This window comes from Colwellia sp. MB02u-14 (genome assembly GCF_014076915.1).
GTDB lineage: Bacteria > Pseudomonadota > Gammaproteobacteria > Enterobacterales > Alteromonadaceae > Colwellia_A.
Window position 1 is genome coordinate 57,672 of record NZ_JACGUX010000001.1, and the last position, 57,671, is coordinate 115,342.

At 37.6% G+C, this 57,671-nt stretch carries 42 protein-coding genes and 3 pseudogenes (2 of these 45 cut by a window edge); 15 read left to right on the forward strand and 30 right to left on the reverse strand.

Annotated elements, in window-relative coordinates; genetic code table 11:
• Positions 1-1,493: the 5' portion of an oligopeptidase A gene (gene prlC, locus H4J52_RS00245; protein WP_182180371.1), read on the reverse strand. 553 nt of this gene lie to the left of the window's left edge; the window shows 1,493 of its 2,046 coding nt (coding positions 1-1,493); it begins with the start codon at positions 1,491-1,493; its stop codon lies off the left edge, out of view.
• Between the two features lie 322 nt (positions 1,494-1,815).
• Between prlC and H4J52_RS00250 the strand changes: the two genes are divergently transcribed.
• Together H4J52_RS00250 and gorA are read left to right on the forward strand one after the other, a co-directional pair.
• The gene (locus tag H4J52_RS00250; protein ID WP_182224062.1) at positions 1,816-6,348 is read left to right on the forward strand and encodes an EAL domain-containing protein; all 4,533 of its coding nucleotides are present in this window, start codon (positions 1,816-1,818) and stop codon (positions 6,346-6,348) included.
• Positions 6,349-6,418: 70 nt separating this feature from the next.
• The gene (gene gorA / locus H4J52_RS00255; protein WP_182180375.1) at positions 6,419-7,774 is read left to right on the forward strand and encodes a glutathione-disulfide reductase; all 1,356 of its coding nucleotides are present in this window, start codon (positions 6,419-6,421) and stop codon (positions 7,772-7,774) included.
• 97 nt (positions 7,775-7,871) lie between these two features.
• Here the strand turns inward: gorA and H4J52_RS00260 are convergent, their stop codons facing one another.
• Positions 7,872-9,899, reverse strand: a complete 2,028-nt coding sequence (locus H4J52_RS00260) for a methyl-accepting chemotaxis protein (protein WP_182224063.1) — start codon at positions 9,897-9,899, stop codon at positions 7,872-7,874.
• A gap of 809 nt (positions 9,900-10,708) precedes the next feature.
• On the opposite strand from H4J52_RS00260, the gene polA reads away from it, so the two are divergent.
• On the forward strand, positions 10,709-13,462 hold the full coding sequence (gene polA / locus H4J52_RS00265; RefSeq protein ID WP_182180379.1) for a DNA polymerase I: 2,754 nt from the start codon (positions 10,709-10,711) through the stop codon (positions 13,460-13,462).
• A gap of 241 nt (positions 13,463-13,703) precedes the next feature.
• Here the strand turns inward: polA and H4J52_RS00270 are convergent, their stop codons facing one another.
• Together H4J52_RS00270 and H4J52_RS00275 are read right to left on the reverse strand one after the other, a co-directional pair.
• On the reverse strand, positions 13,704-13,886 hold the full coding sequence (locus H4J52_RS00270) for a hypothetical protein (protein ID WP_220460066.1): 183 nt from the start codon (positions 13,884-13,886) through the stop codon (positions 13,704-13,706).
• A gap of 22 nt (positions 13,887-13,908) precedes the next feature.
• Complete coding sequence (locus tag H4J52_RS00275; RefSeq protein WP_182180381.1) at positions 13,909-14,775, reverse strand: SPFH domain-containing protein; 867 nt, start codon at positions 14,773-14,775, stop codon at positions 13,909-13,911.
• Between the two features lie 210 nt (positions 14,776-14,985).
• On the opposite strand from H4J52_RS00275, the gene H4J52_RS00280 reads away from it, so the two are divergent.
• From H4J52_RS00280 to greB, 3 genes are all read left to right on the forward strand, one after another.
• The gene (locus H4J52_RS00280) at positions 14,986-17,835 is read left to right on the forward strand and encodes a pitrilysin family protein (RefSeq protein WP_259366648.1); all 2,850 of its coding nucleotides are present in this window, start codon (positions 14,986-14,988) and stop codon (positions 17,833-17,835) included.
• Positions 17,836-18,234: 399 nt separating this feature from the next.
• Positions 18,235-18,954, forward strand: a complete 720-nt coding sequence (locus H4J52_RS00285) for a helix-turn-helix domain-containing protein (protein ID WP_182224064.1) — start codon at positions 18,235-18,237, stop codon at positions 18,952-18,954.
• An 86-nt stretch (positions 18,955-19,040) separates the two neighbouring features.
• Entirely contained in the window at positions 19,041-19,514 is a 474-nt protein-coding gene (gene greB, locus H4J52_RS00290; protein ID WP_182180385.1) for a transcription elongation factor GreB, read from the forward strand.
• A gap of 305 nt (positions 19,515-19,819) precedes the next feature.
• Here the strand turns inward: greB and H4J52_RS19730 are convergent, their stop codons facing one another.
• Both H4J52_RS19730 and H4J52_RS19735 read right to left on the reverse strand, forming a co-directional pair.
• Positions 19,820-20,365 (reverse strand): peptidylprolyl isomerase, encoded by a 546-nt coding sequence (locus tag H4J52_RS19730; protein WP_259367794.1) that lies wholly within the window; start codon positions 20,363-20,365, stop codon positions 19,820-19,822.
• Positions 20,366-20,367: 2 nt separating this feature from the next.
• The gene (locus tag H4J52_RS19735; protein WP_259367795.1) at positions 20,368-20,676 is read right to left on the reverse strand and encodes a peptidylprolyl isomerase; all 309 of its coding nucleotides are present in this window, start codon (positions 20,674-20,676) and stop codon (positions 20,368-20,370) included.
• Between the two features lie 115 nt (positions 20,677-20,791).
• On the opposite strand from H4J52_RS19735, the gene H4J52_RS00300 reads away from it, so the two are divergent.
• Both H4J52_RS00300 and H4J52_RS00305 read left to right on the forward strand, forming a co-directional pair.
• Positions 20,792-21,502 (forward strand): DUF445 domain-containing protein, encoded by a 711-nt coding sequence (locus H4J52_RS00300; protein WP_182180389.1) that lies wholly within the window; start codon positions 20,792-20,794, stop codon positions 21,500-21,502.
• Positions 21,503-21,758: 256 nt separating this feature from the next.
• A complete protein-coding gene (locus tag H4J52_RS00305; RefSeq protein ID WP_182180391.1) occupies positions 21,759-22,946 on the forward strand; it encodes an amino acid aminotransferase in 1,188 nt (395 codons plus the stop codon).
• A 141-nt stretch (positions 22,947-23,087) separates the two neighbouring features.
• On the opposite strand, the gene H4J52_RS00310 is transcribed toward H4J52_RS00305, so the two are convergent.
• Positions 23,088-23,699 carry a DUF952 domain-containing protein gene (locus tag H4J52_RS00310; protein WP_182180393.1) on the reverse strand — a complete coding sequence of 204 codons (612 nt, stop codon included), beginning with the start codon at positions 23,697-23,699 and terminating at the stop codon, positions 23,088-23,090.
• Positions 23,700-23,917: 218 nt separating this feature from the next.
• Here H4J52_RS00310 and glpE point away from each other — a divergent pair, with 218 nt between their 5' ends.
• Together glpE and glpG are read left to right on the forward strand one after the other, a co-directional pair.
• Positions 23,918-24,247 (forward strand): thiosulfate sulfurtransferase GlpE, encoded by a 330-nt coding sequence (gene glpE, locus H4J52_RS00315; protein WP_404851966.1) that lies wholly within the window; start codon positions 23,918-23,920, stop codon positions 24,245-24,247.
• Positions 24,248-24,260: 13 nt separating this feature from the next.
• Positions 24,261-25,133, forward strand: a complete 873-nt coding sequence (glpG, locus tag H4J52_RS00320) for a rhomboid family intramembrane serine protease GlpG (protein WP_182180395.1) — start codon at positions 24,261-24,263, stop codon at positions 25,131-25,133.
• A gap of 52 nt (positions 25,134-25,185) precedes the next feature.
• Here the strand turns inward: glpG and H4J52_RS00325 are convergent, their stop codons facing one another.
• A complete protein-coding gene (locus H4J52_RS00325; protein ID WP_182180397.1) occupies positions 25,186-25,578 on the reverse strand; it encodes a flagellar basal body-associated FliL family protein in 393 nt (130 codons plus the stop codon).
• Between the two features lie 237 nt (positions 25,579-25,815).
• Here H4J52_RS00325 and H4J52_RS00330 point away from each other — a divergent pair, with 237 nt between their 5' ends.
• Positions 25,816-26,406: a chorismate lyase gene (locus H4J52_RS00330; protein ID WP_182180399.1), complete on the forward strand. Its 591-nt coding sequence runs from the start codon at positions 25,816-25,818 to the stop codon at positions 26,404-26,406.
• 455 nt (positions 26,407-26,861) lie between these two features.
• Positions 26,862-27,725, forward strand: coding sequence for a 4-hydroxybenzoate octaprenyltransferase (ubiA, locus tag H4J52_RS00335; protein WP_182180401.1), 864 nt, complete (start codon positions 26,862-26,864; stop codon positions 27,723-27,725).
• A 94-nt stretch (positions 27,726-27,819) separates the two neighbouring features.
• Here the strand turns inward: ubiA and plsB are convergent, their stop codons facing one another.
• A complete protein-coding gene (gene plsB, locus H4J52_RS00340) occupies positions 27,820-30,261 on the reverse strand; it encodes a glycerol-3-phosphate 1-O-acyltransferase PlsB (RefSeq protein WP_182180404.1) in 2,442 nt (813 codons plus the stop codon).
• Between the two features lie 124 nt (positions 30,262-30,385).
• On the opposite strand from plsB, the gene H4J52_RS00345 reads away from it, so the two are divergent.
• Positions 30,386-30,871 (forward strand): NYN domain-containing protein, encoded by a 486-nt coding sequence (locus H4J52_RS00345; protein WP_182180406.1) that lies wholly within the window; start codon positions 30,386-30,388, stop codon positions 30,869-30,871.
• A 150-nt stretch (positions 30,872-31,021) separates the two neighbouring features.
• Here the strand turns inward: H4J52_RS00345 and H4J52_RS19740 are convergent, their stop codons facing one another.
• The 7 genes and pseudogenes from H4J52_RS19740 to H4J52_RS19750 form a co-directional block, all read right to left on the reverse strand.
• Positions 31,022-31,351 carry a hypothetical protein gene (locus H4J52_RS19740; RefSeq protein ID WP_259366647.1) on the reverse strand — a complete coding sequence of 110 codons (330 nt, stop codon included), beginning with the start codon at positions 31,349-31,351 and terminating at the stop codon, positions 31,022-31,024.
• A gap of 105 nt (positions 31,352-31,456) precedes the next feature.
• A pseudogene (locus H4J52_RS20345) lies at positions 31,457-31,549 on the reverse strand (type IV pilin protein); the annotation flags it as partial.
• A 112-nt stretch (positions 31,550-31,661) separates the two neighbouring features.
• Positions 31,662-33,110 (reverse strand): response regulator, encoded by a 1,449-nt coding sequence (locus tag H4J52_RS00355; RefSeq protein ID WP_182224065.1) that lies wholly within the window; start codon positions 33,108-33,110, stop codon positions 31,662-31,664.
• 557 nt (positions 33,111-33,667) lie between these two features.
• Positions 33,668-33,877 carry a fatty acid cis/trans isomerase gene (locus H4J52_RS00360; RefSeq protein ID WP_182223452.1) on the reverse strand — a complete coding sequence of 70 codons (210 nt, stop codon included), beginning with the start codon at positions 33,875-33,877 and terminating at the stop codon, positions 33,668-33,670.
• Positions 33,877-34,020: a fatty acid cis/trans isomerase gene (locus H4J52_RS20350; protein ID WP_182180508.1), complete on the reverse strand. Its 144-nt coding sequence runs from the start codon at positions 34,018-34,020 to the stop codon at positions 33,877-33,879. The genes H4J52_RS00360 and H4J52_RS20350 overlap by 1 nt, the downstream gene beginning before the upstream one ends.
• 164 nt (positions 34,021-34,184) lie before the next feature.
• Complete coding sequence (locus H4J52_RS00370; protein ID WP_182180412.1) at positions 34,185-34,538, reverse strand: fatty acid cis/trans isomerase; 354 nt, start codon at positions 34,536-34,538, stop codon at positions 34,185-34,187.
• Between the two features lie 23 nt (positions 34,539-34,561).
• Positions 34,562-34,870, reverse strand: a pseudogene (locus H4J52_RS19750) (fatty acid cis/trans isomerase).
• Positions 34,871-35,546: 676 nt separating this feature from the next.
• Between H4J52_RS19750 and H4J52_RS00385 the strand changes: the two are divergent.
• A pseudogene (locus H4J52_RS00385) lies at positions 35,547-35,817 on the forward strand (GFA family protein).
• An 86-nt stretch (positions 35,818-35,903) separates the two neighbouring features.
• Here the strand turns inward: H4J52_RS00385 and H4J52_RS00390 are convergent.
• The 9 genes from H4J52_RS00390 to H4J52_RS00430 all read right to left on the reverse strand — a co-directional run bounded on the left by H4J52_RS00390 (position 35,904) and on the right by H4J52_RS00430 (position 50,854).
• Positions 35,904-36,647 (reverse strand): S9 family peptidase, encoded by a 744-nt coding sequence (locus tag H4J52_RS00390; protein ID WP_182224066.1) that lies wholly within the window; start codon positions 36,645-36,647, stop codon positions 35,904-35,906.
• A gap of 51 nt (positions 36,648-36,698) precedes the next feature.
• Positions 36,699-37,331, reverse strand: coding sequence for an NTP transferase domain-containing protein (locus H4J52_RS00395; protein ID WP_182224067.1), 633 nt, complete (start codon positions 37,329-37,331; stop codon positions 36,699-36,701).
• Complete coding sequence (locus H4J52_RS00400; protein ID WP_182224068.1) at positions 37,324-38,397, reverse strand: XdhC family protein; 1,074 nt, start codon at positions 38,395-38,397, stop codon at positions 37,324-37,326. Before H4J52_RS00400 ends, H4J52_RS00395 begins: the two co-directional genes overlap by 8 nt.
• Before the next feature lie 90 nt (positions 38,398-38,487).
• Entirely contained in the window at positions 38,488-40,665 is a 2,178-nt protein-coding gene (locus tag H4J52_RS00405; RefSeq protein WP_182224069.1) for a xanthine dehydrogenase family protein molybdopterin-binding subunit, read from the reverse strand.
• Position 40,666: 1 nt separating this feature from the next.
• Complete coding sequence (locus H4J52_RS00410; protein WP_182180424.1) at positions 40,667-41,134, reverse strand: (2Fe-2S)-binding protein; 468 nt, start codon at positions 41,132-41,134, stop codon at positions 40,667-40,669.
• 201 nt (positions 41,135-41,335) lie between these two features.
• The gene (locus H4J52_RS00415; RefSeq protein WP_259367796.1) at positions 41,336-42,391 is read right to left on the reverse strand and encodes a GGDEF domain-containing protein; all 1,056 of its coding nucleotides are present in this window, start codon (positions 42,389-42,391) and stop codon (positions 41,336-41,338) included.
• A 424-nt stretch (positions 42,392-42,815) separates the two neighbouring features.
• Positions 42,816-45,893, reverse strand: coding sequence for a diguanylate cyclase (locus H4J52_RS00420; RefSeq protein WP_182224070.1), 3,078 nt, complete (start codon positions 45,891-45,893; stop codon positions 42,816-42,818).
• A gap of 160 nt (positions 45,894-46,053) precedes the next feature.
• Positions 46,054-48,063 (reverse strand): tetratricopeptide repeat-containing sulfotransferase family protein, encoded by a 2,010-nt coding sequence (locus tag H4J52_RS00425; RefSeq protein ID WP_182224071.1) that lies wholly within the window; start codon positions 48,061-48,063, stop codon positions 46,054-46,056.
• 130 nt (positions 48,064-48,193) lie between these two features.
• Positions 48,194-50,854, reverse strand: a complete 2,661-nt coding sequence (locus H4J52_RS00430) for a TonB-dependent receptor (protein ID WP_182180428.1) — start codon at positions 50,852-50,854, stop codon at positions 48,194-48,196.
• A 256-nt stretch (positions 50,855-51,110) separates the two neighbouring features.
• Here H4J52_RS00430 and H4J52_RS00435 point away from each other — a divergent pair, with 256 nt between their 5' ends.
• The gene (locus H4J52_RS00435; RefSeq protein WP_182224072.1) at positions 51,111-53,066 is read left to right on the forward strand and encodes a choline BCCT transporter BetT; all 1,956 of its coding nucleotides are present in this window, start codon (positions 51,111-51,113) and stop codon (positions 53,064-53,066) included.
• Between the two features lie 32 nt (positions 53,067-53,098).
• On the opposite strand, the gene H4J52_RS00440 is transcribed toward H4J52_RS00435, so the two are convergent.
• The 5 genes from H4J52_RS00440 to H4J52_RS00460 form a co-directional block, all read right to left on the reverse strand.
• Entirely contained in the window at positions 53,099-53,602 is a 504-nt protein-coding gene (locus H4J52_RS00440) for a MarR family winged helix-turn-helix transcriptional regulator (protein ID WP_182180432.1), read from the reverse strand.
• 783 nt (positions 53,603-54,385) lie between these two features.
• Positions 54,386-55,582: an ABC transporter permease gene (locus H4J52_RS00445; RefSeq protein WP_182180434.1), complete on the reverse strand. Its 1,197-nt coding sequence runs from the start codon at positions 55,580-55,582 to the stop codon at positions 54,386-54,388.
• Complete coding sequence (locus H4J52_RS00450; RefSeq protein WP_182180436.1) at positions 55,583-56,788, reverse strand: ABC transporter permease; 1,206 nt, start codon at positions 56,786-56,788, stop codon at positions 55,583-55,585.
• Positions 56,775-57,506 (reverse strand): ABC transporter ATP-binding protein, encoded by a 732-nt coding sequence (locus H4J52_RS00455; protein ID WP_182180438.1) that lies wholly within the window; start codon positions 57,504-57,506, stop codon positions 56,775-56,777. Before H4J52_RS00455 ends, H4J52_RS00450 begins: the two co-directional genes overlap by 14 nt.
• Positions 57,499-57,671 carry the 3' portion of an efflux RND transporter periplasmic adaptor subunit gene (locus H4J52_RS00460; protein WP_220461052.1) on the reverse strand. The gene runs 964 nt beyond the window's last position, so the window shows 173 of its 1,137 coding nt (coding positions 965-1,137); its start codon lies beyond the right edge, outside the window — the gene reads right to left on this strand; its stop codon occupies positions 57,499-57,501. The genes H4J52_RS00455 and H4J52_RS00460 overlap by 8 nt, the downstream gene beginning before the upstream one ends.

Genomic DNA, 57,671 nt, shown 5'->3' on the forward strand with positions numbered 1-57,671 from the left:
TCTACTGCATCCCAAGGAACACCATCGATACCTGAAACACCGCTCGTATTAACTTGTGTCAGCATATGGTGAATACCATGACCAAATTCGTGGAATAAAGTCACCACTTCGTCATGGGTAAAGAGGGCAGGTTTATTACCAATAGGCTTATTGAAGTTACACGTAAGGTAAGCAACAGGGTATTGAATGTTACCGTTGGTTAATTCTCGACGACTTTTACAATCGTCCATCCATGCGCCACCACGCTTATGGGCACGAGCGTATAGATCTAAATAAAAGCGACCACGTAAATTATTATTACTGTCGAATACTTCAAAAAACTTCACATCTTTGTGCCAAGTATCAATGTTAGCTATTTCATTGATCTGTAGTCCAAATAAACGTTTAACAACTTCAAATAAGCCAGACACTACTTTTTTTTCTGGAAAGTAAGGACGACATTCTTCGTCTGAAATAGCGTAACGGCTTTGCTTTAATTTTTCACTGTAGTAAGGCAAATCCCATGCTTGTAGGTCTGTTTCATTAAATTCTGTTTTCGCGAATGCTTTAACTTCATTTAAATCTTGTTGGCCTTGTGCCTTTGATTTTACGGCGAGATTTTCTAAGAAGCCTAAAACTTCATCGGTTGATGAGGCCATTTTTGTGGCAATAGATTTTTCAGAAAAGTTATTGAAACCCAATAATTGTGCTAATTCATGACGTAGTTTTAACAATTCGTTCATGATGTCGCTGTTGTCAAATTCGCCAGCGCTTGGACCTTGGTCTGATGCGCGGGTAACAAAGCCACGATAGAGCTGTTCACGTAATTTTGCATTACTCGAATACATCATAACGGGTAAATAACTTGGAATATCTAAGGTAAACAACCAACCTTGTTTTGCTTGTTCTTTTGCCAATTCAGCAGCGGCTTCTATAGCACTGTCAGGTAAACCAGCGAGTTCGTTTTTATCGGTAATATTAACGCTATAAGCATGTGTTGCATCAAGTAGGTTATTGCCAAAAGTAGAGCTTAATTCTGATAAACGGGTAACAATTTCACCGTAGCGTTTTTTGTTTTCATTATTTAAGGCAATACCTGACAATTTAAAATCACGCAACGCATTATCAACCACTTTCTTTTGAGCAATGTTCAATTGCTGATATTCGTCGCTAGCAGCGAGTTGCTGATAGGCTTGATATAACTCTTGGTGTTGACCCACAAAAGTACCGTATTCAGATAAAAGTGGTAAGCATGATTCGTATGCTTCACGTAATTCGTCACTATTAACAACGGAATTCATGTGGGATACCGGCGACCACAGCTTACTTAACGTATCGTCAGCTTCGTCCGTAGGCATGATTAAATTAGCCCAAGTAAAGGTTTTTTCTTCAAGCACTGCTGCAATCACTTTTTTGCATTCTGCTATCGCATGCTCAACAGCAGGCTTAATATGTTCAGGCTTTATTTGAGAAAACTGGGGTAAATCTGAAACTGTTAATAATGGATTGCTCATAATGCGGTCTTCTTTATTAAATGATGATCTAGATGTAAGACCTTAAGAGGAGAGATTCAAGGTGTAGCGCTTTTTGTTTTCAATCTATTTTACTTAAAATTGATCACCTTAAAAAAATAAATGCTACTGTCTATGTTAATACGGTGTTTGTTATTGTTAATTATGCTCTTTATTTACCATTTTAGTTTGGATAAATATTTATTTTAATTGTATTTTACTTATACTAAAAGTATATGATTTGTCTTCGTCGTGAGTTTCTTGAGGTGTTATGTTTCGTTTTTTTACTGTGAATTCCTTATATTCACTTTTTTTACTGTACGCTATGCTTTTTACAAATACGGCACAAGCACAAGCAAAGGTGAATCATTTATATTTAGAAAACTTGTCAGTTGAGCATGGCTTGTCTCAAGGTTCGGTTAAAACTATTTTTCAAGATGATGAAGGTTTTATTTGGGTAGGCACTGAAAGTGGTTTGAATATGTATGACGGTTATAGCTTTCGAACTTTACCTGGGCCAGATAATGATTTTGACCATTATGAAACGTATCGGATTATTCAAGATAAGGACAAACTACTTTGGTTGAACATCGTTGATAAAGGGCTATATACCTATAATAAAAAAACAGATGTTTACCAAAAAATTCTAGAAACAGACCCAATAAATAAAGATTATTATATAGCTGATATGGTCGAGGGCAACAATAATGAATTTTTTATTGCTAGTGCAAAAACTATCATCGTGTATAACAAAATATCTCAAAAAAGTACGCGTCTATTAGATTTATCAAATGAGCTTGCTACGGTTAATAATATTTTCGAAATAGTGTTACACCAAAATATCTTATATATTGCGACACGTGTTGGTGTTTTTGCGCTGAATATTGACACTAAAGCATGGAAAAAGTTACCTGCCGTCACGTCGACTGAAATTAGTTCAGAGAGCTTTAGTGCTGTCGGTGCAAATAAAGTATACAACCTGAATATTAGTGCAACCAATGATCTTTATTTAGGGACAGACCATGGTGTTTATAGCTTAGCCATTAATAAAGTGAATAATTATTTAGCAGGCGACTTTCAATTGCCTGCCTATAAAGTGATCACTGATGCAGTGTCAAGTTGGCAGCTTTATGCTGATGGCGATAATTTATACCAAGGCAGTCACTTAGGATTATCAGTCATTAATACCACCACCGACACCACCGAATTTCTTTTCTCATTTAATGAATTTTTTGACCATATTAAAAGCAATGATGTTATTTCTATTTTGAAAGACAAACGAGGTTCTTTTTGGTTAGGTTCTAGGGCAACGGGTCTGTATAAGTGGGATCCTAAGCGGAGCTTAATCAGTAATTACGGTTACAAAAAAGACAATGCAAAGAGTCTGACAGATAATGTTATTTGGTTTATTACCGCATTACGTAGTGATCCTGAGCAGCTATGGGTGGGTACAAGAAATGGGCTTAATTTACTTGATACGCGTAACAAAAAAACATTGCACTATTTAACAACAAATAACCCAAAAAACACTTTCAATATTAGCTATATATATGGTGTCTATGAAGATTTACAGCAACGTTTATGGATTTCTACTGCAAAAGGCGTGGTGTTATTTGATATAGAAAGTAAAAAACTCATTGATATTCCGTACAACGATAACGTGAAAGAACTCCTTGCGTTAGAGCAGTATTCTTTCTTTTATGATCGATATAATACGTTGTGGAGTATTACAGAAAAAGGTGTCAATCGTATTTCACTGGCAACGGGAATTATTGACCCGCTTGATGAGATGAGCGAAAAAATAGCAGAAGACAAAATCTTCAATATTCTAGGCTATTTACCTAATAGTGACAAAATGCTTTTTGCTACCAATAATTCACTATGGTTTTTTGACCTAGAAAATCGCACAAATACACTTTTATATCAAAATCTTAATATTAAAGAAACAGAGTGGACCTATATAGAAAGCTTAGCCTTTGATAAAAAAGGCATGCTTTGGTTTAGTTTTTCAGGCAAAGGGCTTGTTGGTCTAGACAGTAAAACGTACGAACAAAAATACTTTTACCACAAAGGTAATTCTATTGTCGGCAATCATATCTATGGTTTATTGGTAGACCCAGAAGGTGACCTTTGGTATGCCAGTCATAATGGCATTTATATGATAGATATTGAAACACACCATATTCGTAACTTCGGTATCAGTGACGGATTAATTGGCAGAGAGTTTAATAGTAGCGCTTTTTATCAAATGGCTAATCAAAATTTTGCTTACGGTGCGATGAATGGCTTAAGTATTTTTAATCCCCTTAGCTTAAAGAAGAAAAATTATGAAGATCAGCTTAGTGTTCATGCTACTAATATTGATGTGTTATCACGTGATTTAGCTTTGCCTTTTGTGCTGAGTAATGGTGATACCGTTCAGTTAAATTATGATGATGTGGGTATTCGTATTGATTTCTCGCCATTAACTTACAACAGCACGAATAACATCCTGTTTGAATATAAGTTGCAAGGTGCTGATAACATAAGTTATCCATTAACCGCTGAAAATCATATTACTTTTTCGAGCTTATCTTCAGGGGCGCATTCGCTAATAGTGCGTATTCAATCAACTGAAACTAAAAAATATTCTGACGCTTTTGTTATTAACTTTGTGGTGAAATATGCTTTTTTGTCTTCGCCGTTAGCTTATTTAGTTTATATTGTGTTCTTGTTGATTGTATTTATGCTGTGGTATGCAAAACGCCAACAAAATACGCGCTTATTACTTGCCGCCCATGAAGAGGTCAAATACCGAGAAAATAGATTGCAGCTGGCATTAACCGGTAGTAATAGTGAAGTGTGGGATTGGCAAAGTGATGATAACTTAATGTTCGCTAAACGCGCCTCTGAAGAATTAGGTTATAGCGACCTTAAATATTCTTATAGCCTTAATAAGCATTTGTCGTTAATTCACAAAGATGAACGTGAATTGTTTCATTCACGATGGTTACAATTTTTGGCTGCAGCTGATATTAAGACTAGCTTCTCATGTAGTTACCGAATGAAAAAATCCAATGGTCAGTGGCTGTGGTTTAAAGATCTTGGAAAAATTGTGGCAACTGACACCAAAGGTAGGCCAACCAGAATTACCGGCGCATATACCAATATTACCCAGTCGTTAGCCGACGCCGAACGTGCTCACTTCTATGGTGAAGCTTTTAAGAAAACTAAAGATTGGGTCTTAATTATTAGTGACAACTTTAGTCGGGTAATCGCGAATGAATCATTACGACAGGCCTTTGCTTGGCGTGAGGAAGAATTTGCCTTTGATGCCAAGGTGTTTGGCCTAACCGACGAGCGTTTTGATTTTTATAAGACCTTATTTACCCATTTAAAGTCGGGTGATGACTGGCGAGGTGAAGAGCTCATAAAAACGAAGGCTGGCGAAGAATTTCATGTTATTTTAACCGTCAGTGCCAGCCTTAATGAGTCAACCAATAGTATTTATTTTGTGTGTATTTTTACTGATATTTCCGCGCAAAAACATGCAGAAAAAGAGCTGCGCTATTTAGCTAATTATGACTATTTAACGGATTTACCTAATCGTGCATTACTGCTTGACAGAATAAAACATGCGATGGACTATTCTGCTCGTATGTCAGAGTCGATTGCTTTGTTTTTTATTGATCTAGACCGTTTTAAGCAAGTTAATGATTCATTAGGGCATGATTGTGGTGATTTGCTATTACAAGAAGTGACTAAGCGCTTAAAAGCAGTACTAAGGGTTGATGATACTATTGCTCGTATTGGCGGTGATGAGTTTGTTGTGCTTTTAGAGTCTTTTCGCGGTCATGGCCAACTTGGGCGCATTGCACAGAAAGTTATTACAGCGATTGGTGAACCGGTAACATTAAATGGCAATACCATTAGTGTGGGTGCTAGTATCGGCATTGCTCTTTTTCCTGAAGATGCTAAAAATAGTGATGAGCTCATTCGTCACGCTGATGTCGCTATGTACCATTCTAAACAACTGGGTCGTAATACCTTTCAATTTTATACGCCACGTATGAATGTTGAAGCAAGTGAGCGTTTACATGCAGAATCTACACTTAAGCTCGCTTTTGAAAACAATGAGTTTATTAACCACTACCAACCCATTGTTGATTCATACCAAGGTAAGGCCATAGGTGCAGAGTTATTATTGCGTTGGCAAAGCGGAGATAATCTTATTTCACCTGATGCGTTTATTCCACTTTCAGAAGACCTCGGGTTGATCATCCCTATGACCGAAGCCGCAATCTTACGCGGTGTCATAGATTTGAAAAAATGGCGAGCTATTCGTCCTAATATGTACTTATCGATTAATCTGTCTGTTCAGCATTTCCTTGAAGACAATTTAATTCCTTATTTGAAAAGTATTTTACAAACGCATAATTTATCCGCTGAAGCACTTAAGTTTGAAGTCACTGAAAGTATGCTTATTTCTGATCCAGATAAAGCAATATCTACAATGAAAGCGCTTGATAAACTAGGTGTGGTACTTGCTTTGGATGATTTTGGTACCGGTTACTCATCATTATCTTATTTAAAAAAATTGCCTTTGAAAATTTTAAAAATTGACCGGAGCTTTGTTTCGGGGATCGGTATTAACTCTGCTGATGAAGCCATTGTAGCGGCTACTTTAGTATTGGCCAAAAATTTGAAAATGGTTTGCATCGCTGAAGGTGTAGAAAATGAAATACAGCTGAAATTTTTAGGCGAGAAGCACTGTCATCTCATTCAAGGCTATTTGTATAGCAAGGCTGTTGAAAGTGCTAAAATAGAACAATACTTACAAGCTAATGTCATCGGCATAAAAGTTAACAAACCAGAATAGATAAGCGGCTTGAATAACGTTAGGTTTAGCCGCATATATTATTAGATACTCTTTTTCTAGGAACAAAAACATGACTCAACATTTTGACTTTCTTGCTATTGGTGCAGGAAGTGGCGGTATTGCCTCTGCAAATCGCGCAGCAAAACACGGTAAAAAAGCAGCGGTAATTGAAGCGAAGAAAATTGGTGGCACGTGTGTAAATGTGGGCTGTGTACCGAAAAAAGCTATGTGGTACGCAGGACAAATTGCCGATGCACTGCATTATTCTGCCGATTATGGCTTTAAAGCGCCGTTGCAAGGTTTTGACTGGGGAACGTTAGTAAAAAATAGAGAAGCTTATATAGAACGTATTCATGCAGCTTATGCACGTGGCTTTGCGAGTAACGGTGTTACTGTCATTAATGGTTTTGCCAAATTTATTAATAAAAATACCGTAGAAGTTAATGGTGAGCAAATTACAGCTGACCACATTGTTATTGCCACAGGCGGCCGTCCGAGCATTCCAAGTATTGAAGGTGCAGAGTATGGCATCGATTCTGACGGCTTTTTCGCATTAACTGAGCAACCTCAAAGTGTTGCGGTTGTTGGGGCGGGTTATATTGCGGTAGAGCTTGCTGGCGTATTTCATGCTTTAGGCACTACGTCGCATTTATTAGTGCGTAAAGAAAAGCCACTGCGTAGTTTTGACGATATGCTGAGTGATACGTTAGTTGAGCAAATGGCAAAACACGGCCCAACACTTCATACCCACAGTATTCCAACGCGTGTTGAAAAACATGATAACGGGCAGCTGACGGTACATTTAGAAAACAGTCAATCGGTAGGGCCAGTTGATGCGTTAATTTGGGCAATAGGCCGAGAACCTGCGACAGATAATATTAACTTAGAGGCTGCGGGTGTAGAAATGAATGACCGTGGTTTTATTTCTACTGATAAATACCAAAACACCAATGTTGATGGGATATATGCGGTAGGTGATAACACCGGCCGTGCTCAGTTAACACCTGTAGCGGTTGCTGCTGGCCGTCGATTATGTGAACGTTTATTTAACGATAAACCTGATGAGCATTTAGATTATTCAAATATTGCAACGGTCGTGTTTAGCCATCCAGTTATTGGTACGGTTGGTTTATCAGAAAAAGAGGCGATTGCAGAGTACGGTGAAGCACAAGTTAACGTTTATAATTCTCAGTTCACTGCTCTATATCAGGCGATGACTGAAGATTATCGTGATCCTACGCGTATGAAGCTTATTTGTATCGGAAAAGAAGAAAAAATAGTGGGCATTCATAGCATCGGCTTTGGTAGTGATGAGTTGTTGCAAGGTTTTGCGGTAGCCATGAAAATGGGAGCAACGAAAGCAGACTTTGATAATACTATCGCGATACATCCAACCAGTGCAGAAGAATTTGTTACGATGAATTAATTGAACCGCTGCAATTAATATCCATATTAGCGTCATCTGAGATTATCGCATGATGACGCTCTATAAAAGTGTACTCCTGTCGCAAATACCTACTCGCTTAAAGTGTAAACCGTTCTACCGAGCTTGTCAGCGAATGAGCCAGGTTACTCACATCTTCACTTCTTTTGTGCATATTGCTGGCTTCACTTGCATTTTTACTTGCTGCATCGGCTGTGTCATTCATTGTTTGTTCTATTTGTTCACTATAAACCAATTGTTCCTCTGCCGCCGTTGTGATGCTTTTACTCATTGAGTCAATAGCTTTGAGCGTTTCTTCAATTTGGTTAATGGCATGGCTCAATTGCTGACTTTGGTCAACACACTCACTGGCTTGTGTTTGGCCTTCAGAAATAGCCTTAACCGCAATAGACGTGTCTTTTTGTAAATTATTAATCATCACTTGTATTTCAGCCGTTGATGCTTGAGTGCGAGAAGCTAATGATCTTACTTCATCTGCGACCACTGAAAACCCACGACCTTGTTCTCCTGCTCGAGCGGCTTCAATAGCAGCATTTAAGGCCAGTAAGTTTGTTTGCTCAGCAATGCCCCCAATCGTATCTAAAATGCTACCTATGCTGCGGCTATGCTGGCTAAGTAATTCCATTACTTCAACAGACTCACTCAATCGAGTGGATAATTTTTTAATACGGAGGCTATTATCATTAGCAATACTATTAATGTCTTGGCTACGTTTTGAGGCTTCAGTGACGTGGCTTGCGGTGATATCTGCTTCATCTTTTACCCTATTTGAACTGGCAAACATTTGTTCGGTAAGCTGTTTGGCATTATCTATTCGGGTTATTTGTTGAGTGGCAGAGGCTGAAATAAATTGGCTTTGTTTGTTGGTCAACCCCGCAGATTCATCAAGCGAGTGTGCATCTTCATTAATCGTGTTGAGCAAGTGAGTAAGATCATCTGACAACTTATTAATATTAGTAATAAGTACGCCAAATTCATCATCACTGCGTTTCTCCATGCGTTTTGAGAGATTACCACTGGCGATTAATGCCAAGGCTTTGTTTACTGCCCGTAATGGACCAATCATCGCTTTAGTGGTGACATAAGTAATAAAGCTCGCCATAACAATAAAGATTAACGCTAAAACTATTGCCAATGTTTTACCTGTTTGAATTTCTTCCTGCGCATTATTTTGAAAGTGAACAAAACGTTTATTGGCGAGTAGTACTAGTTCATCAAGTTTAACATAGGTTAAGTTATAAGATTTTGTGGCTGCCAAGTAAGCTTCTTTGGCTTGATATTTTAAGTCTATTGTTTGTAATTGTAACTGGTATAAGCGACCTGGTTTATCTAGTGACTGTTGTATAACTGTAAAGTTGTCTCTGAAATTTTCTAGCACATCATCTGCCTTAAGGGGTTCAGCTTGATTTACTAAATAAGTAAAATTAGTCTCTATATTATTGACTAAAAAAACCATGTCCTCTTGATGCTTAGTCACTAAGTCAGTTAATTCAATGCGATTAAGTCCAGACATGGTATTGCCTAAAGTATAAAGAGAATCATCAATACGTGTACCAGTTCCTATCACTTCATCGAGTAATTTTTCTTGTCCTGTTGCTTCTATTATTTCTAAATCAAGCATTTGTGTGCTTGCCTTATACCGTGCATCTTCAAAGGCCTCAAAGTCACTTTGAAAGCTTACTGTTGCTTTATGGTGTTCTGTTTTCGCCAAAAACATTGCTTCAATATATGTTGTGTACTGCTGATATTGCATTTGCGCCTGCTTAAGGGCTAATTGCATTTTTGCTTGATCTGTTACTTTCAGGCTTAATAACCGCACAGTTTGTTGGTAATTTTCTTGGAGTAGACCAAATTGTTTTAAGCTTTCTTTTAGCTCATCAGTATCGGACTGGGTATAAGCAACCGCAGCTTGCTTCATCATTTTCAATAATTGGACTTGCAAGGTTCCACTTTGGTTCTGCACCGGCACTGCCAATGTTTCAACATTATTATTCGCGTCAGATATTTTATTTAATGAATAATAAAAGAAGCTACTCGCGGTTAATAATAATAGTCCGATTGTAGTAAAGCCAAATATGATTTTTTGTTTTATTGTAAGATTCAGCACTAATCAAGCCTTTTAATATGGTTGTTCATCCTTTGAGTGTAATCCTTTATTTACTTAATGTAATACAGATAAGTACTTTTATTAAAAATGTCTAAATAAAATGCGTTACCAAAAATCAATTAAATATAATAATAAGGCGACCTACGGGTCAAAAAGATATCCATTCCTTCTTCGTAATAACAATAGCATTGTAATGTTATCTACTCAATAAAGGTCTGACCAGGTAGGTCTAAAATAAAAAAATTTACAGGCTAGGTTATAAAATACCGGCAATGAAGATATTGTAAATATATTAAGGAGCTTTTTTAGCGTAGCTTGAGTATAAATCTAAGAATTTTAAATAAATTAATTTTCATATTTTTACCTTGATAATCGCGCAAAGTCTTACTGTTATTCGCTTATGTTTTTTTAGTTATTTAAAGGGTAAATATCTCACTAAAAATAATTTAATAATTGTCTGGCATTGAGGAAGAATTCTGGTATTCTCTTACATCGTTTATTTAAGTAGCACAAAAAACACACAATTAATAAGGTGCTGAAAACGTACAGGATAAATTTTTATCCACATAAATAAAAATAAAAATAAATATGTAAAAAATAAATTCCAAACAACTTTTTCCTATTAAAATCAAACCATTATGCATATAAGTGCCGCAACAATCTTTTTGTTGTGATGGTTTTCTTTGTTGTTTTCAACATACTTATCCACAATTTCAATGATCTTTCGAGACTAATTCTATAGATTAAGTGGAGAGAATGTACCGATTATGGCATCCTTAGCCAAATTTCACTTCTAGTCGCATATCATCATGACAAACTCTGCTTTATCGCCACTCATTTTAGTAGATGGTTCTTCGTACTTATTTCGTGCTTACCATGTGCCATATCTACAAGCTTTATCGACAAAAGATGGGCAACCTACCGGTGCTATTACTGGCGTGTTGAATATGTTAAAAAGTCTTAAAAAAGACTACCCAAATGGCAATGTTATTGTGATATTTGATGCGAAAGGGAAGACCTTTCGTAATGACATGTATCCTGAATATAAAGCTAACCGTCCACCAATGCCGGATGATCTACGCACTCAAATCGCGCCAATACATGAAATTGTTGAAGCTATGGGGTTACCATTATTAGTAATAGAAGGCGTAGAAGCTGATGATGTTATTGGCACTTTGGCGGATCAAGCCAGTAAAGCAGGCATCGATACGGTCATTTCAACGGGTGACAAAGACATGGCGCAGTTAGTTGACAAACACGTCACGCTTATTAATACCATGACTGATGTAAGGATGGATGTCGCAGGTGTCGTTGAAAAATTTGGCGTGCGCCCTGATCAAATAATTGATTATTTAGCGTTGATGGGAGATAAGGTCGATAATATTCCAGGCGTTAATAAGTGTGGTCCTAAAACAGCGGTTAAATGGTTGTTGGAACATGAAAACCTAGACAATGTAATGGCTAATGCTGATAACGTCAAAGGAAAAATTGGTGAATATTTGCGTGAAGCGCTCAAATTTTTGCCGCTTTCTTATGAGCTGGCGACGATTAAGCTTGATGTGCCACTAGAGCAAACAGCTGAGCAACTTCAACCCATTGAAGCCAATATTGAAAAACTCACCGAGCTATATACTAAATATGAACTGCGCCGATTATTAGCTGATTTGCAAAAAGGCAATTTAGCTAGTTCGGTTGTATTAGAAAGTTCAAGCAGTGAAATGATTGAAGAAGATATACCTGTAGCAGATGCTATTGAAACTGATTATCAAATTATTTTCAATGAAGCTGATTTTGCTTCATGGTTAGCTAAATTAAAAAAGGCGGATCTATTTGCTTTTGATACTGAAACAACCAGTGTTGATTATATGAAAGCAGAGCTGGTTGGTTTATCCTTTTCTATTGAAATAGGCACTGCCGCTTATGTGCCGTTGATGCACGATTACTCTGGTGCACCACAGCAACTCGATCGTGATTGGGTGTTGGCACAACTAAAACCCCTTTTAGAAGATAAAAGCCAAGCAAAGGTTGGTCAGAACTTAAAGTATGATGCCAATGTACTTTCACATTACGATATTGAAATGCAAGGTATTACTTTTGATACCATGATTGAATCTTATTGTTTAAATAGTGTTGCGACTCGCCATAATATGGACGCGTTAGCGACTAAGTATTTAGGCTATAAAACGATCAGTTTTGAAGACATTGCGGGTAAAGGTGCTAAAAAATTAACCTTTAATCAAATAGAAATTGATAAAGCGGGACCTTATGCTGCTGAAGATGCCGATATCACTTTACGCTTGCACCAAGCTATTTTTTCTAAATTGGCAAAGCATAAAGACCAGTTATCTGTATTTACTGATATTGAAATGCCATTACTACCTGTTTTAGCGCGTATGGAACAACACGGTGTCTTAATCGATTCTGATCTGTTGAATGAACAAAGTCATGCGCTTGGCATGCGTTTACAAGCATTAGAAATTGAAGCACATGATATTGCTGGGCAAGTCTTTAATCTTTCATCACCCAAACAATTGCAAAAAATACTGTTTGAAGAATTAAAAATTCCCGTTATAAAGAAAACGCCCAAAGGTGCGCCTTCGACAGCAGAAGAAGTGTTACAAGAACTCGCGCTTGATTACGCTTTACCTAAAGTTATATTAGAAAATAGAGGATTGAGTAAACTTAAATCCACCTACACCGACAAATTACCATTGTTAGTGTGTAAGTCAGGACGAGTGCACACCTCTTATCAACAAGCTGTTGCAGCGACGGGGCGGTTATCTTCGACCGATCCAAATTTACAAAACATTCCTATTCGTAGTGAAGAAGGCCGTAAAATTCGTTTGGCTTTTATTGCACCTGAAAATCATAAAATTGTTGCGATAGATTATTCTCAAATAGAGCTACGTATTATGGCGCATTTATCAGATGATCCAGGTTTAGTGGCTGCTTTTTCTGAAGGACGTGACGTACACAAAGCAACAGCAGCTGAAATATTTGATGTTGATTTAGGTGACGTTACTGTTGATCAGCGCCGTAGTGCTAAAGCGGTAAATTTTGGTTTGATTTATGGTATGTCTGCTTTTGGTTTAGCAAAACAACTTGATGTACCTCGTCATCGTGCCCAAGAATATATGGATAAATATTTTCAACGCTATCCTAATGTTATGGCTTACATGGAAGACACGCGTCAGCAAGCGGCAGAACAAGGCTTTGTTGAAACATGCTTTGGGCGTCGTTTGTATCTACCCGATATTAAAGCGAAGAATGCGATGCGCAGAAAAGGGGCTGAACGTGCCGCTATTAACGCGCCAATGCAAGGCACCGCAGCAGATATTATTAAAAAAGCGATGTTAGCAGTAGATGAATGGATACAAGCGCAGAATGATCCACGTATTAAAATGACAATGCAAGTTCACGATGAATTAGTGTTTGAAATTCATCAAGATATCGTTGATGAAACCACTGCGAAGCTTGTTGAAATTATGAATGGAGCTGTCGAATTAAAAGTACCGCTAATTGCTGAAGCAGGTATGGGTGATAACTGGGAGCAGGCGCATTAAACGTGTAAATTACTTTTTGTAATTTAAAAACTAAAATGTAATCTAATTACATAATTTACTTTACAGAAGTAGAATAATCACTCTATAATGTAGTTGTTCCCTAGTGAACGCTTGTTGTAATAATTTGTATATTCTAGCTCTCCTCATAGCTAATCAACCGATGACTTTGTCATCGGTATTTTTTTACCTAAAATATAGTGAAATTACACTATGTAATTATATTTCAGTATATTTAAAAATGTTAGCTTTGTGGATCAATAATGGGCTCCACCACTTTGGGCTTACTTCGGCCTGACTTTCGCAAGGCATCACGCAGTACGTACTCTATTTGCGCGTTTAAACTCCGTAATTCATCATCAGACCAACGTTGCATGGCAGATAGTATTTCTTCATTAATACGCAGCGGGTATGCTTTTTTTGCCACAATATTCTCACTTTATTGACGATTAATATAAGCTTCCGGTATTTACTATCGGTTGAGCGGCTTCATCACTACATAAAACGACTAATAAGTTACTGACCATCGCTGCTTTTCTCTCTGCATCAAGCTCGACAATCTGACGCTCTTCTAATTTCGTTAAAGCCATTTCAACCATACCTACTGCACCTTCAACGATGGTTCTACGTGCAGCAATAATTGCCATGGCTTGTTGGCGCCTTAACATGGCATTTGCTATTTCTGGCGCATAGGCCAAATGACTAATACGAGACTCAATTACCGTTACACCTGCTTTTTCTAACCTATCTTGCACTTCAACTTTTAAAGCAGCAGAAATTTGAGTAGGATCGCTTCGTAAAGAAATATCGTCATCTTCGTGATGGTCATAAGCATAACTGGTGGCTAAATTACGTAATGCGGACTCACTTTGAATAGAAACAAAATCTTCATAATCATCAACCTGAAAGACAGCTTCGGCTGTATCTGTGACTTCCCAGACAATAACCGCTGCAATCTCAATGGGATTACCATTTTTGTCATTCACCTTAAGTTTACTACTTTCAAAGTTTCTCACACGTAAAGAGACCCGCATTTTTGTGTAAAAGGGGTTGGCCCAGCGCAAGCCTGAATCGTGAACGGTACCCGCGTACTTACCAAATAATTGCATTACTCGAGCTTCTTTGGGATTGACCATAAAAAAGCCAAACCAACAAATAAAAATTACAAGAGTGACCAGCAAACCAATAATAGCCAGAGTGACATTCTTATTTGTTATGTTACTAACTAAGAAAGTAAAAGCACCGATCTGTGATGCCAGTAAAACAAAAATAAACATAATGCCATTAGGAGCTTTGATTTCTTTTTCTGTAATCATGGTATTCTCAGTAGGATTTTAACAAGTGATATCATTATGATATCACTATTGATTTTTTTCAAGTGTTCAAAGCGTGAAGGGTTAACAAAGAAGTAACAAAGTATTACTAAAATGAAATATCATTGGCAAAGGAACTAAGCAAATAATATATTGTACGTAACTATTGGCGCTGATTCTCAGTGCTAGGAAAAATCCGCTAAGGAGCATAAATTGAAAAAATGGAGCATCCCACTGCTATTAACTTGTTTAGCAGCCTGTGAACAAACCACCCCAATAACGACAATGGCTGAATCGACATTACCAGCAGGTGTTAGTTTTGTTGAGCAAGTAAAGGCAGAAGCGGGTAAAACCGTTATTCCTTATCAAAAATATACACTAAGCAATGGTTTGACAGTGATCCTTCATCAAGATGCTTCTGACCCATTAGTTCATGTCGATATGACCTACCATGTAGGTTCAGGTCGTGAAGAATTAGGTAAATCAGGTTTTGCACATTTTTTTGAACATATGATGTTTCAAGGCTCTGAAAACGTAGCTGATGAGCAACACTTTAAAATAATTACCGAAGCTGGTGGTACCTTAAATGGTACAACCAATAGTGATCGTACGAATTATTTTCAAACGGTTCCTGCTAACCAATTAGAAAAAATGTTGTGGTTAGAGTCTGACCGTATGGGGTTTTTAGTTGATGCGGTAACACAAGAAAAATTTGAAGTGCAACGCGAAACAGTAAAAAATGAGCGCGGTCAACGTGTTGATAACCGACCATATGGGCAATTAAATGAACGTGTTTCAGAAACACTATACCCAGCAGGTCATCCATATTCATGGCCAGTCATTGGTTTTATGGATGATTTAAATCGTGTCAATGTTAACGATTTAAAAGCTTTTTTCTTAAAATGGTATGGTCCTAATAATGCAACATTAACCATTGGTGGTGATATTGATGCTATGGCAACACTTGCGCTTGTCGAGCAATACTTTGGTTCAATACCTCGTGGCCCTGAAACGAGCATGCCTGAAAAACCTACATTTAGCCTAAACGAAGATCGTTATATTTCAATGGAAGACAATGTTCACTTACCTTTAGTTTATATGTCTTATCCAACCGTTTCTGTTCGCCATGAAGATGAAGCGCCGCTTGATGTTTTATCAAGTATTTTAGGTGGTGGTAAAACGTCACTGCTTTATAAAAATTTAGTTAAAAATCAACTTGCTGTTCAAGCTTCTGTAGGTCATCCGTGTGCAGAATTAGCCTGTACATTTACCTTGTTAGCTTTACCACATCCGGCATCAGGCAAGACTTTAGCCGATATTGAAAAAGTTATTCGCGACAGTTTAGTCGAATTTGAAGAGCGTGGTGTTCAAGACGATGATTTAGCGAAAGTTAAAGCAAGTATGGAAGCAAGCTTCATTTTTGGTCTGCAAAGTGTTGCCGGTAAAGTAAGTACACTTGCTGCTAACCAAACATTTAAAGGTGACCCCAACTATATTGAACAAGATCTTGCTCGTTATGCCAATGTCACTAAAGCTGATGTTATGCGTGTCTTTAAAAAGTACATTAAAGATCAACATGGTGTGATTATGAGTATCGTGCCAAAAGGTAAACTTGATTTAATTGCAGCGAAAGATAATTTCACTCCAGCACCACGTAGTCAAGGTGAAGCATCAAAAACTTCAGCAGACAGTTTAGTCGTGCGTAAAGCTCAAGATAATTTTGACCGGAGTAAAATGCCGATATCAGGTGCTAATAAAGCGGTATCTGTACCTACAATGTGGAACAAAACATTAGCTAATGGTATTAAAGTACTGGGTACGCAAAGCATTGAAACGCCAACGACATCACTCTTGTTAAAAATTCCTGCGGGTCATTACTACGCTGATAAAGAGAAAGCGGGTGTTGTTTCTTTATTGGCAAGCGTATTGAACGAATCGACCACCAAACGTAGTGCAGAAGATATGAGTAATGAGCTGCAAAAATTAGGTAGCTCAATAGCTATCTATGCAGGTACTCAATACCTTAATGTTAATGTGAGTACGTTAACAAAAAATCTTGATGCAACAATGGCGTTAGTTAACGAAAAACTTATGCACCCAGCATTTCTTGATGCAGAATTCGCTCGTAATAAGAGTAATGCTATTCAGGGCGCAATTAACAGTAAGAAAGATGCAGGTTACTTAGCAACAACCGCTTATCGTCAATTACTGCAAGCTGATAACATTGCGGCTACTTCAAGCCAAGGTTCAGAGCAAAGCATCAATAATGTGATGTTGGCTGATGTTAAAGCTTTTTATCAACAGCAAGTTAAACCGGCTAATAGTCAGTTAATTGTCGTATCAGACCTTAAAGAAAAAGCGTTAGTTAAATCACTTAATGTGTTTTCAGCATGGCAAGGAAAAGGAAAAAGCTTAGTATTATCGCTGGCTAATCCAACAGCAAAAACAGGTGTTATTTATTTAGTTAATAAAGAAGGCGCAGCACAATCAGCCATTCGTATCGGTAAACGTTCTATTACACAAGATATTACTGGTGAATATTACAAGTCATACTTAATGAACTTTCCATTAGGCGGTGCTTTTAATAGCCGTATTAACTTAAATCTTCGCGAAGATAAAGGTTATACCTATGGTGCTCGTTCAGGCTTTAGCGCCGACAAGTTTTCTGGTACTTTTACCGCTTCAGCTGAAGTTCGTGCTGATGTTACTGATAAATCAATTGTTGAGTTTGTTAACGAAATAAAGGGGTATCAAGCTGAAGGTATTACGGCTGAAGAACTCAGTTTTATGCGTAATGCTATTAACCAACAAGATGCTTTGGAATATGAAACACCCCGCGCAAAGTTAAGTTTTTTAGCACAAATCTTAGAACATGATTTAACGGCAAGCTTTGTTAAGGAACGCGCTGAAATTGTTAAAATGATCAGTGCAGACGAAATCAATGCACTAGCGAAAAAGCACCTAAACTTAGCGGATATGTTAATGGTTGTTGTGGGTGATGCTAAAACATTAAAACCACAACTTGAAGCATTAGGTTATGAAGTGGTTAGTTACGAAATCTAAAATAACCGTGATTATGTTATGAAAATTGTGAATATTTCATAACGAATACCAAAAGCCTTAACTTTGGAAAAAGTTAAGGCTTTTTTATGCCAGTATGTTGCGATGGCAAGGAGCTATGATGTTCAAAAAGTCTTTCTCAGACATCCTGCCTTCAAGGCATTAGTGCATCCTTGCACGTCAACGGTCATAATAAATACTCTGCTTACCCATGAGGTATGGTTTGTTTAGATAAATAAGTATCTATTGATAATTATTCCTTAACTAGATGGCTAGTATTCATCATATTCTTCAATATGTTTTCATATTCATCTTTCTATTCCTGATATGATAGCCAAGAATTCGCTATGAAATTCACGACTTATGTGAATGTTTACTTAAAACGGATTAAAGGAAACAAACATGAAACTTGGCGATAAAATAAAACAATTACGTAATGATGCAGAGTTAACTCAACCTGAATTAGCAGAAAAAGCACAAATAGAACAATCGTATTTATCAAAACTTGAAAATGAAAAGGGTACCCCTTCTTTTGCAGTGATTGAAAAAATAGCGAACGCTTTTGATCTAACTGGTATGGCATTGATAGAAAGTTTAGACATTAGTTACGTACAAGAGCAGCTTACACATATTCCAGAAATAGCAGTTCAGGCAGCGGAAAAAAGTCGGTTAGAAGAAGAGAAAATTAAAAAGTGGTACTTACAAGGAGTATTGTTAATTGTCTTTGGCATTGCTTTATATTTCATTGGGACTCGCGGAATTTTTATTTCTAAAAACCTCTATGAATATTCTTCGGCTGGTTTTATTGAGGTAGGTGAGCCGTTAGAAAGATATAAGACCTCACTTATTGGTATTATTAATGAAAATGACGAAGAGTTTGATCTTCGTATTAAGGAAAATCGTAAGCGCTTAAATGAAGTGCAATTAAAAGAGAGTTTCTACAGAGGAGATAGTTTTGTTGAATCTTATGGAGAAAAAAGACGTTACTTTGAACTAACTAAAGAGAAATTCTATAGTAGCATTTACCCAAAATCCAATGATGTTATAGCGTTACTAGGCATAATGTCATTTATTTCAGGGTGGTTTTTAATGTTCTTTATTTATCGTTTTACTCGTAAATAAAATCGATTTTTATCACTGTCATCTTTTCTAGTCAGTTCAGTTTAATCCTGTCACAATAAATGCTCGGTAAATAGTGGGTTAAAAGTATGAAACGAAGTAATTACATTACCCGCCAAGGCTGGGACTGCTTAGATAAAGAGTTGAAATATTTATGGAAAGAAGAACGTCCTCTTATTACTAGATCAGTTTCTGAAGCTGCGGCTCAAGGCGATAGAAGTGAAAATGCCGAGTATATTTATGGTAAGAGACGTTTACGCGAAATTGATCGGCGAGTACGTTTTTTAGTTAAACGTACCGAAGACTTAACCATTGTTTATTATGATCCTAAGCAAGAAGGAAAAGTGTATTTTGGGGCCAGGGTAACACTTGTCAATGAAGACGATAAAGAAGTGACTTATCGCGTTGTTGGTCCTGATGAGTGGGATGTGAAAAAAGGTGAAATTAGCCTCGACTCTCCTATGGCGAGAGCGCTTATCGGAAAAAGGGTTGATGATGAAGTCGTCGTACAAACGCCTGAAGGTGAACGTATTTTTGATATTGTAAAAATTTGGTACAAATAATATCAAACGCAATTTTGGTTACATCGTTAATGCGCTAAGCGGTTAATGTAAAATTAAAATTAAAATTAACAGACAGTCACCATTTATTCGATTCATTAAACGTAATAGTCCATCAAGATCATTCACAATTTTATTCCATAATTCCAAGGGGTTAATTGTTGTATTTTATATTTTTACTGGTGGGTAGCCAAACAGGGTTAATCAACGAATAGATTAATTAAATAGCCGTGAATAGGCTTAAAGAAATGAGCGTGTGTGGAGGTAGATAATACACACTCATAATTGTCATGGTATAAATCGCTATTCTATTTTGCTATACGGCTTAGTACGGGGGTTTGACAAACATCTAATACCGGTGGAGGTTTTTTGTAGAAAAAAGCATTCTCACGCTTTTTGCGTTTTTCGATCATGTCACTATAGGCGGGGTGTTCAGTATTTTGTACCTGTAATAATATTTGTTTTTCTTTGGGAACATCACTCATCATTTGCATACTGAGCATCGGCGTAAAATCTTTTTTATTAACCGGAATATCACCTTCAATCACCGATGTTCTTGTGACCGCTTGTATATTATTCATGCCATAAACTACGCGACCAAATACGGTCATAATACGATCTAAGTAACGTGTGGCTTGACCATTCACTATATAAAAGTGGCTTGAAGCAGAGTCAGCTTCATTACCACGAGCCATTGCTACCACCCCTGGGCAATGTGTTAGCCAAGCTTTTTTCTCGCTGGGATTATGTGCTAAAGAAAAACCGTCTTTAAAACCGGTTTGTTCGGCGAATAAGTCATTGTTTTGAATTTTAGTGAACTGCCAATTTTTATCGGTAGTAAAATCACCTTCCATTTTTAATATTGGTACAGATTTATCAGCAGGGCTGCCATCGTCAGGCCCTCATTGAGCGACAAAACCATCGATAACACGATAAATTTATTGCCGTTATAATGACCTGATTTAACGAGCTTTATAAACTGTTTAACATGCGTAGGAGAAAACTGTGGAGCAAGTTCAATGACTACTTTCCCATGGGGGAGTATTAACAATACTGTTTTTTTTACGTCTAATGACCGCCATTCATTTTCTAGGTCGTTGTTGTCTGCAAAAGCAGTAAAACTAGCAAGTAAGCTACTGATCGCTAAAATAACGATGATCTTCATAACGTGTCCTTCATTTTTATTATTTACATCTCACTATACAGCAAAAGACTTGGCGCAAAACCATGCAATTGTTAACATAGCGCGATAGAAACTTACGTAAATTTTGGGGTACTCAGTGAATAAAAGCTTTATGACCAATATCATCGCCTTGCTTGCCACTTTAGCGGGTTATTTTTTCGAGCAACCTTTACTTTTTACGATTGGTTTATTTGCTTTGTCAGGTGCATTTACCAATTGGATTGCCATACATATGCTTTTTGAAAAAGTGCCTTTTTTATATGGTTCTGGTGTTATTCCAGCACGCTTTGAAGATTTTAAAAAGGCAATTAAAGAGCTAATGATGGAACAGTTTTTTACTGAAGAAAATATTGACCGATTTTTATCCGGTGGTTCGGGTGGTGTCGCGTCTTTAGATTTAAGTCCCGTTATTGAAAAAATAGATTTAAATCCAGCTTTTGATGATTTAGTTGATGTGATTGAGAAATCATCGTTTGGCGGTATGTTAGCCATGGTTGGAGGTAGTGAAGCGTTGCAGCCTTTAAGGCAACCATTTATTGAAAAAATGAAAGTTACTGTCGGTAAAATTTCACAAAGTGAGGCGTTTAATAATATCCTCAAAGATGAGTTAGAGCAGCCAAGTGTGATAGCTGACATGCGTGAAAAAGTGAGTGAAATAATTGATCAAAGATTAAATGAACTTACGCCACAGCTTGTAAAGGAAATTATCCAAGCGATGATCCGCAAACACTTAGGTTGGCTTGTTGTCTGGGGGGGCATATTTGGTGGTGTTATTGGCTTTATCGCCGCTGTTACTAATAATTTCTAAGATTTTATACTCCACTTTACCGCAACGAATTCTGTATGGAATTCGTTGCGAAACTTTTTACCATAAACAACAAAATTGTCCTTGTTATTCCTTAGTCCCTTTTGTGCTATTGGTTGATGCAATTTATTAGTTTAAACGCTTTAATTTTCACCTTATTGGGGCTATGCTTGCGCTTTAAACATAGGGATTTATTTCTCTTGTTGAGCGACATCGTTCAATTAAGAAAATTCCGTCATTGAATAAGGTAACTGGAGACATGTTTGGTAGCTTAAAGGCTTTGCCTGCCGATCCTATTTTAGGCTTGTTGGCTAAATATCGTGAAGACTCAAACCCACATAAAATTGATTTAGGTGTGGGTGTTTATAAAAATGAAGCGGGTCATACGGCTATTTTAGATTGTGTGAAAGCAGCTGAAAAATATCGTAACGATCACGAAGATACCAAAGTATATATTGGTCCGACAGGTTCTCCTGTATTCAATGAAGAAATGAGCAAGTTAATTTTCGGTCATCATAAAGTGCTTATCGAAAATAGAGCGCGCACTGTTTCTACTCCAGGCGGAACAGGTGCACTGCGTGTTGCTGCTGAATTTATTAAATCGTGTAAAGCTGGCGCTACCATTTGGGTAAGTAATCCAACGTGGGCGAACCATACCGGTTTATTTGAAGCGGCTGGTCTAACGGTTAAAACTTACCCGTATTACGACCATGAAAACAAATCGCTTGATTTCGACGGTATGTTAGCAGCATTAAAAGAAGTTAGCAGCGATGATGCAGTGCTATTACATGCCTGTTGTCATAACCCAAGTGGTATGGACTTAAACAATGAACAATGGCAGCAAGTGGTTGAAGTGGCTAAAGATGTTGGTTTCTTACCGCTAGTTGATATGGCTTACCAGGGTTTTGGTATTGGCTTAGATGAAGATGCTTACGGTCTACGTTTAATGGCTGAAAACGTCAAAGAAATGATTGTCTGCAGTTCATGTTCTAAAAACTTTGGTTTATACCGTGAGCGTATTGGTGGTTGTACTATTATTGGTGAATCCTCAGCCGCAGTAGATGTTGCTCAGTCAGTATTGCTTTATGTTATTCGTGTTATTTACTCTATGCCGCCAGCACATGGCGCGGCATTAGTTGAAACAATTTTAAGTTCTGATGAATTACGTACACAGTGGCATGCAGAATTAAAAGTAATGCGTGACCGTATTAATGGAAATCGTCAATTACTCGTTGATAAATTAGTAGAAAACGGTGTTACTCGCGACTTTAGCTTTATTACTCGTCAAATGGGTATGTTCTCATTCTTGGGGATTACTCTGGAGCAAGTGCAACAATTGCAAGACGAATACAGTATTTATATGGTCGGTTCAAGCCGTATGAGTATTGCGGGTATTGCTAATAGTAATGTTGATTACTTGGCACAATCTATCGCGAAAGTATTGTAGGTTCCTTATTTTGTAAGCGTTAAAGTTTTTAATATGCTAAACGCTTGATAAAATATTAAAAGCCAAAACATGAAAATGTTTTGGTTTTTTTGTTTTAGGGCATGGTTAAATAAAGAAGTCTTTTTGTTTTACTTTTAGTCACTAAAGCTGAAATTTTCCCTCTTCATTAAGCGATATTTCTTCAATCGCGGTGACAGCATTCATATTTAATGGTCCATATATATGAGGGTATAAACCACCGGTTGCAGGTTCCCATTTTACTTCAGGTAATATTAATTTTTTATCAACAATCAAGATAAGTGGCTGAACTTTATCTTTATAATACTTATTGGCAAGACGGTTTAATTGACTTTTTGGCGTCGCATGAATAAAGCCTTCACTGGCTAATGAGTCACGTATTAGTTTACCTTCGGTTAGCGCTTGCTGATATTCAGCTTGTGAAGATAACAAGTAAATGTAGTGATCACTGAGCCCGGCATACATGCGAATAAAAGTGCTAGTGAGCGTTTGTTGCTCATCTTTTTGATAGAGGTAGTCAACACGAAATATCCCTTTAATATTGTTATTTTCAATAGACTGACTAACAATGCTAATTTCTGCCCGAGCAGTCCAATCAATATTTGTTAACCAGACAGGAACATCACCAGCGAGATGTTGATGACCCTTTCGTTCAAAAGCATAGGTTTTTCCGCGCACTAATTCTGTGTAATCATCTGAACGTAGAATGGAATTGTTTGCTATTTTAAAGCCCATGAGGTTTCCTGTATATCATTGCATTTAGTGAGAGTGATGAACGTATTAGTCGTCTATATTACCGATAAGTACACAAGCTTTAAATGGCAAACAGCAAAGAATGTTTTTATAGGGTAAGACCCATGACCAATCAATATGTACTTTCCTGTGTTTTGAATAGTAACGGCTAGATATAAAATTATGCTACATTAACGGCGTAAATTTTAGGGAAATAAAAAATGACTGAACAAACAAATTTTAAACATATGCAACTTGCCACTTTACACGAAAGTTTAAGTGAAAAAACACACGTTGTTGTCGATATTCGTGACGCTGCTTCTTTTCAAGCAAACCATATTCCTGGCGCCATTCATTTGAGTAATGAAAACTTTGCTGACTTCATTCGTGAAGCTGACTTAGATGCGCCCGTTGTTGTTTGTTGTTATCACGGTATTTCTAGCCAACAGGCTGCAGGTTTTCTAATTAGCCAAGACTTTACTGAAGTGTATTCACTTGATGGTGGTTTTACTGATTGGCAGTTACGTTTTCCACAAGATGTAGAACACTAAATGGTTGCGCATAATGTCGGAATCTAATTCAACTGATGATCTAAGCCCGTTAGTACAAGTTAAGCAGCATAATATTGCTTTGTTGTTTGCAAATTACTTAACCAGTTTAGATATTGACGCGAAAGTACAGAAGCATGACAGTGATTTTGTTATTTACTGCGCAGCGACTAAGGTCAATCAAGCAAAAGAAATTTTTGCAGAATTTATTGACAATCCTTACCAAGAAAAATATCAGCAAGCCGCATGGCAAACAGGTGAACTCGCGCAAGTTCAGGATAATTCGCCGTCATTAATCACAAGTTTTAAGCAGCAATTTCTTGCTCATGCGGGCGGGGTAACCTTAACGGTCTTTGCAGTGTGTTGGTTAGTTTTTGTGATGAGTTTGTTGGGTTTTTCACAGCCTATCTTTCAGCGATTACATTTTTATCCTGAGTTAACGCTTGATGCTTTTTTCGACTCGCCATTACGGTTATTAGGCCCAGCACTGTTTCATTTCTCATGGTTGCATATTGTCTTTAATACCATGTGGTGGTGGCAATTAGGTGGCAGTGTAGAACGTGTCTTAGGTAAAGGAGCGCTCATTAATTTATTTTTGATCACCGCTCTTGTTTCTAACCTGGGTCAGTTTATGGTTTCAGGCCCTAATTTTGGTGGCCTGTCGGGCGTTGTTTATGGCTTAGTGGGTTATGTTTGGTGGTATGGCTGGCTTGCACCTGAAAAAGGCTTAATGATTTCTAAACCTATTATTGGTTTTTTACTTTTTTGGCTTTTACTGGGATACGCAGATCTTCTCCCGATTAATATGGCAAATACAGCGCATTTATTAGGTTTAGTTAGTGGGTGTTTACTCGCAGCAGTAAATATTTTATTAATGAAACGACGTTAATTACGCAATGGAAACCGTAGGTCAACTTTACAGATCTACGGCGTTTTTTATTTTAGTTGTCTAACCACTGAGTGAAAAGTAACTTTTTAATTAATGGCTTACCTGTTTCTATCGTTAAAAGGTTTTTCACTTTTTCTTCACATAAACGCTGAATTTCATGGCGACCATTAATCGATTTTACTTTCGCTTCAGGCTGTTGGCCAATAATAGTAATAATTGCATCGCGTAGTAAGGGAGCGTGATGCTCTACCGTTTCATAGTTTGAAGAGTCTTCAATCATCAATTCAACAGTGAGACGAACGTATCCTAGCTTCTTTTTGACGGCTACATAGTTAGTGATAATAGCGGGTTCAAAGCCAAAATAAGCATAATCTGCTGCTTTAACTGAAGATAAAGGCAAAGAGAATGATAATAATGTCGCGAATATTAATAAGGTTTTTTTCATTTTGCCGCTCTAATTAACTGGAGAATTGAAAATACTATCGACTATAATACAATGAATCTTTAGCTTTTATTAGCAAATTTATTCGCTTTATTTTTTTTAGTACTCAAAGTACTTATCAACCACCAATTAAAACTCACTTTATATGCTTCTAAATTACCTGCGGCATAAACAAAACAAAACAATACTGATATGATGTGCAGGTTATTGTTTAATAAAAATAGTTATTAATTAGTTGTTATGAGCCAATCGCATCCATTATTCCCCATTACGATCAATACTACATGGCAGTCTCCTTTAGGTGTTTCACTTAATGATACTTTATTAAGCTGGTTACTCGACCCAAGCTCGTTAACGGCTCGATTAAGTCAATGCTGCCAACAGTTTCGTGTTGAAGTTTTGGGACAAGAAATTCAATTATGCTCAGAAGATGAATCAACAGCTGATATTAGCGTTGGTGAGCAAGTATTAGTGCGTGAGGTTTTGTTATATTGCGATGACATGCCCCAAGTCTTTGCGCGTAGTTTATTACCCTTGAAAAGTTTAACCGGTGAAGAACAGCAATTAGCGCACTTGGGTAACCAGTCGTTAGGGCAAGTACTCTTTAGCAAACAAGATTTATATCGTAAATGTATTGAAATTTCAGCTTTTTCACCAGACAGTGCTGTGGCTAAACTCGCTCAACAACTTGGATTACCAACTCAAAGCCTGCTTTGGGGGCGTCGTTCAACGTTTATGCTACACCGTAAGCCTTTAATGGTTGCTGAAATATTTTTGCCAAATGCCTTTGCATACCAATCTAATAAACCACAAGAAATAAAAGAGTCATAGGAAAAAACATGACTAGCTTGGTTGCAGACAAGTGGCAGGGTATTGTAAAAATAACTCGTGCTGATAAACCTTTTAGGGTCACTTATTTATTTTTGCTTAATCGCTTTTTGTGTCAATGATATCGTTGTGCTCATTTACTTAAATCATAGGAAAAAACATGACTAGCTTGGTTGCAGATAAGTGGCTGGGTATTGTAAAAATAACTCGTGCTGATAAACCTTTTATGGTCACTTATTTATTTTTGCTTAATCGCTTTTTGTGTCAATGATATCGTTGTGCTCATTTACTTAAATCATAGGAAAAAACATGACTAGCTTGGTTGCAGACAAGTGGCAGGGTATTGTAAAAATAACTCGTGCTGATAAACCTTTTATGGTCACTTATTTATTTTTACTTAATCGCTTTTTGTGTCAATGATATCGTTGTGCTCATTTACTTAAATCATAGGAAAAAACATGACTAGCTTGGTTGCAGACAAGTGGCAGGGTATTGTAAAAATAACTCGTGCTGATAAACCCATCGGCACTTATTTACTGTTATGGCCAACTTATTGGGCATTATGGATTGCTGGCGATGGTTTTCCAACATTACATTGGTTAGTTGTATTTACCTTGGGGGTTTTTGTAATGCGCAGTGCTGGCTGTGTTATTAATGACTGGGCTGATCGAAAAGTAGACGGACAAGTAAAGCGTACTCAGAATCGGCCGTTGGTTACAGGTTTGCTGACACCTAATGATGCGTTATCGATATTTGGTTTACTCATCGGTATTGCGCTTGGTTTAGTTTTAACACTAAGCTGGTACACCATTCAGCTTTCAGCTGTCGCGGTGCTACTCGCAGCAAGCTATCCTTTTATGAAGCGCTATACCCAATTACCTCAGGTCGTACTCGGTGCTGCGTTCAGCTGGGGAATGATTATGGCGTTCGCTGAAGGTATGGGAGAAATACCCACCGTTGCTTGGCTACTTTTTAGTGCTAACGTATTATGGACGGTGGCTTACGATACTATGTATGCGATGGTAGACCGCGATGACGATTTAAAAATTGGTGTTAAATCCACCGCTATTTTATTTGGTCAGCACGACAAACGCATTATTTTATTTCTTCAGTTAGCCACATTGGCGTTGTTAATGAGTGTGGGTGAAATACTCGCCTTTGGTTGGCCCTTTCAAGTAAGCCTTATAGTCGCAGCAGGGTTTTTCTGTTACCAACAAATTTTAATTGTGAATAGAGAACGTGATAAATGCTTTCAAGCTTTTTTGAATAATCATTACGTCGGATTAGTGGTTTTTATTGGTATATCAATAGAGTATTTGTAGCAAGGGGGTAAGTGAATCACTCAGTTGTGTTGTGTATTGTGTCATCCTAATGTTTATTAAAGATGACACAATACCCGGCCTTTTTATACTCTTGTTAACGAATAATACTTTGTAATACTTCAATGTCTATTAACTGAGTTACCGACGTTTTTAGTAACCCTAATGTACTACTATCAATAAGTTTATCGTTTTCATCTTTATTAATATAGCCTTGTTCAATCATGGCTTTAATTAAAATCCCTTGTGCTTTTTTATCAACAAATTCAGGAGCGTTAATATCATTTAATACCGATAATCGTTGAGCAATAGCAACAACTTTGTCTTCGAGATCATTTTTATTTATGGGTGACAATCGACTGATCAATGAACAAATAATAGTAAATCGCTGGACAGTTTCGTTAATACACTCACCAATTAGTCGAATATTACGGTTAAGTTCAATATCGTGTACAACACTATAAAACCCTGCTTTGCTTTGTGTAATAAGACCTTGGGCATATAAAAAATTTAATATTTGTTCTGTTTGTTGAACAACCTCGTCTTCGTCTTGCCATAAAAACAAATCTATTTTCACTAAGCTGATAATACGTTGAACTTGCATTAATAAAGTCTCTTTATTAATTTTACTGTGGCGCTCTAACAAACGACAAATAAGTGCAGGCAATATATAGCTATGTAAAATATTATTACGGTAGTAGCGCATTTCTAACGTTGCTGTTTCAGACAATGAAATAATGTCGCCGTAACTGTCTTGATTAACGGTCACTTTATTAAGTGAGATAACTTCGTCAAGGAGTTGCTGGCCATTTTCGCTAGGGATAGTCAGTTGTTCGCTATAAGGAGCACTGCGCTGTAAGTTTAAAAATAGATCGAGCTGACTGATCAATTCTGTTTTAGCAAGCGCCTTATTTTTACAAGCATGCAAGATAAGAGCAACAAGGGCGGTTCCGTTAATCGCAGCACTTTGATTAATATGCATCATCACTTGATCCGCTAGAATATTAACGCTGGGTGTTAACCAGGCTGGTTTTTGGGGATCGATAAGGTCAATGTCTTCTTTCCAGTTAGGTACCTGTTTATTTAAGAACTGGTTAATATTAATAGGTTCACCAAAATTTACAAACCCTTTACCGTAGTTTCGTAAGTTTTTAATGGCTTTAATAACCCCAAAGATAGACTCATTTTTTTTCTGGCTACCACTTAATTCTTTGTGGTATGTACCCACTTCCATAACATGTTCGTAACCTAAATAAACTGGCACTAAAGTTAATGGGCGGTCAATGCCACGCAGTAAACTTTGTATGGTCATCGCGAGCATACCTGTTTTAGGTGTCAATAAACGGCCTGTTCTACTACGTCCCCCTTCAGTATAGTATTTTACCGAATAGCCACGTTCAAATAATAAGCCTAAATATTCACGGAAAATCGTTGAATATAAGCGGTTACCTTTGAAGCTACGGCGAATGAAAAATGCGCCCGCTTTACGGAATATAGGGCCTGCGGGCCAAAAATTCAAATTAATACCCGCTGCAATTCTTGGCGTAACTAAACCTTCTTGAAAAATGACATAGGTGAGCAGTAAATAGTCCATATGACTACGGTGACAAGGTACATAAATAATTTCATGCCCTTCTTGAGCAAGATCTCTTAGCACTTTTGCATTATTGATGTTAATACCACTGTACAAGCGATTCCATAACCAATTTAAGATACGCGCACCTAGGCGGACCATGGAATCGCGGTAATCACCAGCAATTTCATCCATAATGGCGAGAGCTTGTTTCTTTATTTCATCTTCACTTGTCGCTTTGCTTTTTGCTTCATCACGAATCAGACGTTTTATTGAAGGGTTAGCTAATAGTGTGGCAAACATTTGTTGGCGATGCATTAACCTTGGGCCTGTTGTTGCAATGGTTTGGCGGTAAAAATGAAACCGAGCAATACGCATTAACTTTTGTGCGCTCGCTTGAGTTGTTCCATGCTTGTCTGCCATTAAACGAAACGAAATAGCTTCACTAAAACGTACAATAGAATTACGGCCTAAGAATAAAACAATGAAAAATTTACGTAACCAAGAAGGCGACTCTTGATCTGCTAACACTGTGCCAATATTGGCATTGTTATGTTCTTTGGTTGGAGTACGTCCCCAAATAACATGAGCGGGGATCAATTGGGCATCTAATGCTTCGTTTATGCTGTGTTGTTTTAATAATTCAAACCCTTGAGTTATTGCTTGGGTATGGCCGGCTTTTCGCCAACGAAATAGCGGCGTGGGCTTTTCTAAACACAATAAGCGTGAAAAATTTTGCTCGTTAATGGTTATCGGGCTGAGGGGATCAGGAAGCTTTAGGCTTTTACATGCTTTTCGTAATGCGAGAATATCACTGGCCGATTGATGACGAATAACATAAAACTGGGGTTGCTCAAGTTTTACTTCTTCTGACGCTAAATAGTTGTCAGGCATAATCTTGCTGCGTACGAGTAACTTTATAGGGAAACGTAATAAGAAATAGAATAGTAAACGTATGGCTGACATCGTATTTTTCTCTGGATTATTATACTTTTAGGCGTGTTTTTAATGGTAAGTTTATTGTAGCATGTTGCATCTAGTTTGTCGTATTGACGGCTATAACTCATATATTTCATCATCGAGTACTTAAATGACCACAAAACTTAACAGAATAGCTATCTTTGTAGATGTACAAAATATTTATTATACCACCCGTGATAGTTTTCAAAGGCAGTTTAACTACCGTAAGTTTTGGCAACAAATTAGTGAACAAGGCGATATTGTTATTGCGAATGCTTATGCTATTCAACGCAGCGATGATGCTCAACATAAATTTCAAAAAGCGTTAAAACACATTGGCTTTGAAGTAAAGCTCAAGCCTTTTATTCAGCGCAGAGATGGCTCAGCAAAAGGTGACTGGGACGTCGGAATTACGATTGATGTTCTGGAACATGCAGATAATGTTGACACGGTTATTTTATTATCAGGAGATGGCGATTTTGATTTACTGCTTAAAAAAGTTAAAGAGCGTTATGGTGTTAACACACAGGTTTATGGAGTGTCTGCTTTGACGGCTAATTCATTAATTAATGCAGCCGATGATTTTTTTCCAATTGATGACTGGTTGTTATTGTAGAAACGGTTATAAATACAATCAAAGTATAGTGGTCAGCAATAATAACCACTGGGAATCATCAGAGGAATACGACCAAGTATCAGCCTTATATGTAGTAAGTGTGTTAAGTAAGCAGGTAGACAATAGAACGTTTAGGTCGTGTTCTGTTGATTAACAACCATCATCAATCACATCGTATTTTGGACCTACTGTTTCATATTGTCTTTGGGTACATCTAAAGTTACCGTTGTCGTCACTGACTTGATTGTTACTATTGGCATCATAACCAATATAGACAAAGTTTACGTCTTGTTCTTCAAAGACCTTGCTACCAGAGAGTTTAAATAGATCTGAAACATTAACTTGTTTGTAGAGTTTATGATTATCAATGTAAGAGTGTAATAACCTTAAACCTGCAGTCGTGAGGTCAATCACGCCATTGCCATCTATGCCGATTAAATTAGCTTGGCCTGTCATAGGGAATGTGACATTGCTTGGCATTTTTGACTTTAAAAAGATCAAGCGATTTACGACCTTTGCACTCTCACTAAATTGGGTCAGTACCGCTATTTTTGCATCTTTTGATAAGTTGATAAATTTGGATAATGTCGCCGCAGACAGTATGCCTAATATTACGATGACTACGACTAATTCAATTAAAGTGAAACTTTTACTTCTCTTTATTGACTGGATACGAATGACTTACATATTGTCTTTTAACGATACTTGCTTAAGCGTTAAGTGATATGAGAAGTCGTAAACTTTAGCGGTATTAGGACAAATAATGAACTATTTTAGCGGTTGCCTTACATTAGTGGTTTGCACTTCTTGATAAAAATGATTTCTTAGGGACTTTAAAAAAATGTACATCTCCAGCACTTTTATGATGAACACCTAGAGAACCCTCGTATTCATTGATGATCTTTTGACAAAGTAATTGATTTAAAGATTCTGTTTGAAGTAAATTTTCAGGGAAGCCTTCTATGGTAAAAGGCGTAGTGGTTTTTTCTGAATTTGAAGAGGAAAGTGACGTATGCTCAACTTCAAAAACAATATCATCATTTTGTGAATAAAGCCTTATGTTAAGTTCTCCTCCGTTATGAGAGCGCAATACGGCATCATGGGTTAATTGGTTTATAACTTGACCAATTTGCTCAGGAACGGATAAATCTTTGATATCCTCATCAAGCGATTTATTCACTATAATGTTATGCAGTTTATCTCTGCTTGATTCTAGATATAGTTGTGTTGATATCATCGATTGTAATGAGTATGACTTTAATACGGATTTTTGCATGTAGCTTGAAACAGCAAAGTAACTTAATAAACTATCAAAGGTATTACTTAACTTCTCTTTGCATATCAGGCTGATTTCTTTAAAGGTATTGTATTGTTCTTTACTGACTTTTTTTTCTAATAAACAATCATTAATCGTTGTTAAAACGTAGATAGGATCAGATATTTCCTTAGAAAGGTTATTAACAATTTTTTTATAGTCACTTAAGGTGTGTTTGTCTTTATTTATTTTGTGGACATTAAAAATCAGTTTTCTAAGGGTTAAAGTAAAGAGTTCATTATCAAAAGGCTTAATAAAGACATCATCAGCACCATTAGTTAGGAATTTTATAGCACCATTTCTACTTCCGGTTAGGCCAATAAAAATAAATGGTCGGTTTAAAAACGTCTCTTTGATTTCCTGCATCAATTGGCAACCATCTTTACATGGCATTTCATAATCAAGTATCAGCATATTTACAGAAGGTGTTAACGTTAAACGCTCGATGACTTTTTCGCTGTTAAGCTCAATATCGTTGCGAATAAACTCGCTGCTTAATAAGTTGGCAACAATGCGACTATCGACTCTGGAGTCATCGACGACTAACGCATGCTGAAAGCGATAAATATCATGTTGCCGGATAAAACCATAAATAAGAGCCGTTAGCTCGCTATTATTTTCACTAACAACCATATCAATATAATGCGCTTTGGCTGTTCTTTCCATTTCAAAATTTAAATTATGGGTGATCAATAACGTTGGTACATTTTGCTTTAAGTCAAGCAGAGTCATACTGTCTTCATCTATTTTTTCAATATAAAAGATGAGGTAATCAGTATTTTTAATAGGGGGATCTAGCGGTTGGGTAATATTATCAGTAGTGAATAATTGGATGTTTCCTAAAGATTCAGCCTCCAATACTGGCAGCAAACTTTTATTGACATGCTCTGGTAAGTTTACTAAAAATATATTTGAATTCATCATAACCGTTCCCTGTAATAGATAAGTCCTTTGGTAAATAAAAACCATTAGTGCTCAATAACTATACTATGTTTTTCTATTTAGAGCAGTAGATGATGAAGTTTTTCTAAAATTTACTAGCGTCTCCTAAAAATTTTGTTTCATTATTGACGATTAACAGAGATATTTTTAGGAAATATCAACATATTCTATTGATGCAATTAGAACCGAACAATCAGGCACAGTTAAACTGGCTTATAGTATTTTACTGCAAACTGATATTCCGGTTAAAAAAGCATGATCAAAGTGGCGTTACCACTCAGGAATATAAAGTGAAGCAGATGATGAACTTTTTTTGAGTTTACCTTAGAATAGAAAGATAAAATTATTGACATTAATTTGAACTTATTGGAAAAATGGTGCTCTTATTACACGAGAGTTTATTTCCCTTAGTGTTTATGTTTTTATAAAGCGTTTCTTGGTCTCAAGAAACGCCTTTTTTTTGCTTTTTTTTCAGTAGAATTATTTTTTTAAACGGGTGTAATCTAACAAACCAAACTCAATACCTTACTCATTTTGAGTTATCGGTGCAATTTATCTGAAAATATCCAAAAGTCCTTATTCGTTTGTCTTATCGCGTAACGGGTTTTTAAATCAAAGTTATCGCTTTTTTTCATATTTTCAACAGCAACTTCTTGTGGGTTAATATTACAAAATGCTTTTGGATAAGTACCAATAGCACCTTTGGCTACGTTAAGTGTATCTTCTGTATAAACATCAAACCCTATCACTAATAAGTAGTGTATGCGCTCAAGTCATGCATAACCCAAGCAGATTTGGGAGGTTGCCTGAAAAATCCCTTAACGACAGAGGCGCTGTCAAAATGGCGAAAAATAGTCAGTGCAGCGTTAGGGTTATTATCACCACTCCAAATTCAATCCAGATCAATATTGACTGAGCGAAGATCAAGTTTTTCTATAAAAGCTTGTTTTTCTGAAACGTATTCTTTTTGTCGGCTTGCATACTCACGCCAATCTAAAATTGATAATACGCTACTGCTGGTTGCTGCAGGAAATGGTAATAACTTACTGTGTTCAACTAAAAATTTGTTGATACCAAAATATCAATCTTATTTGGATTTTCAAAGGCTAGCCAGAAGTGGTCTTCAATAACGGTGAGAGTAATTTTACTTCGACCAACAGGACCTTTAATAAAATTCATAATTGAGAATTGTGCTTCATCAAGCAAAAAGCGATAACGAGACTCAAGTGGCAGGGCTTGGAAGGTAATAAATGGATTTGATGCGTTTTGTATTTTGTACCCTGAAAGCTTATCTACGGTATAATCCTGGCTAAAAAATAGCGCTTTATAGCGAGTGAGTTTGGCAGAATCAAAACGATATGGCATGTGACGCTTGGCTAAAACAGCTGCTTTTTTTTCTGTAAACGACAATAAACACTTGCAACTTCAGGGTCTTAAAACGGATGGCGTGTCGTAATAATCTGTAGGGCTTGTGTGGATGGTGTCTTTGAACGAACGAGATTTAAAAAGCTTTGTTGTGTTGCATCAAAATATAAATTAGCTAGATATATATGTTCATAAAGATATCGGGCAACAAGCTGTTCTTTTTTTTAGTCACCCTTTAAAAAGACCTCACATTGTTCAACCATAACAAGTTCAGTCTTGGTTGGTGCAATGGCTGTCGGCATTTTTTCGCCTTTAGCTAACCATTGTGTTAATTGTTGATATTCATGGTCAGGTAAGTTGGGTAAAGCGTAGGGCATTTCTGCTGGCGGTTAAGGCTAACATCAAATACTTTAGATAAAATCATATTATCAGGTAATGGATTATTTCGTTTTAACTACAACATTTGAAACATAAGGCTGCTGGCTAAGTTTGCTTTTAGTGATTGCTGGCGTTCATGTAAAGTAGGATGAAATTCTTCGCTTCGCTATTGGTCAATTTTTTTAGGATTACCTTGAATATTTGTTAGGGGGATCGCTTGTAAATGTGTACTCCGTCATAAACGATAGTCCTCGTTCAATACCCACTTTGTTGTGGCGTTATATCCGCAGTCTTGGCGCGATTAATTGGGTTTGAAAAACCATAACGGTCATCAAGCTCAATAGAAGTGGTCGTTGCTCAACCAAAGATGAAGATGAAAAGTAATATTGATTTTGAAAAACGCATGAAAACCCTAAACAATAAAGTGTGCAGTTAGTTGCTGCTTAAGCGAGCAATTTTTATATAAATAGAACTTGAGGGTAAGTGCTTTTTATTCGATGTTCTTTATACCAATAAAATACAACTAGTACCGTTTTATTAACGACGCTTACCTATATTGCTTGTCACTTTTTTCTCAATGATAATGGTCATAATTTAATGGCTGAAATTTATCAAAATTTCCAAGCGTTAGGACAGTTTTTTGCGCTAAAAATAAACAACGGAGTCGTCAATTATATCCATTTGGGGCCGTGTTTATCTGGGGCGGTAAGCATTAAAATTATGGGTGAAATAAGTGATATTATTTACTGCCATTGTTCATTGTGTCGAAAAAATAGTGGTGCGGCTTATGCTACCAATGGTTTTATCAAGACCCAACAAGGCTGCGACTTCGTTTAGGTATTCTAGATTCTGATATTTCAGCAAGGCCTTATTCCATAACGTTATTACTTCAAAAGCAAACTGGGAAGACCTTGATGTAAAACTCCCTAGGTATGATGATTTTTAGCCTAACCATCAATAAAGTCGCCTATCGACATGTGCAAATAAGCAAGCCTACAGTGAACAGATTTAAATGGTTTAGTGCTTATTGAGCTACTTGACTAAGTGGCTATCTAACCAGCTCACCATATAACCGGCTAGTTCGGTATCACTGTCAAGTAATGGGTAACCATGAGCAGTGCCTTTGTAAGCAATAAACTTACTACCCATATTTGTCGAAGCACTAAATAGTTTTTGCGCACTCTCATAAGTACCGGTATCTTTTTCCGAGGCAATAATAAGCGTCGGTTTGTTAGCTAAAGTTTTTGTATAACGAGCTATGTTATCTTCGGATTGGCCTGATGAGAAAAATCCCATTACACTTATGGGATTTTTTTCCGCTAAAGTAATGGCTTGATAACCCCCGCAACTTGCGCCAACAACACCGACTATGCCTTTGTCTGACATGTTATTTTTTAAATAGTTATAAGCGAGCTGAACATCGCTAGGCCAAAGGGTTGAAAGTTTCTGCCAAGCGGCACTTTGCTTATCGCTCGGTAGTGCACGTACCTTTTCGAAATTAAATTCACCCTTAGCGCTTTCACCATATCCCCTGAAATCTAGACTTAAAGCATGAATACCTTTATCGGCTAATTGCTGCCCTATGTCGTTATACATGGTTCTGTTGTAATTACATTGATGTAGTAACAATACCGCGCGATCACTTGTTTGATTACTTTGGTAGTAACTCGCTTTTAATTCAAAACCTTGGTCGGTTGTTAAAGTAAGATCATTGGCCTGACTGGATGCGGTAAGTGTTAATAACGCAGCGGATATTATTTTTATAAAAGCGTGCATAAATTGTCCTGTTAGTGTGGTTAACGACTTATTTTTTAAATAGTAGGGTGTTTATTTATCATTATGCCAGTTGTCGAGATCTTGCCGCGTGTCTATATCTTTTTCGGCATGAGGAATACTGACTGTTTTCAGGTTTTCTTTATTTTTGTGGAGAAGAGGCTTAGCACCTTTATCACCTTTTAAATGGGTTAATTCAGGGAAATAAGCTGAGGTGAAAATAGCGGGAGGCATTAACTCTTGCCCTGCTTTTGCGCAAACTAATTTAGTTGGTGAAACTACAGACTCTTCAATTAAAGCGATATAGTTGTCGACACTTAAGGCGACTTGATCAGCAAGTGCGATCATTATATGGCTCGTACTTTGATCATCATTGAGGATGTGCCGAACAGACTGTGCAATAGTATGCCCTAAGCCCAAGTGAGCATCTTCGCAATAATCTAAGACATCGGGATCATTAAACAAAGCGCTTAACTGTGAGTGATAAAGGCCTGTTGCAACACGAATGTTTTTCTGACTTATATTCAGTGTATTAAGCGCCCCAGATATCTGATGTAAAGCATGCTCGATTAACGTGATAGAGGTATCTTGCTGTTGTATTTTTGCTAATAACTTGATGCCATTAAATCGCTGGCTTTTCCCCGCCGCTAGCAGAATGATTTTTAAATTATATTCTGGGTTATTCATCGTGACTTTTTTCTAGGGGGTTGTGCTCTAGTACCTTTTTTTCTAGTACATCGCTAATTGATTGGGCGCTTTTACTGAATAGACTGGCATGGCACTCAGCAAGTATCGAAAGTGCAATACTCTCTGGCAAAGTTCCACCGATCTCAAGACCGGCAGGCCCAGCGAAGTTAAATGATAAAGACTGCTCGTTAATTTCTGCTTGAGTGATAACTTGTTTTTTTCTATTATCAGGGCCTAGTAAAGCTAAATATTGAATAGTGGTTTTTGCTAAAGCTTTTAACGCTTGTGCGTCAATCGAGATATTATGGCTCATCAATATTGCAGCATTAACACCTTTTTCTGCAACAAAAGTGGCAAGGACATTAGCCTCGCCTTTTATAATATGATCTACATTGGAAAAGTACTCTTTGCGAGCATTGGCAGGGCGTGGATCCCACAATGACACTTTCCAACCTAATTGTTCAGCCATATTTACTAGAGGACGTGCATCAATACCTCCACCGACAACAAGCAGGTGAGGCTCTGGTACAATCGGCGTTGCTAACCAGTCAGTATCAACATTATTATGACTTAATGGTGAGGGAATGAGTGAAGCTTTTTCAGCAATATCGCTAACAGCCGAAGCTTCAAAATATGCTTGAGCATCATTCTCTTTACTGACAATGCTTTGATAAAAATAGCCTGAAATACGATGCTGAAGCGCCTCGTATGCTTGAGTTAATGACAAGTAGTTATTATGAACACTTATCTGCTGCAACATAATATAAATAGTGCCGCCGCAGCCAATGCCGAGATGAAATGATAAATCATCTTCATCTGAACCATCGTAACAAACTAGCATTGGTTTACCTGATTGCATTACCTTTCGTGCATTTACGCCAATGTCTGACTCTAAACATCCGCCACTTAGCATACCTAACTGATGACCTTGACTACTAAACAACATCATAGCGCCTGGTTTTCGATAGCAAGGACCTTCAGTTTGGTAAATGGTCGCTAGCACCCAATCAGCGTTATCACGGTTTGGGTACCATTGTGCCAATATGTGCGACAAATGATTGCTCATAGGGAAATTCTCCCAATGAGCAATGTATGCTGCTGATCAATACGATTACAACAACCTAGCGTTATTAAAACTACAGCTTTCATTGATGCTTTACACTGACATGGGTTTAAAAGGTAAATCTCTATAGCGCTTACCTGAAGCGGCAAACACGGCATTACTTAGTGCTGGCGCAAAAGGAGCGACACCTGGTTCGCCTAATCCTGTTGGACTTTCATCTGAGTCAGGCATATGAACGCGAACATTTGGCATGTCGGTAATACGCATAACTGGATAGTCATGAAAATTAGAGTTAACAACTGCGCCACCTCTAAAGGTGATTTCAGTACTTAATGCTAACGACATGCCCATTACAACCGCACCTTCCATTTGTGCTGTCGCGCCATCAAGGTTAAGGACTTGCCCACAATCTATGGCGCAGTCTACATTCAATACTTTAATATCGTCTCCGTTAACTTCAACATGCACAGCCATAGCCACAAAGCTTTGAAAGCTATAATGTACAGCTAAACCAATACCTTGTCCTTCGGGTAATTTATCACGATTTTTCCAACCTGACTTATCAGCAGCAATGGCCAAAATATCTTTTGCTCGTTTGACTTGTGCTGTTTGTTCTTTGTTCTTATTGTTGTCAAGCAGTTGATTAACAAAAGATAACGAATCTTTACCAGCTTTATAAGCCAGTTCATCGGCAAAAGTGCTAAAAGCAAAACCATAGAAAATAGCGTAAACCGCACGATACCAACCAATACGTGTGTGTGCTTTCGCATCGCCAGACTCAACGCGGCAGTTTTCGACACCAAATAAATGATTGGTAATATCATCCAAACTATTCGCCGGTGTTCTAACGAGAGAGGGATCAAATAACGTTGATATTGAAGGGAACGCCGCACGGTGCAACCAGCCAGTAACGTTTCCATTTTCGTCCATTGAAGCTTCGATGTGTTGAGCATTGATAGAGTGATAATAACCAGTACGCATATCTTCTTCACGTGTCCAGGTTAGTTGAATAGGGCTGCCCGTTTTTTGTGAAATAACCGCGGCTTCATGTACATAATCACACTTAAACTTACGGCCAAAAGCGCCACCTGCCATTGCCACATGAACAATGATATCTTTTGGATCGCGTTCGAGGTATTGCCCTAAAACTTTTTGAATATCTGCCGGACTTTGTGTTGATGCCCACACTTCACACGAATCTTTTTGTACCCATACAACACTGGCATTAGGCTCCATCGGTGCATGTGAAAGGTGGCCACCGGTATAAGTTGCTGACATTTTATGTTTTGCTGTACTAAATGCTTTTTCAATATCGCCACGTTCTGACGCTAAGGTTGCGGGTTTTTCAACATTTTTGACAAGTTGCTGCTTATATTCTTTAGTATCATAAATAGCATTTTCGCCTAAACTCCATTCTATTTTTAACTGCTTTACCGCTTGTTGTGCTGTCCAGCTATTATCAGCAACTACCGCGACACCACCAATGGAGCCAAAGGGGATAGCAAAACGTGGAATTTCGACAACGTCACTAACACCTTTCATTTTAAGTGCCGCTGTTTTATCTAGACTTTTTAGCGCACCGCCTAAAACAGGACAATGAATAATAGCAGCATATTTTAAGCCAGGTAGTTTAGTGTCGACACCATAAATACGCTTGCCAACAACCACCTCATCTTGATCATGTCGAGAGAGTGCTGTGCCAATATATTTAAAGTCAGCTTTCTTTTTCAGCGTAGGCTTTTCAGGAACAGGCATATTAGCAGCAATGCTCGCTAATTCACCGTAACCTAATTTTTGTTGGTTGGTTTTATTGATAACAAAATGTGCTTGTGCAAAACAATTATCAGGGGAAGTTTTCCACACTTTTGCCGCAGCGGCTATTAACATCGCTTTTGCTGTAGCGCCTGCCTCACGCATAGGCTGGAACATTACGCGAATACTTGCTGATCCCCCTGTGGCTTGAGGGCCATACTTTTCGTCGGCGTCGCCTTGCTTAACCGTAACACGCTGCCAGTCGGCTTCCATTTCATCAGCTACGGCAGAAGGCAAAGCCGTGCTTATGCCTTGTCCCATTTCACATCGTCCACAATAGATAACAGTATCGCCGTTATCAGCAATCTGAATAAAAGCGTTAATCTCTTCAGCACTCTCTTTCATAATGCCTTTTTCGGCTAAAGCATTCATGGGTAAAGCTACGCTGATCACTAATCCACTGGTCGCTAGACCGGCAGTTTTCAAAAAATCACGACGACTTACATTGGAAATAGTCATACTAAACCTCCTTACTTAATGTGTCAGCGGCTTCAACAATGGCTTTTTTAATACGTTGATAAGTGCCACAACGACAGATATTACCTTGCATTGCCGTATCAATTTCTTCACTGCTTGGCGCTGCGTTAACCGATAATAAGCTCGCTGCATTCATTATTTGGCCGGCCTGGCAATATCCACATTGGGGAACATTGTTATTTAACCAAGCTCTTTGTAGCGGATGATCGCCTTTTTCAGATAGCCCTTCAATAGTGGTTATTTTTTTGCCAACTAATGTACTAACGGGAGTAATGCATGAACGAATGGCTTGTCCGTTAACATGAACCGTACAAGCGCCACACAAGCCACTACCACAGCCAAATTTGGTACCCGTGAGCTCTAGTTGGTCACGAAGAAACCAAAGCAATGGCATGTTGCCATCTACATCAATTGCATGTTTTTTTCCGTTGATAATTATTGACTGTGTCATAAGTACTATCCTATTTTTGTGTGATTATAGATTAGCCTTATATTTTGTATTACACAAAAGTAAAAACGGTAAACAATCAAATATTTACGACCAAAGGTAGGTTGTTCTAAATAAAAAGGTAAAAAAGTTTTAATTTGGGCTTATGTGTAACTATGTCTTTCTCACATGAGAAAATTGTAGGGTCGCTAAAAGGCTTGAGGATTAAAACTTTGGAAAAATTTGATTTCTACCTAAGTTTTTTGCTTGATAGAGATACTTGTCAGCATTGTTGATGACTTCATCAATGGTTTGATTATCCTTGAATTGCTCTATTCCCATACTGACTTTGACATTGATTTTGTTATTTTTATAACTGACCAAATGGCTCTGTAATTTTTCTTGGATTTTTTCTGCAAAAATGTTGGCATTTTTGGCTTCAGTTTGAGGGAGAATAAATAAAAACTCTTCACCACCCCAGCGCGCCACACAATCTTGCTCTCTGATGCTACCAGTGAATATTTCTCCAAGCTCTATTAATACGGCATCACCAGCATTGTGACCGAATTGGTCATTCACTTTCTTAAAATAATCAACATCACATAATATTATAGACAATGGCTCTTTAGTACGCATGATGCGCGCTTGTTCTCGTTTGAGAATAGAAAGTGCATCACGACGATTAGCTAACTGAGTCAAAGAGTCTAAATGTGCGAGTTTTTGATATTTTTCGCTTAGCTCTAATGCTTGTTTATAAGAATTTTCTCTAGAATGTTCATACAAAGCAGAAAGAAAAGTCACGGTTAAAAAAGAGTATAATAAACGTAATTTAAATTCAGTACTATAGACAGCATGGGCGATTAAATCTGCGGGTATAAGCATAATAATACTGGTAATAGCGACAAAAAATGCAATATCAATGAGACCACGTTTTAACCCATGAACGAATACTGAGACAGGTGCAACGATAAATACCCATAAAGGTCCTGTACTTTCAACACCACCGGTGTATACAAGATAAAACATTAATATATAGAGTGAATAGAGAACAATTGCGGAACTTAATCTTAAATTATTAAATTTTTTATAGGCATAATAACCGATAAAATAAATAAAACTTGCGAAAAATAAAGAGATGGCTAAAGCAAAACTTTTGTTAAATAAGCCAATAAAGCCCATGATGGCGGTAATAGACATACCCACCAATGCAAATAATGAAATAACAGTCGGTTGTTCGAATTTCTTATTATTAACACGACTTATTTTAGATTGCTCTCGCAAAGATTTTCCTTATTTTACTGATTCAATAAAGGGATATTCACAAACTTATCCTAACAGTTAAAAGATGAGATGAGAACACTCAATTTTTCACTTGTTAATCTTTAAAATTATATAACCATCTCATTTTATTGGTACATAATAAAACAGCTGAAGTTACAAATAAATTAAATAAAATCAATCTGTTAAAAAGTGAGGGCGATGGCTGTCACTTATAGTTAACTGTTGATTAACAACAAGAGGGTGTTAGGCCTTATTTTATTGAAAAGGATTACTGAATCACAGAGAGCATTTTTCATAAGTAACTTAGAATTTTATTGATTTATTTCATCAAGCTGCAGCGAAGATCGCCGTTGAGCTTACTCTTTTTATTGATATATCGACGAATGCAACGGGGTGATACTGTGAAATCACAAGAATAAACACCTTAGGTGCCTCGTGTTACCCTATTTCTGCCCTTATGCTTACCAAGATATAATGCATTGTCTGCACTTAATACCATTGAATCCACCGATGTTTTTTGTCCAGATGGAATAGTTACTACCCCTAATGTTAAGGTAATAAAGGCACTCGTTTCAGATTTCTCATGAGGGATTTTCATACTTTCTATGGCCAAGCATAAGCGTTCAGCAACGAGAGTTGATTGTTCTATTGAGGTATTAGGCAAGATAATTGCAAACTCTTCACCACCGTAACGACAATTAGCCCCTGTCATGGTAGCTATGCTGTTATAAATACATTGAGCCACTTGTTTAAGGCAGCTATCACCTTGTTGATGTCCATACAAATCGTTAAATAGTTTAAAGTGGTCAACATCGCCAAAAATAAGAGATAACGGTTGATTTTCACGCTCATTCTGATTGACCTCATCAGTTAATCTTTTATCAAAGTAACGACGATTATATAGCCCTGTTAATCCATCTTGGTAGGTTAGTATTTGTAATTTTTTATTAGCGTCAATTAAATCTTTAGCTTGTGTGTTTAATGATGCAGTTTTCTGTGCAACTTGCTGTTCAAGCGTAGAGACGAATTTTTTTTGCTGGATTATTTCTGTCTGTTGTAAACGGGTTCTAAAATAAATAGCGGTGAACACAACAAGTGCAGCGATTAATAAATACAGACTATAGGCCCACCAGGTTTTCCAAGGAGGAGGGGAAATATATAAGTTAATTGACAGGAATTTTTCACCCCACTTACCACTACTATTTGTCGCTTTTACTAAAAATTTATATGAACCACCATCTAAATTAGTAAAAGAAGCTATATTTCGATTTCCAATATCAATCCAATTATCATCATACCCTTCTAGCTTATAAGCATACTTATTCTTGTTCGGCGCAATGAAGTCTAATACTGAGAATTCAAAAGAAAAAAAGTAATCTAGATAAGACATTTCAATATCAGTGACATAGGGATAAGGTTTTTTCAGTTTGACTGACTGACCCATCTTATTAAAACCCGTTAGAACAACTGTAAATTCATTGTTGTTTACTTCCATAGTTGAGGTGTTAAAGAATTCAATACCTCGCTGGCTACTAGTAAAAAGTGTGTCATTTCGACATTTTACTAAGCTATTGGGGTAATAATTCATGCCAAGCAAACCATCGTAACTGTCAAAATTAGTAACATCTCCCAGCAGTGGATTTAACCTGGAGATCCCCTTATTTGTTGTCAGCCATAGCTGACCGTTTTTATCATCTTCAATGGCACGGATTAACGAAGTGGGTAAGCCATTTTTCCTACTAAAATGTTTAAACGTTTTTGTATCAGGCAAATATAAATTAAGGCCTTTATGAGTGGCAATCCAAATTTTACCATTCCTGTCTTGATGTACATCCTGAACGATATTTCCTAATAAGCTGTCGGCTTTATTCTTATTACTTTGAAATGAAATAAAGTGTTGATTTGCTTCGTCCCAAAGATTTACACCATTGCCTGTACCCACCCACATATTTTGTTGATTATCTTTAAATATTTCTAATACTTCTGGATGAGATAGTCCTGAGGAACTATCTATGTGTGTAAATTTTTTGGTCGAAGGATTGTAGCGATATACACCATTTTTATAAGTACCAATCCAAAGTGAACCAAATTGGTCCATATTAAGTGCTCGTAACTCCCTAAACTCTTTATAGTTTGGGTCTGATTTAGGGTATGTTATTAGCTCAACTTCCTTAGTGATTAAGTTAAATTTAGCTAAGCCTCCATCCTGTGCAACCCATAAAATATTATGCTCATCAGAAAATATAGTCGGTTTTTCTAATAACCTGTTTGTCCCGTAGCCATTTTGGTCATTAAAAATGGTGTCAGACAAGCGGACTAATTTTTGTGATGAAACTTGCCATTTATATATTTGTGAAGATGAAGAAATAATTAATAAATCCCCGTTATCATCGACACTTATACCATTAGGCGCTGTAAGTTCAGGGTTATTAATCGACTTAAATTTGCGATGTTGTATTATCTTATATATGCCGTGATTTTCGCTAGTAACCCATAGCGTTCTTGAGCTATCTTCGAACACAATTCTCAAGCCATTGTTATATTCAAGGTTAAGCTTTTCTATTTGAAGGTTTACGTTTGATTGACGAAATAAGCCTTTACTGGAGACAAACCAAAGATAACCTTCTTGATCTTCAATCATAGAATTCACTTGGCCTAGATATTTATCATCAAGGGTTTTTATTGGCATAAAAACACCACTTTGTTGATCAAAAATAAAGGGGCCTTGCTGTGTGCCAACATAAAGTTTATTTTTAGACGTTTTTAAAATACTTCTTATTTCGTTTGCACCTGTAGGCGTTTTGTTTTTTGGTGCAGGGAAAAAGTGGCTAAAAGTTCGCTTTTTTTTGTCATACAAGTTTAATCCAAAGCTTGTTGCAACCCAAAGACTGTTACTATTATTATCTTCAATGTCCCAAATTCTATTATGAGATAAACTCGATGCAACCCCATCAATTTTTTTTATTTGCTCAAAGCGGTTATTGCCAATATATCGATTTAAACCACTGTCATAAGAGCCTAACCAAACCGTACCTTTTTGGTCATGAAATAAAGATTGTATCCGGTTCGATGAAATAGAGTCAGTGCGGAGAGGGTCATGAATAAAATGTTGAAATACGCCCATCTCTGGATTATAAAGGTTAACGCCTCCTCCCCAAGTGCCTACCCATATTTTTCCATTGTGGTCTAGCATAAGATTGCCAGCGTCGTTATGTGACAAACCACTTGAACTCATACTGTTAAATTCAAAGAGAGTTACTTTTCTGCCGTCATAACACATAACACCATTTTCGGCGGTGCCAAACCACAGTAAACCTTGATTGTCTTGAATAATAGAATATATTTCAGATGAAAAAAAACCATCTTCCTCTGTTAACATTTCTACAGAGTACTCATTAAGCAGTTCTTTTGGGCGCTCGTTGCTGTAAACGGGAATAATAATGCTGACACACAAGAGCAAAAAACAGGTTAGGCGATTAAAAAACAATAAACTATAGCTCATACACGTTAGCGTTATTCCAACTTAGGGTCGTGACAAAATAGCAATATTATTATGTTAGTTTATTTAACCGACTATATCTATACTCACTGATTCCACAATGAATGTTAAAGCAAGTAGATACAGACTTCGCTAAAAGGTAACGACTTTATGAACCATCAGTTTAGTTAATGTTTAACACTTTTTTTAATGGGCCTAGGTAGGGCTCAAAGTGTCGCCATTGTTCGGTAGCGCTTTTATAGATAGGTTGGCGAACTTGCTCAGAACTTGGGGTTTTAATGGTGCGCTTGGTTTTATGAAAATCAATACAAGACTGTTCAAAGGGTAAGCCACAAAAATCAAGTATCCTTCTGACCTGCTTTTCTAAGTCATCAACCACATCTTCATGATTAACGGTTAATACGAAGTCAGGTAACACCTGGTCCCAATGGGCCATTAATTTTAAATAAGCTTGGTAATAACGTCCAATGTCTTCAAGGTTGTAACTAAAATCTTGCCCTTCGGCAAATAATTGCTTAAACCCACTAAAACAACAAGCCATTGGCTGACGTCTGGCATCAATGACTTTTGCGTTTGGCAGTATTAATTTAATCAAACCTATGTGTAAAAAGTTGTTAGGCATTTTGTCAATAAAAAGTGGTGCTTGTTCACGGTATACACGTGTTTCATCGATAAACTGTTGCCCAAAGCGCTTGAAATAATCTGAGTTTATTTCAGCTAAATTTTTGGGGTATTGGCTTTCTTTATGACTTTCCTGATCATTTTTATTATTCTCGCGCCCGCGTAACCTCGACGCTAAGCCTAAAATGTTGTGCAGTTCCATCGTGCCATCAACTTGACTGTGTGAAGCCAGTATTTGTTCAAGCAGGGTTGAGCCTGCACGGGGCAAACCAACAATAAAAATAGGGTCAGGTGTTTTTAGCCCTAAATTACCCCGATTTTCAAATAATTCGGTTGTGCAGTATTTTAGTTGTTCAGCGACTTGCTGTTCTATTTTGCTGATGTCAAAGCCATTGCTAGCATGCTGTAATTCGTTACCTTGCTGATAAGCTTCAAAGGCTTGTTGATAGTCTTCTCTATCTTCAAAGGCTTTACCCGTAGCAAAGTGTAGTTGCACTTTATCGGTTATCGCCAAATTTTCATCCGTGCGCTGGTGTTGCATTTTGGTAATTTCTTCATCACTAAAGCGATAGGTTTTCGTATTGGCTAAACTCCAAAATGCATCACCGTAGCTGGGGTTTAATTGATAAGCTTTTTGGTAAGCAGCGACCGCTTTTTTGATATCGCCCTGTGCTTTAAGCGCATGGCCAAGTTGTAAATAGAAACCAGGAACTTTATCATTCTGTGCGATGGCTTGATCAAATAAAGTAATGGCTTGTTCTATTTTTCCTAAGCCCATTAAGATGTTGGCCTTGGCAACTTTATAACTAAGATTCTCAGATTGTTCAACGAGTAACGTTTCAACCTGTTGTTCTGCGGCTTTATATTTACCTAAACGGATAAGAAGGTTGAGATATTGAGAACGAGCATGAATATGATTAGGAGCTAACTCAAGTGCGCTCGCCAGTAGAAACTCTGCATCGTCATAAACTTTTAGTTCCATACCTATTTCAGCAAGTAGGCACATGCCATCGACGTGACGTTTATTATTTTGTAAAAAATGTCGACAAATTTGCTCAGCTTTTAATAATTTTCCTTCATACATTAACTCTGTAACTGCCAGTAAAGCCGGTGGGAGTTTTTTCAACCTTTCGAGATGGTTAGCTGCCTTTTGCACTTGTTCTTGTTGGCTGTCTTGTCGGTAAAGTTGAATCAACTCATGCCAGCTTCCCACTAAACTTGGATTAAGTTGCACGGCTTTTTCAAAGGATAATTTAGCTTGCTTAACCTTGTTTAAGGCTAAATGCGTATAACCTTGTTCTTGATTTGCTCGGCTGTGCAGGGCATCAAGTTTAAGTAACGCGTTAATACTGGTGAGTGCTTGGGTAAACTCTTTGCTATAGCGCTGGGCAATAGCCATTAAATACCATAATTCAATGTGGTCTTGCTGTTCGGTGACTTGTTGTTGCAGTGTTTTACCTTGTGCGATTGCTTCATTAAATTTTGCCGTTTGGATCAAGTGTTGAATCGACTTTAATTGTGTTTCAATTGGGGTAAGGGGTGTGTTGTTCAACGATTTTGCTCCAAGGCAGTTTAACAAGTGATCTTGCTCTGATGAGATACTCTATCAATAAAAAGCCGCTTGATACAAAGTTCAAGCGGCTTTATTTAGTTTTTAGTTAAAAGTTAATTAACATTAACGCTTAATAAAAATCATATGAGAATCTAAAGCCAATGGTACGAGGTCTGTTAGAAACAACTTTTGGCGTATATTGTTGAGTATCAACGTATAGAATGGCACTTTTATCGGTTAAATTATCGATAAACAATTCCGCTTTCCATTCGTCGTTAGTCACACCAAAGCTTAAGTTGGCTAAAATGTAACTATCTTGGATGTAACGACCACCCGCAAAGGTTTCTCCGTTACTACTTTGATAGTTAACACCTTTATAAACATCAGCTTCTTTTTGAATACTTAAACCTGAGCCTGTGCCATAAATTAAATTAGTCGCATCTTCGACCATATAAGCGTCCATTGCCATACCCGCAAGTCTTTCGCCGGTATAACTAATTGAACCGTTAATATAACCCGTTAGATCACCAGAGATATTATAGTAATATTGTGCTTGTAGGTTACCTGAAAATTTAGCTGAATAAGGTAATCTACTACCCACACTTGGTGCAATACCATCAAGTACGTCATTAACTGATGTTAATTCAGTATCAATTAAGCTGAACGCGCCAGAGATAACTAAGTTGTCAGTCACTACCCAACTAAAATCACCATCAATACCTTTAATTTCAGCATCACCCACGTTATCAGTAAATACTAAGAAGCTGATATTGGTTGGGTCATAGCGCGAGGTTTGTAGATCAGATATTTTTGAATAATAAGCTGTCGCATTAAAACGCAATGATTGGTCAAACAAGGTAGATTTAAAACCAACTTCAACGTTATCTAAACTATCTGTCGTTGAGTATACGGGGATGCGGAAACCTTCAAAAGCGCCTTCTTGGTTAGCTGCAGCACCACCACCTACACGGTTAGTCACCGGCGGTCTAAAACCTTCTGAATAGGAAGCAAAGACCATTACATCGTCCGTTACTTTCCAATCAACAGAAGCTTTGATAATGGTATCATCAACGGTTAGCGTACCGTCACTATCAAGTAAGCTAGTGTCTAACTGACCACTGGCAATAGCCGCTTGGATTGCGGTTGCTTCTTCTGCGCTAAAAAACTCGTTTAAGGCAGCATCACTACCATCACCGAAGGCTTGCAATCGACCACTAACATCGTCACCAGTAGTCGCTCCTTTGTAAATATCATCAATTTGATACCAACGCGCACCAAAACTCGCGGTAACGGTGTCGGTTATGTCATAAGCAAACTGACCAAATACTGCGACTTGATCTATCGTGTGGGTAACATCATTAACAAAGCTGACTTCAGCAGGGAAAGGTCCGCCATTACTATTAATGCCGTCAGTACCTGCAAGCGCTCGCTTTTCTTGTAAATCTGGAAAAAGTTCGGTATTGGCTATTTTAAATTGACCTACTGATGATACTTCTTGCGTGTCATAAAAAACACCAGCGGTTACACGCCAGGCATTATCAGCCGGAGTATTGAATCGAAGTTCGTGGGTGGTACGAGAGGTGTCGGTTTGTTCTTTGTAATACTTAGTGGGGTCAAGACACTCTTGTGCTTCAGGTACGCTTGCATAGTTACAAACATAATAAGCAGAGAATTGACCACCATTGGTATAACCGGTGTAATCAATCGTTGAATTAATGTCTCTGTCTAAGTAACCACCAGTATAGACAATATCAAGTTGCTCAAGGCGTCCTTCTAATGTCCACGTAGTTAAACCAAAATCATCATTGTTATTTTCGGGTACAAAGCGGTTTGTTGATGTCTGGCCTTCAAGGTTTGGATCATAAGAAAACACACCTTCAGTATCAAGCGACTGTTGAGTATGCTGAACTAGAAGGTTCCATTCGTCATTAATCAAGTAAGAGACACCAAAACGTGCACCCGCATAGTTGGCGGTATTAAAGTTGTCTTCGACTAAAGCATCGTTTTGTGGCGCGGTTACAGGCGTATTCTCAGGATCTGCTAATTTAGCAAAATTAGCAGAAATTCTATCAATAACTACCGCACTACCGTTATAACCCCCTTGACCGGGAACATTGCGTATATTATCTATCCAACCGCCTTGGAAGTCATTATAAGTGGCAACACGTACCGCAAGAGAGTCAGTTAAAGACATATTAAAATAAGCTTCAACAGAATTACTTAAATCACCACCTTTAGTTGAGCTTAGGCTGGTATCAAAACCGGCAGAAAAACCATCGTGGGTTGGCTTTTTAGTGATTAAACGCACAGTACCTGATTGAGAGCTGGCACCAAAAAGCGTACCTTGTGGCCCAGGCAAAACTTCTATACGTTCAACATCGGTCGCGTAAACATCTAAATTACGACCTTGCATTGATACCGGCTGTTCATCTAAATAAAAAGCAACAGAGGGCTGTAAAGCTTGCACTGACGAAACAGAGATATTGGTTTGCGCAGTAGCTGCACCGCGAATATATATTTCATTTTGTCCAGGGCCAGTGCCCTGAAAAACAACATTGGGTAGAAATTCTACATACTCATCAAAATTTGACACACCAAGTTTCTCTAAACTATCACCGGTTAATGCGGTGACGGTAACGGGAACATCTTGAATGGATTCAGTGCGTTTAGTTGCAGTAACTTCAATGACTTCAATCTTTGCTTTTGCTTTTTCTTTTACTTCTTCGGCATAGAGAGAGCCTGATGCTGCTATGGCCGTTAAGACCGCATAATGCAACTTAGTGAATTTCATATTGATTATCCCTTAGTAGGTTAATTATGTTTTGAGTTGATATTATTAGAGTTCGAACTAAATTTATTCTCGCCTAGCTTAACAAAAAATAGGACTTATAGATAATTTTTACAACTCTTTATATATTAGTTGATGTATTTGTGCTTCTAATAGGGTACTTATTCATCTTAAAATTTTCTTGCGCTGTACACTGAATTGTTTACAGCATGGCTTAAGTCGATATAATATCAATACTAATTAAAATCAGGGGAAGAGTTTGCCTACAACCGTTAAGAGTCAATTGAACAAAAAGGTATTTGGCAGTGCCTCCGCTATTATTATTGCCTTGTTACTTTATACCGCTGCGCTACCTGAACAGGCGCAGAGTTTATTTACACTTATTCAAACATCTATCATTGAAAACGGTAGTTGGTTTTATGTACTAACCGTTGCATTCATCTTCTTTTTTGTTATCTTTTTAGGCGTATCTCGTTATGGAGACATTCGTTTAGGCCCAGATCACTCAACGCCAGATTACTCCTTAGTTTCTTGGCTTTCGATGCTCTTTGCTGCAGGAATGGGCATTGGTTTGATGTTTTTTGGTGTTGCCGAACCCTTAATGCACTATTTGTCACCACCGACAGCAGAAACAGGTACGGTTGCAGCCGTGCAAGAAGCAATGAAGATGACATTTTTTCATTGGGGACTTCATGCTTGGGCTATTTATGCCATTGTCGCCTTAGTATTAGCCTATTTTAGTTATCGTCATAATTTACCATTAACGTTACGCTCTGCACTATATCCTTTGATTGGTGATAAAATTTATAAATGGCCAGGACATCTAGTCGACATTTTTGCGGTGGTGAGTACTGTCTTTGGTGTTGCTACTTCGCTGGGCTTAGGCGCCTCACAAGTGAATGCTGGTTTTGGTTATTTGTTTGGTATTGAGGTCACAGTTACCAATCAAATAATCATTATGTTCGGTATTACTTCACTAGCGGTTATATCGGTTGCAACGGGATTAGATAAGGGCATTAAAATACTCTCTGAAACCAACATGGTTTTAGCTATAATACTGTTATTGTTGATTTTTGTGCTCGGTCCAACGGTGTTTTTATTACAAGCTTACTTACAAAATATTGGTGATTATTTAGCGGATATTGTGCATAACACCTTTAATTTATTCGCTTATAAAAAGACCGACTGGATCGGTGGTTGGACGATATTCTACTGGGGCTGGTGGCTGGCGTGGGCACCTTTTGTTGGTTTGTTTATTGCCAGAATTTCTCGTGGACGTACGATCAGAGAATTTATTATCGGCGTTATGCTAATACCAACCGTATTCACATTATTTTGGATGACTATTTTTGGTAATAGTGCCATTGATTTAGTTTATAACCAAGGAATCGTTGGGTTAGGTGAAATGGTCAGTAAAGACTCATCAATCGCACTTTTTGTTTTTCTTGAAAACTTCCCACTATCTTCAGTACTTTCATTTTTTAGTGTGCTGATGATTATAATATTTTTTGTCACCTCTTGTGATTCTGGGGCTATGGTGGTTGATATGCTTTGCTCGCATGGCAAGAATGATACACCGTTGTGGCAACGTGTTTATTGGGCGGTTGGTATTGGTATAGTGGCGGCTATATTGCTGTTGGCAGGGGGACTTAATGCCCTTCAAACTATGACTATTGCTAGTGCATTGCCCTTTACTCTCGTATTATTACTCGCCATTGCTGGTTTGATTAAATCGTTAAGAGTCGAGGCTTTTAAACAGGATAGTCAGTTAATAACAGGGCTCCCCCATTCGAGTAATGACAATAGTGATAGTTGGCAAATACGACTAAAGAATGTTGTTGATTTCCCTAATAAAACTAATGTCAGTAAGTTTGTTAAGCAGACAGTAGTGCCAGCATTTGATTCTGTCGCTAAAGAGCTGCAGGCAAATCAAATCAATGTTGAGATTTCACATGACAATGGATTAACGTTAATTGTGGACCATGGCGAAGCACAAGAGTTTGTATATCGGGTGTTAGCTCGTAAGTACTCTCAACCTGACTATGTTATTGAAGCTAATGAAGCTGAAGATGATCAAAGTTACTATCGTGCTGAAGTTCATTTGGGCGAAGGCGGGCAAGACTATGACATCATGGGCTGGTCGAAAACGGCAGTGATCAATAATATTATTGATCAATACCACAAGCATTTACATTTCTTACATTTACTACGCTAATAGAATACAGCTCGGGTTAAACCGGGCTGTAATTACTTATTAGGTGTGTCAGCTTTATGAATACTGCTGGCGCTCATCGCATTAAGTTCTAATAGTGGAGCAGCATCTATTTCATTTGCATCCATCATACCGGCCAATCGCTCCATAGATGAAAGTAACTGTGATTGCTCCCATTGCGCCAAATTAGCAAAGTTTTCAATGAAATGCTCTTGCAAAGCTTGTGGTGCATTGAGTAAAAGTGCTTTACCATCCTCGGTTAAATATAAACTGACTTTACGCTTGTCTTGGGTACTACGTACTCTTGAAACTAAGCCTTTATTCTCTAGCCTATCCAAAATATTAGTCACGGTAGCGGCACTTAAATTGACATTTTTAGCGACTTGACTTGAATTGATACCAGACGTTTTATCAATTTCTAGCATAATTAGTAATTGGGGGGTCGTTAAGCCTGAAGTCTTATTCAGTTGTTTTGAATGTAAACCTATTGCCCGTATAACTTTCCTTAAGGCAATTAATAATTGTTGATGTTTTTCCATTACAGTGTGCTTCTTACTTTAATTACTGTTAGTTTAATCAAAAAAATCAGCAACACCTAGATAAATTACCTAAATAGGCGTTATTAGATGGTTTTAAAGAAAAACTTAGAAAAGACCTACAACTAAACTGACTTGAAGCCATGATGAGTAAAAATGACATCACGAGTGGTGATGCTTAAGTATTTATGTGTTGTTTGTGAAATAAATAAATAGCCTGCCTAAAGTTAGATCTCATACCCATTTTTATGTGGCTTAGTGAGTTTTCACATGAAATTATTTAGGCATTTTGTTTATATAATCGATTAAATCAGGGTAATTAAAGCCCCGAATTAGCACTATACCTATATCTAGAATTTCGACTATTGAATCATTACGTGTTTCTGCTTTCGTCATTAATGCATATTGAACAGCCATTAACTGGGTGACTGACAAATCATATGAACGTGAATCTGTCCATTGGACAGCGCCGTAAGTAATCCAAGGTTTTTTTGATTATTCTAGTGTTATAATAATGCCAAATTAGAACGACAACTAACCGTAATATTACGCTAGATACGCTTTCCTCAAGAAACAGTATCTGTCATGACCACTGTTTGGGTGATAGCGTTTTTACCTCATTAAAAATGAATAGACCTTCGAGGTTTAGATGTTAACTTTTACGATAGGGGGGGACTAGTTGAAGTGCTTTTTCTGTTGTCATTAGTTACATATATAAATAGAACAAAGCATTGCTTTAAATAAATTCTATTATCAAAAATATCGCATAAAGCATGGCCCAAAAGGTTATTGTGTTCTTAATGCTTCTATCGGGGTAAGCTTCGCTGCTTGTACTGCTGGGTATATACCAGACAACAAGCCAATAATACCGGAAAAAATTAACGTTAAGAGAAAAACGGCAAAATTAACTTCAACCGGCACATCAACTAAAATAAACGTCGCAATAAGTAATAAAACCATCACCACTAAATAACCAATTAATCCACTTACAACAGCAAGTACGACAGCTTCCATTAAAAATAATTGCCGAACAAGTGTTGTAGAAAACCCAACCGCTCTTAACAAGCCTATTTCACTGGCTCTCTCATTTACCGTTATAGACATAATTGTCGCTATTCCTACCGCACCAACGAGTAATGAAATTAAACCCAGCGAGGAGCCTGCAATTTTGATGATAGATAAAATATCATCAAGACTTGAGATCATGTCGTCTTGGGTGACGATGGTAAAGTCTTCTCGGCCGTGAATTCGGGTCAAATGTTGTTTTACTTTATTCGCTACGATGTTAGAAGACATATTTTCACGGTAGAAAATATCAATTTCCATCAAACTGTCACGGTTAAATAGCTGCATCGCACTCGCTGTCGGAATATAAACCATTTCATCTAGGCTCTGACCGACAAACTGGCCTTTTTCGTTAAGTACGCCAACTATTCGAAATCGCCTGCCGCCAATATGAATAAATTGACCAACCGCGTTTGATTGTCCAAACAGTGCATGTTTTATCAAGGATCCTAATACCGCTAATTGACGAGGGCGATTAATATCATCTTCAGGTAAAAAACTACCGCCGGCTAAACTAAGTCGCCAAGCATCAGCAGCCATATGGTTAACGCCAACGACATCGGTATGCCTTGATCTTCCTTGTGCTTTAACCTTTGAAGTTCCGGCAATAACGGGAACCGTAAAAACAACTTCAGGTAATGCTTGCAAATGGACGCTATCAGACAAACTTAGTGGACGAACTGTTTTTAATAGACCACCAAGACCAAATGTTTGTGCTTTCCCCGGAGAAACCGCAATAATATTACTGCCGAACTGGGTAAATTCTTTCAAAATATATTGTCGTAAACTTTCCCCTATTGTATTCATTAAAACAACGGCAGCAATACCGGTAGCAAAACCTACAACGGTTAGCCAAGTTCTTTTTCGTTGGGAATATAATGATGTTTTGACCCAATTAAGCTTATCAATAAACTGCATTTAATTCCCCCGCATTGCACTAACAGGATCTTGGCTTGCCGCTTTTGCCGCAGGTAGCCAAGTAAAAAGTAAACCGATAATGAATGACATTAGCCCGCTAGCTAGTGCTGCCCACCATGGAATGATTAAAACAAAACTTGCAATAAACTGATTAAATAAAGCGGTTAAGGTGTAACCAGCCGTGAGTCCTAAACAGACACCTAAACAAATTAATAAAGCAGATTCAGTTAAAAAAATAATGCGTACTTCATTCGCTGTTGCCCCTATGGCTTTTAATAAGCCAATTTCTTGCTGTCTTTTACTCACTGAAATATAGCTAACGTTCATGATCAAAAATCCCGCTACCACCAAACTAATACTGGCGATTACGCCAATGGCGATGGTAAGAAAATTCGATATTTTATCGAAGGAAGACATCATTGCATTTTGACTAATAATGGTAATGTCTTCTTCATCATCATGGCGTTTTTTAATTAGAGATAAGATACGTTGCTGAGTTACCAGCTCGTCTTGTAGCGGTTTTAATCCAACTAAGATACGAAACAAAGCAGGAGAGTTAAATAGTGATTCTGCACTACGTATCGGAATAATGACCATATCACTCATATCTAGCCCAAGAGATTCGCCACGCTTTTCTAATATCCCGACAACTCTATATCGCCGGTCAGCAATTTTTAACCATTGGCCCATCGCTTTATCACGACCAAATAAGTCGTCTTTTAATTGAGCACCGATAATACAAATTGATTCGGCCAAATCAGCAGACTTTTGGCTAAAACCTCGACCATGAGAGAGTGTTAAATTTCGTACATGAAGAAAACCTTGAGTAGAGCCTATGGTGATCACTTCACGGCTTTTATTTTTATGGCTTACTAAAGCTGTACCTAAAATAACGGGGGCAACGGACTTTACACTGGATAAATGCTTAATCGCTTGGGCGTCTTGAATGGTTAAATCACGAGGTGTGGTGCTATAAAAAGGGATTGATCCACCCGAGGTTTCTTTTTTTCCGGGCAATATAATTAAGACGTCACTACCTAAAGAGGCAAATTCTTTACTGACATAATGACGAGCACCTTCACCAACACTGGTTAATAACAATACTGAGCAAACGCCAATTGCAACAGCAAAAGACAATAGTGCGGTTCTAGCCTTATGCCGCAACAATACTTGAGCACTAAAACGCCAGCTATCACGCCACTTCATTTTTTGTGCCTTTTTCATGGCAAGTGCTGGTGTCAGAGACAATGACACCATCAACCATTTTTAATTGTCTGTTGGCTCTTGCCCCAAGTTCATGGTCATGGGTAACCATGATTAATGTGATACCTTGTAGGTTAAGCTTTTCAAGAACATGAACAACTTCTTTACCTGATTTTTGGTCTAAATTTCCAGTGGGTTCATCAGCTAATAGTATCTTTGGTGACATCACCATAGCTCTTGCTATAGCCACGCGTTGTAATTGACCGCCGGAGAGTTGTTTCGGTAAATGCTGTAAACGGTCGGCTAAACCTAAACTTTCAAACAATTTGGTGACTATTTTACTTCTTTTACTTCCATCTATTCCCGCTAATACTAGGGGTAATTCGGCATTTTCTAATGCAGTTAAACGGGAAATAAGTTGAAAGTTTTGAAAAATAAAACCGAGTGAATTTCGTCTTAATTTAGCTCTTTGTTCTTCAGTTAATGAAGAGGTTTCGGTATGTTCTAGCACAAGGCTGCCATTATCGACACGATCAAGTAAGCCAATCATATTTAATAAAGTTGATTTACCTGAGCCTGACGGCCCCATAATTGAAATGTATTCGCCCGCCTCGATGGAGAGATTAATATCATTTAATACATGTAATGGCTTTTCACCGACGATGTAGGTTTTATCAATATGGCTGAGTGTTATTTGCTTGGTCGTGGCTAACTTAGTCATTATTAACATCCATAATAACTAAAACATCAGGCTTTATCGCACTATTGCTAGAGGTTGACACAAGATTGTCTTTGTCTGATATACCTGAGATCACCTCGGTTTTCTGCCAGTTACTTAGCCCTAACTTTATAACTTTTTTTTCTATTCGATTACCTTTATTGACAA

Bases quoted from the DNA above. Each gene is read 5' to 3' on its own strand.
- H4J52_RS19735 (WP_259367795.1), bottom strand. From the start codon at position 20,676: ATGAAGATCATCGTTATTTTAGCGATCAGTAGCTTACTTGCTAGTTTT.
- H4J52_RS19730 (WP_259367794.1), bottom strand. From the start codon at position 20,365: ATGGAAGGTGATTTTACTACCGATAAAAATTGGCAGTTCACTAAAATT.
- H4J52_RS00410 (WP_182180424.1), bottom strand. From the start codon at position 41,134: ATGACACAGTCAATAATTATCAACGGAAAAAAACATGCAATTGATGTA.
- H4J52_RS00355 (WP_182224065.1), bottom strand. From the start codon at position 33,110: ATGATGAATTCAAATATATTTTTAGTAAACTTACCAGAGCATGTCAAT.
- H4J52_RS00395 (WP_182224067.1), bottom strand. From the start codon at position 37,331: ATGAATAACCCAGAATATAATTTAAAAATCATTCTGCTAGCGGCGGGG.
- H4J52_RS00455 (WP_182180438.1), bottom strand. From the start codon at position 57,506: ATGACTAAGTTAGCCACGACCAAGCAAATAACACTCAGCCATATTGAT.
- H4J52_RS00420 (WP_182224070.1), bottom strand. From the start codon at position 45,893: ATGAGCTATAGTTTATTGTTTTTTAATCGCCTAACCTGTTTTTTGCTC.
- H4J52_RS00390 (WP_182224066.1), bottom strand. From the start codon at position 36,647: ATGCACGCTTTTATAAAAATAATATCCGCTGCGTTATTAACACTTACC.
- H4J52_RS00400 (WP_182224068.1), bottom strand. From the start codon at position 38,397: ATGAGCAATCATTTGTCGCACATATTGGCACAATGGTACCCAAACCGT.
- glpE (WP_404851966.1), top strand. From the start codon at position 23,918: ATGACTGAACAAACAAATTTTAAACATATGCAACTTGCCACTTTACAC.
- ubiA (WP_182180401.1), top strand. From the start codon at position 26,862: ATGACTAGCTTGGTTGCAGACAAGTGGCAGGGTATTGTAAAAATAACT.
- H4J52_RS00440 (WP_182180432.1), bottom strand. From the start codon at position 53,602: ATGGAAAAACATCAACAATTATTAATTGCCTTAAGGAAAGTTATACGG.
- H4J52_RS00430 (WP_182180428.1), bottom strand. From the start codon at position 50,854: ATGAAATTCACTAAGTTGCATTATGCGGTCTTAACGGCCATAGCAGCA.
- H4J52_RS00310 (WP_182180393.1), bottom strand. From the start codon at position 23,699: ATGGGCTTTAAAATAGCAAACAATTCCATTCTACGTTCAGATGATTAC.
- H4J52_RS00275 (WP_182180381.1), bottom strand. From the start codon at position 14,775: ATGATTACAGAAAAAGAAATCAAAGCTCCTAATGGCATTATGTTTATT.
- H4J52_RS00405 (WP_182224069.1), bottom strand. From the start codon at position 40,665: ATGACTATTTCCAATGTAAGTCGTCGTGATTTTTTGAAAACTGCCGGT.
- H4J52_RS00445 (WP_182180434.1), bottom strand. From the start codon at position 55,582: ATGCAGTTTATTGATAAGCTTAATTGGGTCAAAACATCATTATATTCC.
- glpG (WP_182180395.1), top strand. From the start codon at position 24,261: ATGTCGGAATCTAATTCAACTGATGATCTAAGCCCGTTAGTACAAGTT.
- plsB (WP_182180404.1), bottom strand. From the start codon at position 30,261: ATGTCAGCCATACGTTTACTATTCTATTTCTTATTACGTTTCCCTATA.
- H4J52_RS00450 (WP_182180436.1), bottom strand. From the start codon at position 56,788: ATGAAGTGGCGTGATAGCTGGCGTTTTAGTGCTCAAGTATTGTTGCGG.
- H4J52_RS00325 (WP_182180397.1), bottom strand. From the start codon at position 25,578: ATGAAAAAAACCTTATTAATATTCGCGACATTATTATCATTCTCTTTG.
- H4J52_RS19740 (WP_259366647.1), bottom strand. From the start codon at position 31,351: ATGCCAAGCAATGTCACATTCCCTATGACAGGCCAAGCTAATTTAATC.
- greB (WP_182180385.1), top strand. From the start codon at position 19,041: ATGAAACGAAGTAATTACATTACCCGCCAAGGCTGGGACTGCTTAGAT.
- H4J52_RS00305 (WP_182180391.1), top strand. From the start codon at position 21,759: ATGTTTGGTAGCTTAAAGGCTTTGCCTGCCGATCCTATTTTAGGCTTG.
- H4J52_RS00250 (WP_182224062.1), top strand. From the start codon at position 1,816: ATGCTTTTTACAAATACGGCACAAGCACAAGCAAAGGTGAATCATTTA.
- polA (WP_182180379.1), top strand. From the start codon at position 10,709: ATGACAAACTCTGCTTTATCGCCACTCATTTTAGTAGATGGTTCTTCG.
- H4J52_RS00285 (WP_182224064.1), top strand. From the start codon at position 18,235: ATGAAACTTGGCGATAAAATAAAACAATTACGTAATGATGCAGAGTTA.
- gorA (WP_182180375.1), top strand. From the start codon at position 6,419: ATGACTCAACATTTTGACTTTCTTGCTATTGGTGCAGGAAGTGGCGGT.
- H4J52_RS00330 (WP_182180399.1), top strand. From the start codon at position 25,816: ATGAGCCAATCGCATCCATTATTCCCCATTACGATCAATACTACATGG.
- H4J52_RS00345 (WP_182180406.1), top strand. From the start codon at position 30,386: ATGACCACAAAACTTAACAGAATAGCTATCTTTGTAGATGTACAAAAT.